Annotated in this window: 57 protein-coding genes (1 of these 57 only partly in view); 25 read left to right on the top strand and 32 right to left on the bottom strand. The window is 61.0% G+C overall.

Translation table 11 applies throughout. The features are described from left to right. The 5 genes from AD662_RS19985 to ybiA form a co-directional block, all read left to right on the top strand. Positions 1-971, top strand: the 3' portion of a protein-coding gene (locus tag AD662_RS19985) for a sterol desaturase family protein (protein ID WP_053189599.1). Its footprint begins 127 nt before the window's first position; only the last 971 of its 1,098 coding nucleotides appear in the window; the start codon falls outside the window, past its left edge; it ends in the stop codon at positions 969-971. Then, positions 968-1,783, top strand: coding sequence for a suppressor of fused domain protein (locus tag AD662_RS19980; protein ID WP_053189598.1), 816 nt, complete (start codon positions 968-970; stop codon positions 1,781-1,783). Before AD662_RS19985 ends, AD662_RS19980 begins: the two co-directional genes overlap by 4 nt. A 70-nt stretch (positions 1,784-1,853) precedes the next feature. Next, positions 1,854-2,468 carry an alpha/beta fold hydrolase gene (locus tag AD662_RS19975; RefSeq protein WP_053189597.1) on the top strand — a complete coding sequence of 205 codons (615 nt, stop codon included), beginning with the start codon at positions 1,854-1,856 and terminating at the stop codon, positions 2,466-2,468. Between the two features lie 89 nt (positions 2,469-2,557). Next, positions 2,558-3,181, top strand: a complete 624-nt coding sequence (locus tag AD662_RS19970; RefSeq protein ID WP_053189596.1) for an SMI1/KNR4 family protein — start codon at positions 2,558-2,560, stop codon at positions 3,179-3,181. A gap of 178 nt (positions 3,182-3,359) precedes the next feature. Next, positions 3,360-3,923 carry a riboflavin biosynthesis intermediates N-glycosidase gene (ybiA, locus tag AD662_RS19965; protein WP_053189595.1) on the top strand — a complete coding sequence of 188 codons (564 nt, stop codon included), beginning with the start codon at positions 3,360-3,362 and terminating at the stop codon, positions 3,921-3,923. 132 nt (positions 3,924-4,055) lie between these two features. Here the strand turns inward: ybiA and AD662_RS19960 are convergent, their stop codons facing one another. Further along, complete coding sequence (locus tag AD662_RS19960) at positions 4,056-5,336, bottom strand: HAD family hydrolase (protein WP_053189594.1); 1,281 nt, start codon at positions 5,334-5,336, stop codon at positions 4,056-4,058. 252 nt (positions 5,337-5,588) lie between these two features. Between AD662_RS19960 and AD662_RS19955 the strand changes: the two genes are divergently transcribed. Beyond that, positions 5,589-6,359, top strand: a complete 771-nt coding sequence (locus AD662_RS19955) for a DeoR/GlpR family DNA-binding transcription regulator (protein ID WP_018613693.1) — start codon at positions 5,589-5,591, stop codon at positions 6,357-6,359. 8 nt (positions 6,360-6,367) lie between these two features. On the opposite strand, the gene AD662_RS19950 is transcribed toward AD662_RS19955, so the two are convergent. Next, complete coding sequence (locus AD662_RS19950) at positions 6,368-7,894, bottom strand: MFS transporter (RefSeq protein WP_053189593.1); 1,527 nt, start codon at positions 7,892-7,894, stop codon at positions 6,368-6,370. A 184-nt stretch (positions 7,895-8,078) separates the two neighbouring features. Between AD662_RS19950 and AD662_RS19945 the strand changes: the two genes are divergently transcribed. Next, entirely contained in the window at positions 8,079-8,939 is an 861-nt protein-coding gene (locus tag AD662_RS19945) for a LysR family transcriptional regulator (protein ID WP_018613697.1), read from the top strand. 121 nt (positions 8,940-9,060) lie between these two features. On the opposite strand, the gene AD662_RS19940 is transcribed toward AD662_RS19945, so the two are convergent. The 3 genes from AD662_RS19940 to AD662_RS19930 all read right to left on the bottom strand — a co-directional run bounded on the left by AD662_RS19940 (position 9,061) and on the right by AD662_RS19930 (position 11,737). Next, a complete protein-coding gene (locus AD662_RS19940) occupies positions 9,061-9,747 on the bottom strand; it encodes an HD domain-containing protein (protein WP_053189592.1) in 687 nt (228 codons plus the stop codon). Between the two features lie 47 nt (positions 9,748-9,794). Continuing rightward, positions 9,795-10,160, bottom strand: a complete 366-nt coding sequence (locus AD662_RS19935) for a hypothetical protein (RefSeq protein WP_053189591.1) — start codon at positions 10,158-10,160, stop codon at positions 9,795-9,797. A gap of 116 nt (positions 10,161-10,276) precedes the next feature. Next, the gene (locus tag AD662_RS19930; RefSeq protein ID WP_053189590.1) at positions 10,277-11,737 is read right to left on the bottom strand and encodes an L-lactate permease; all 1,461 of its coding nucleotides are present in this window, start codon (positions 11,735-11,737) and stop codon (positions 10,277-10,279) included. A gap of 131 nt (positions 11,738-11,868) precedes the next feature. Between AD662_RS19930 and AD662_RS19925 the strand changes: the two genes are divergently transcribed. After that, complete coding sequence (locus AD662_RS19925) at positions 11,869-12,396, top strand: Lrp/AsnC family transcriptional regulator (RefSeq protein WP_053189589.1); 528 nt, start codon at positions 11,869-11,871, stop codon at positions 12,394-12,396. A gap of 59 nt (positions 12,397-12,455) precedes the next feature. Here the strand turns inward: AD662_RS19925 and AD662_RS19920 are convergent, their stop codons facing one another. The 4 genes from AD662_RS19920 to AD662_RS19905 form a co-directional block, all read right to left on the bottom strand. After that, the gene (locus AD662_RS19920) at positions 12,456-13,025 is read right to left on the bottom strand and encodes a DJ-1/PfpI family protein (protein ID WP_018613702.1); all 570 of its coding nucleotides are present in this window, start codon (positions 13,023-13,025) and stop codon (positions 12,456-12,458) included. 75 nt (positions 13,026-13,100) lie between these two features. Further along, entirely contained in the window at positions 13,101-14,156 is a 1,056-nt protein-coding gene (locus tag AD662_RS19915; RefSeq protein ID WP_053189587.1) for an alpha/beta hydrolase family protein, read from the bottom strand. A gap of 98 nt (positions 14,157-14,254) precedes the next feature. After that, complete coding sequence (locus AD662_RS19910; RefSeq protein WP_053180801.1) at positions 14,255-14,932, bottom strand: phytanoyl-CoA dioxygenase family protein; 678 nt, start codon at positions 14,930-14,932, stop codon at positions 14,255-14,257. Between the two features lie 256 nt (positions 14,933-15,188). Further along, positions 15,189-15,467 (bottom strand): hypothetical protein, encoded by a 279-nt coding sequence (locus AD662_RS19905; protein ID WP_053189585.1) that lies wholly within the window; start codon positions 15,465-15,467, stop codon positions 15,189-15,191. A 400-nt stretch (positions 15,468-15,867) separates the two neighbouring features. Here AD662_RS19905 and AD662_RS19900 point away from each other — a divergent pair, with 400 nt between their 5' ends. After that, on the top strand, positions 15,868-18,057 hold the full coding sequence (locus AD662_RS19900; protein WP_053189583.1) for a GAF domain-containing hybrid sensor histidine kinase/response regulator: 2,190 nt from the start codon (positions 15,868-15,870) through the stop codon (positions 18,055-18,057). 233 nt (positions 18,058-18,290) lie between these two features. On the opposite strand, the gene AD662_RS29370 is transcribed toward AD662_RS19900, so the two are convergent. Next, positions 18,291-18,515 (bottom strand): hypothetical protein, encoded by a 225-nt coding sequence (locus AD662_RS29370; RefSeq protein ID WP_156334926.1) that lies wholly within the window; start codon positions 18,513-18,515, stop codon positions 18,291-18,293. Positions 18,516-18,747: 232 nt separating this feature from the next. On the opposite strand from AD662_RS29370, the gene AD662_RS19890 reads away from it, so the two are divergent. The 3 genes from AD662_RS19890 (at position 18,748) to AD662_RS19880 (ending at position 20,981) form a co-directional block, all read left to right on the top strand. Continuing rightward, positions 18,748-19,158 (top strand): glycine zipper domain-containing protein, encoded by a 411-nt coding sequence (locus AD662_RS19890; protein WP_014339430.1) that lies wholly within the window; start codon positions 18,748-18,750, stop codon positions 19,156-19,158. 745 nt (positions 19,159-19,903) lie between these two features. Then, positions 19,904-20,110, top strand: coding sequence for a hypothetical protein (locus AD662_RS19885; protein WP_053189641.1), 207 nt, complete (start codon positions 19,904-19,906; stop codon positions 20,108-20,110). A 175-nt stretch (positions 20,111-20,285) separates the two neighbouring features. After that, entirely contained in the window at positions 20,286-20,981 is a 696-nt protein-coding gene (locus AD662_RS19880) for an HAD-IA family hydrolase (protein WP_014339428.1), read from the top strand. A gap of 69 nt (positions 20,982-21,050) precedes the next feature. On the opposite strand, the gene AD662_RS19875 is transcribed toward AD662_RS19880, so the two are convergent. After that, a complete protein-coding gene (locus AD662_RS19875; protein ID WP_053189581.1) occupies positions 21,051-21,797 on the bottom strand; it encodes a 3-oxoacyl-ACP reductase family protein in 747 nt (248 codons plus the stop codon). Positions 21,798-21,922: 125 nt separating this feature from the next. Here AD662_RS19875 and AD662_RS19870 point away from each other — a divergent pair, with 125 nt between their 5' ends. Further along, positions 21,923-22,846, top strand: coding sequence for a LysR family transcriptional regulator (locus tag AD662_RS19870; RefSeq protein ID WP_053189579.1), 924 nt, complete (start codon positions 21,923-21,925; stop codon positions 22,844-22,846). A 146-nt stretch (positions 22,847-22,992) separates the two neighbouring features. On the opposite strand, the gene AD662_RS19865 is transcribed toward AD662_RS19870, so the two are convergent. The 3 genes from AD662_RS19865 to AD662_RS19855 form a co-directional block, all read right to left on the bottom strand. After that, positions 22,993-23,721, bottom strand: coding sequence for an aspartate/glutamate racemase family protein (locus AD662_RS19865; protein WP_018600232.1), 729 nt, complete (start codon positions 23,719-23,721; stop codon positions 22,993-22,995). Positions 23,722-23,781: 60 nt separating this feature from the next. Then, the gene (locus tag AD662_RS19860) at positions 23,782-25,311 is read right to left on the bottom strand and encodes an NCS1 family nucleobase:cation symporter-1 (RefSeq protein ID WP_053189577.1); all 1,530 of its coding nucleotides are present in this window, start codon (positions 25,309-25,311) and stop codon (positions 23,782-23,784) included. 452 nt (positions 25,312-25,763) lie between these two features. Further along, positions 25,764-26,507, bottom strand: a complete 744-nt coding sequence (locus AD662_RS19855) for a phosphoadenylyl-sulfate reductase (RefSeq protein ID WP_024616589.1) — start codon at positions 26,505-26,507, stop codon at positions 25,764-25,766. 174 nt (positions 26,508-26,681) lie between these two features. Here AD662_RS19855 and thrH point away from each other — a divergent pair, with 174 nt between their 5' ends. Continuing rightward, complete coding sequence (gene thrH, locus AD662_RS19850) at positions 26,682-27,299, top strand: bifunctional phosphoserine phosphatase/homoserine phosphotransferase ThrH (RefSeq protein WP_018600240.1); 618 nt, start codon at positions 26,682-26,684, stop codon at positions 27,297-27,299. A 148-nt stretch (positions 27,300-27,447) separates the two neighbouring features. Here the strand turns inward: thrH and pabB are convergent, their stop codons facing one another. From pabB to rloA, 4 genes are all read right to left on the bottom strand, one after another. Further along, a complete protein-coding gene (pabB, locus tag AD662_RS19845) occupies positions 27,448-28,791 on the bottom strand; it encodes an aminodeoxychorismate synthase component I (RefSeq protein WP_053189574.1) in 1,344 nt (447 codons plus the stop codon). Between the two features lie 293 nt (positions 28,792-29,084). After that, complete coding sequence (locus tag AD662_RS19840) at positions 29,085-30,071, bottom strand: alpha-L-glutamate ligase-like protein (RefSeq protein ID WP_013693958.1); 987 nt, start codon at positions 30,069-30,071, stop codon at positions 29,085-29,087. Then, positions 30,071-31,603 (bottom strand): osmotic stress tolerance membrane protein RloB, encoded by a 1,533-nt coding sequence (rloB, locus tag AD662_RS19835; protein ID WP_024616592.1) that lies wholly within the window; start codon positions 31,601-31,603, stop codon positions 30,071-30,073. The genes AD662_RS19840 and rloB overlap by 1 nt, the downstream gene beginning before the upstream one ends. A 5-nt stretch (positions 31,604-31,608) precedes the next feature. Further along, the gene (gene rloA, locus AD662_RS19830) at positions 31,609-32,145 is read right to left on the bottom strand and encodes a retropepsin-like aspartic peptidase RloA (protein WP_018600248.1); all 537 of its coding nucleotides are present in this window, start codon (positions 32,143-32,145) and stop codon (positions 31,609-31,611) included. 282 nt (positions 32,146-32,427) lie between these two features. On the opposite strand from rloA, the gene AD662_RS19825 reads away from it, so the two are divergent. The 5 genes from AD662_RS19825 to prpF all read left to right on the top strand — a co-directional run bounded on the left by AD662_RS19825 (position 32,428) and on the right by prpF (position 39,319). Continuing rightward, on the top strand, positions 32,428-33,141 hold the full coding sequence (locus AD662_RS19825; protein WP_003204063.1) for a GntR family transcriptional regulator: 714 nt from the start codon (positions 32,428-32,430) through the stop codon (positions 33,139-33,141). Continuing rightward, complete coding sequence (gene prpB, locus AD662_RS19820; RefSeq protein WP_003204061.1) at positions 33,138-34,028, top strand: methylisocitrate lyase; 891 nt, start codon at positions 33,138-33,140, stop codon at positions 34,026-34,028. Before AD662_RS19825 ends, prpB begins: the two co-directional genes overlap by 4 nt. Positions 34,029-34,164: 136 nt before the next feature. Beyond that, positions 34,165-35,292 (top strand): bifunctional 2-methylcitrate synthase/citrate synthase, encoded by a 1,128-nt coding sequence (prpC, locus tag AD662_RS19815; protein ID WP_018600257.1) that lies wholly within the window; start codon positions 34,165-34,167, stop codon positions 35,290-35,292. Between the two features lie 199 nt (positions 35,293-35,491). Continuing rightward, positions 35,492-38,083: a Fe/S-dependent 2-methylisocitrate dehydratase AcnD gene (gene acnD / locus AD662_RS19810; protein WP_053189572.1), complete on the top strand. Its 2,592-nt coding sequence runs from the start codon at positions 35,492-35,494 to the stop codon at positions 38,081-38,083. A 42-nt stretch (positions 38,084-38,125) separates the two neighbouring features. Further along, the gene (gene prpF, locus AD662_RS19805; protein ID WP_053189570.1) at positions 38,126-39,319 is read left to right on the top strand and encodes a 2-methylaconitate cis-trans isomerase PrpF; all 1,194 of its coding nucleotides are present in this window, start codon (positions 38,126-38,128) and stop codon (positions 39,317-39,319) included. Between the two features lie 246 nt (positions 39,320-39,565). Here the strand turns inward: prpF and AD662_RS19800 are convergent, their stop codons facing one another. The 10 genes from AD662_RS19800 to soxR form a co-directional block, all read right to left on the bottom strand. Then, positions 39,566-40,459: a metal ABC transporter solute-binding protein, Zn/Mn family gene (locus AD662_RS19800; RefSeq protein WP_053189568.1), complete on the bottom strand. Its 894-nt coding sequence runs from the start codon at positions 40,457-40,459 to the stop codon at positions 39,566-39,568. Then, positions 40,460-41,359, bottom strand: a complete 900-nt coding sequence (locus tag AD662_RS19795; protein WP_014339414.1) for a metal ABC transporter permease — start codon at positions 41,357-41,359, stop codon at positions 40,460-40,462. Beyond that, a complete protein-coding gene (locus AD662_RS19790; protein WP_053180781.1) occupies positions 41,359-42,111 on the bottom strand; it encodes a metal ABC transporter ATP-binding protein in 753 nt (250 codons plus the stop codon). Before AD662_RS19790 ends, AD662_RS19795 begins: the two co-directional genes overlap by 1 nt. Next, positions 42,108-43,037: a metal ABC transporter solute-binding protein, Zn/Mn family gene (locus AD662_RS19785; protein ID WP_053189566.1), complete on the bottom strand. Its 930-nt coding sequence runs from the start codon at positions 43,035-43,037 to the stop codon at positions 42,108-42,110. Before AD662_RS19785 ends, AD662_RS19790 begins: the two co-directional genes overlap by 4 nt. Before the next feature lie 35 nt (positions 43,038-43,072). Beyond that, positions 43,073-43,648: a DUF6162 family protein gene (locus tag AD662_RS19780; protein ID WP_053180777.1), complete on the bottom strand. Its 576-nt coding sequence runs from the start codon at positions 43,646-43,648 to the stop codon at positions 43,073-43,075. Beyond that, positions 43,645-43,971: a hypothetical protein gene (locus AD662_RS19775; RefSeq protein ID WP_014339410.1), complete on the bottom strand. Its 327-nt coding sequence runs from the start codon at positions 43,969-43,971 to the stop codon at positions 43,645-43,647. The genes AD662_RS19780 and AD662_RS19775 overlap by 4 nt, the downstream gene beginning before the upstream one ends. Beyond that, positions 43,968-44,510 carry a hypothetical protein gene (locus AD662_RS19770; RefSeq protein ID WP_018600272.1) on the bottom strand — a complete coding sequence of 181 codons (543 nt, stop codon included), beginning with the start codon at positions 44,508-44,510 and terminating at the stop codon, positions 43,968-43,970. The genes AD662_RS19775 and AD662_RS19770 overlap by 4 nt, the downstream gene beginning before the upstream one ends. Next, a complete protein-coding gene (locus AD662_RS19765; RefSeq protein ID WP_018600273.1) occupies positions 44,507-45,721 on the bottom strand; it encodes a PepSY-associated TM helix domain-containing protein in 1,215 nt (404 codons plus the stop codon). The genes AD662_RS19770 and AD662_RS19765 overlap by 4 nt, the downstream gene beginning before the upstream one ends. A 465-nt stretch (positions 45,722-46,186) precedes the next feature. Further along, positions 46,187-46,648: a VOC family protein gene (locus tag AD662_RS19760; RefSeq protein ID WP_018600275.1), complete on the bottom strand. Its 462-nt coding sequence runs from the start codon at positions 46,646-46,648 to the stop codon at positions 46,187-46,189. 106 nt (positions 46,649-46,754) lie between these two features. Further along, entirely contained in the window at positions 46,755-47,207 is a 453-nt protein-coding gene (gene soxR / locus AD662_RS19755; RefSeq protein ID WP_018600277.1) for a redox-sensitive transcriptional activator SoxR, read from the bottom strand. 96 nt (positions 47,208-47,303) lie between these two features. Between soxR and AD662_RS19750 the strand changes: the two genes are divergently transcribed. The 5 genes from AD662_RS19750 to AD662_RS19730 all read left to right on the top strand — a co-directional run bounded on the left by AD662_RS19750 (position 47,304) and on the right by AD662_RS19730 (position 51,950). After that, positions 47,304-47,669, top strand: coding sequence for an antibiotic biosynthesis monooxygenase (locus AD662_RS19750; RefSeq protein ID WP_018600279.1), 366 nt, complete (start codon positions 47,304-47,306; stop codon positions 47,667-47,669). Between the two features lie 116 nt (positions 47,670-47,785). Further along, positions 47,786-48,052: a hypothetical protein gene (locus tag AD662_RS19745; RefSeq protein ID WP_053189564.1), complete on the top strand. Its 267-nt coding sequence runs from the start codon at positions 47,786-47,788 to the stop codon at positions 48,050-48,052. 103 nt (positions 48,053-48,155) lie between these two features. Continuing rightward, the gene (locus AD662_RS19740) at positions 48,156-48,770 is read left to right on the top strand and encodes a LysE family translocator (protein WP_018600282.1); all 615 of its coding nucleotides are present in this window, start codon (positions 48,156-48,158) and stop codon (positions 48,768-48,770) included. A 159-nt stretch (positions 48,771-48,929) separates the two neighbouring features. Further along, positions 48,930-50,096: a cysteine desulfurase family protein gene (locus AD662_RS19735; RefSeq protein WP_053189562.1), complete on the top strand. Its 1,167-nt coding sequence runs from the start codon at positions 48,930-48,932 to the stop codon at positions 50,094-50,096. Positions 50,097-50,141: 45 nt separating this feature from the next. Further along, positions 50,142-51,950 carry an aminopeptidase P family protein gene (locus AD662_RS19730; RefSeq protein WP_053189560.1) on the top strand — a complete coding sequence of 603 codons (1,809 nt, stop codon included), beginning with the start codon at positions 50,142-50,144 and terminating at the stop codon, positions 51,948-51,950. Positions 51,951-51,959: 9 nt separating this feature from the next. Here AD662_RS19730 and AD662_RS19725 read toward each other — a convergent pair whose 3' ends face one another. Together AD662_RS19725 and AD662_RS19720 are read right to left on the bottom strand one after the other, a co-directional pair. Beyond that, positions 51,960-52,550, bottom strand: coding sequence for a 2-hydroxychromene-2-carboxylate isomerase (locus AD662_RS19725; protein WP_053189558.1), 591 nt, complete (start codon positions 52,548-52,550; stop codon positions 51,960-51,962). Positions 52,551-52,584: 34 nt separating this feature from the next. Continuing rightward, on the bottom strand, positions 52,585-53,313 hold the full coding sequence (locus AD662_RS19720; protein WP_018600289.1) for an SDR family oxidoreductase: 729 nt from the start codon (positions 53,311-53,313) through the stop codon (positions 52,585-52,587). A gap of 89 nt (positions 53,314-53,402) precedes the next feature. Between AD662_RS19720 and AD662_RS19715 the strand changes: the two genes are divergently transcribed. Beyond that, positions 53,403-53,972, top strand: a complete 570-nt coding sequence (locus AD662_RS19715; RefSeq protein WP_018600292.1) for a TetR/AcrR family transcriptional regulator — start codon at positions 53,403-53,405, stop codon at positions 53,970-53,972. A gap of 6 nt (positions 53,973-53,978) precedes the next feature. Here AD662_RS19715 and AD662_RS19710 read toward each other — a convergent pair whose 3' ends face one another. Next, positions 53,979-54,260: a hypothetical protein gene (locus AD662_RS19710; RefSeq protein ID WP_014337379.1), complete on the bottom strand. Its 282-nt coding sequence runs from the start codon at positions 54,258-54,260 to the stop codon at positions 53,979-53,981. Positions 54,261-54,428: 168 nt separating this feature from the next. Further along, entirely contained in the window at positions 54,429-55,319 is an 891-nt protein-coding gene (gene rhtA / locus AD662_RS19705; protein WP_053189555.1) for a threonine/homoserine exporter RhtA, read from the bottom strand. Positions 55,320-55,521: the final 202 nt, after the last annotated feature.

Here is a 55,521-nt window from a genome sequence, read left to right as displayed (position 1 = left end):
GCGTCGCCTATGGCTTGTTCCGCTACAGAAAACACCGCGGCCTGACTGACGCTCGTTCGTTCTGGCAATTCATAGGCGGCAGCCAGGTGCATCTGCATCGCTCGGCACTGCTGGACTATCGCTACTACTTCGTCCGGGCGATTCTCAAGATTGCCTTGGTGTTGCCCATTGTTCATCTGGTCGATCCGTACATCCTGCGCTCCGGGGATTACCTGGCTTTTTTCAGCAACCTCTGGGGCGCGCGTCCGCGTCTGGGGGAGAATCTTTCGCTCGCCTTGCTCTATGGGCTAGGGGTGTTCCTGGTGAAGGATTTCGTCCACTACTGGGCGCACCGGGCGTTTCATTCGCGCTGGCTCTGGGCGTTTCACAAGGTTCATCACTCGGCGCCCGTGCTGGTGCCGGCTACGGCCAGTCGGGTGCATTTTGTGGAGAAGATCGTCGAGAAGCTTGGCGCTACTGCCTGCCTGGGCCTTTTCGCGGGTGGTTTCTGGTACGCCTGTGGTGGTGAGATCAGCCGCTACACGTTGTTCGGCGTGACGTACCTGGTGTTCATCTTCAATAGCCTGGCGGCCAACTTGCGTCACACCCATGTCTGGCTGTCCTTTGGCCCGGTGCTGGAACATGTGCTGAACAGTCCGGCCCAGCACCAGATCCACCACAGCGATGCACCGCGTCATTTCAACCGCAATTTCGGCGTCAACCTGTCGCTGTGGGACTGGATGTTCGGCACGCTCTATGTCACCCGCTTGCAGCCCGAGCACTTGCGTTTCGGCACCGGAGAACAGGACCACCAGCGTTACCTGACGGTGTATAGCCTGATTGTCACGCCTTTCGTCGAAACTGCCCGCAAGTGCCTGCCCGCGTTTTCATATCAACGCCAACACGCCACAATGCGCCCAACGCCTGCCATCGGATCAGCGAGAGCTGACACAGGTGAGGCTCAGCGAAAAACCAGCAAGGAACGCCCATGAATTTCTTCAAGAAGCTCTTCGGTTCATCGAAACCCCCTGAAACCCAAGACGACCAGCCTGCGCCGCAATCCCACGAGCTTGGCGACCTGACCGAGGCTGAAGCCGCCAATCTGGCCGTCCGGGAAGCCGGCGCAGCGTGCCTGGATCGTCATTGGAGCGCTGTCGGCACGGTCGAGCGGGATGTCCTGGCCTATCTGATCAGCCCGACCTTTTCCGGCGGCCCGTACTGGCCTTCGACCCGCCAGGCCTACCGTGTGGTTCGCCGTGGCGACACGATCATTCTCGCCACTGAAGGCCTGTCCGATCCATTCGATGATGCGGAAGGCATGGGCAACGGCTTCGAGATGGAATTGTTCGTCGAAACCGCGGATATCCCCGAGCACGCCTATGGCCCCGTGGGGGAGGTCGATCCTTTCAAAGGCAGCTGGGCCTTCGAGCTGCTGGAGCACGTCGCCAAAACGGTGGCCGACGCTGGCGGCATCACCCACCAACTCGACCAGTACGGGACGCTATCCCTTGAACTGCCCGGGCTCAGCCAATCGCATCACATGAGCGATCAACTGCCCAAACTCTTCGTGACCGATGACGACTCCACCGGCGTTCTGCTCGGCGCGCCGACACCGGATTTTCCTACCCAACTGGATGACATGCCCTTGTCTCCGGTCAGATTGGTGCCGGTGGTCTTGATTACGGCGGCGGAGCTGGAGTACGTGCGTTCGGGAGGGCGAGCGGCGCGGGAGGATCTGGTGAGTCGTTTGAAGGCGGCGGGTGTTGGGCATATGAGCAGCCTGCATCGGGCGAGTGTGGTGTGAGGCTGGAGCCGGTCATCGAACCTGGCGGCCTCCTGCTGACTCTTTCAATCCCATCTTCAAGGACGAACCCGTGACCGCATCCCCCGCCAAACTCATCTTCTTGCCCGGCGCCTCAGGCAACACCCAGTTCTGGCATCCGGTCGCCGAGCGCTTGGCCCACCCGGCACAGCAAGTACACATCGGCTGGCCCGGTTTTGGAGACACGCCACCCGTTCCCGGCGTGACCGGCATGAGCGACCTGGTGGCGCGTGTGCTGGCCGAGATCGACCGACCCACAGCGCTGGTGGCGCAATCCATGGGCGGTATCGTCGCTGTGCTCGCAGCACTTGAACGCCCTGAGCTGATCACCCACCTTGTGCTGACCGTCACCTCGGGCGGGGTGGACATGTCGGCGCTGGGCGCGCAGGACTGGCGCCCGGATTTTGCGGCGGCCAACTCGACACTGCCGAGTTGGTTTCTCGACGACCGCACCGACCTCACGTCCCGCCTGGTCGAGCTGCGCATGCCGGTCCTGCTGCTCTGGGGCGACGCTGATCCGATCAGCCCCGTTCGCGTCGGCCAGTACCTTGCCCAACTGTTGCCCCGCGCTGAACTGCACGTTTTCCCTGGCGCCGATCACAGCCTGGGCTTTACTCACGCAGATGAGGCGGCGAGGCTGATCGAGAGACATCTGGCCAGCGCGTGAGCGGAGCACTTGTTATCGACGTGTCGGACTGATTGTGCGGCGCGGCGTGTTTCAAAACCTCCAGGACCCCATACCTTTTCGAGACATCAATGACTGACTACCGCGGACTCATCCTCGAAGACACCCGTGAAGGCGCCACCGAGCGTGCCATCGCGCAACTGGAAAGCAGCCTGGGGGCTCGCTTGCCGGACGACTATCGCCAATTCCTCAAGACCTGCAACGGCGCCTACGTGGAATACGATGTGCTGGCGACCCTGGCCAATGGCGACGAGGAACTGCTTAGTTTTTCACTGTACGGGCTGGACCCGGACAAAGCGTATGAATCCAACCCCTTCGAACTGGAGCAACTGCGGGCCCAGCCCGGCTTCCCCGCAACGGGATTACTGCCGATCGGTCGCGACGGCGGCGCGAGCATCTTGCTGCTGGACCTGCGGGAAGGGCGCCAGGACGTGGCGGCGATGGTGGCGGGCTTGCCTGCCTGGACTGGGCGCCGTCAGCAGGGCGATGAGTACGTGGTGTTGGCGGATACTTTCAATGGCTATCTGGATTCGCTGCATTTATCGCAAGAGCGGATCGAGGAGCATATCAATCACTTCATGATCAGCCCTGAGAGTATTGAGGCGACGTTGGAGTGGTTGGATAAGGGAAGTCCGGGGTGGCGGGAGCGGTATCGGGAATTGTGGAATGCGAGGGTTGTGGATCGGTTGATTTGAAGGCTGATTGGGTGGATGAATTCCGGTCTTGTCCCCTGGAGGCTGTTTACCTCTACTTCCCAAGCCGTCGCCACCATTTCGTAAGCTATGAGCGATGCAAGTGGGCGCTATAGACACGAAGCGGCCTTGGTCAGCACAGTAGCTGTAACTTCGATCTTCAGTCAGCAAGGACATCTCATTGAACGACCCTGAACATGTGAAAGAACTGTGCGCCCGTTTCAACTCTGGAGAACATCTGAAATTTACGTTTTTCTGGGGGCACCAGCGCAGCAAAATTGCCGTTACGGCTTCGTGCTTCAGCCAATGGTTCGAGGCCGGGTTCATTGTCGAGGGGCAGCATTACCCGACAGCCGAACACTTCATGATGGCCGAAAAAGCGGCCTTGTTCGACGATCAGGACATTCGTGCGCAGGTGCTCCACGCTCCTACTCCTAATGCCGCCAAAGCACTTGGCCGCAACGTGCGCGGCTTCAATGATAAGGTTTGGCTGCAACACCGATACGACATCGTCGTTCGAGCGAACCAGGCCAAGTTCTCTCAGAATCCGCAGTTGAACGAATACCTTCTACAAACCGGTTCGAGCGTTATTGTCGAAGCCAGCCCGGTTGATAACATCTGGGGTATAGGGCTCGCACAGGACAACGCGGATGCGAACAATCCGAATCTGTGGAAAGGCTTGAATCTGCTGGGGTTTGCGCTGATGCAGGTGCGAGACGGGACGAGTGTGCCAGCCCCAAGGTAGTGTCCTACTTACAGACTCCCTCGGGCCGGCAGTGGTAGCGATTTTTCGACGCAGAATCATCATTCCCGCAGATACAAGGCGAGTTGCACTGCTGCTCGCGGATGGCCGCCGGCCACCCGCGAGCCAGTGCCATCAAGCCAGCAGCTTAAGCTCGTCTTTACCGTATTTGAGCGATTTCTCGTCTGGAATCATCAGGCCGGTGTGCTCGTCGCGCCCCTGCAGGACGAAGCGGGCGTCCGGCTTGCCCAGTTGGGTCGCGGCCTGTTGGCTGTCGGCGCCGATCTCGCCCTTCTTCATGCGGTTGACGATCACCCCCACCGCCGTATCGTTGAAGTCGCGCAGCATCCAGGCATCGCCATCGCTGTCGCCAGCCACCAACACCGGGCCATAGCCTTTCTGTTTAACCAGCACGTTCTTGATGCCGACGGTCTTGCCCGGACCGTAATTGAAATGCCAGCCTGGCTGATAACGAGTGGTGTACTTGCCGTCTTCCATCGCCATGCGCAGGCCGATCACGTTCTCAGGCGGCACGCCGTATCCGTAATGAGGATTGCCCGCGAACACGCGTACCACATCGTCGATCGAGGCGGTGCTGATATAGACGTCGATGCCGTTGGCGCGCAGCGTGTGCATCAGGCCACGAATCTCCTCATGGATACGAATGCCATGGAAGTGGGTAGCGGCCACCACCCCGGCCTTGCCCGGTAATGTGCGTGAACTCTCGTACTTGACCTTGCGCAGCGCGTCGCCGATGGCGTAGTTGTTGGAAGCCTCGGCCATCGCCTGCAACTCAGCCGTGGTCATGTTCTTGTAGAAATACAGAATCCACTTGTAGCCGATCTCCACCGGGTAACTTTCGCAGAGCGCGTCGTACATGAAGTAGAGCTTGGCGCGAAAATCCTTGTGCTGCTCGCTGGTCTGGATCTCTTCCAGGCTCTTGTTGCCAGCGAGTCCCTTGTAGTTGGCGTGCAACCAGCGGTAATTCGCTTCCACATCGCTGGCGATGTCTTCCATCTTGACCGGCTTGCCGTCCACCGTGGTGTAGTCCTTCATGAACGCGCCGTTCGGCACGTCCTGACGCACCACAGCAGCGAACTCATCAGGCGTCAGCTTGTACTGCAAATGATTGATCTGGTAGACCAGCAGCGCTTCTTCACAGTCGTTCATGATGCAGGTGTTGTCCCAGTCGAACACCGCGTATGGGCGCTGGTCAGGACGGTAGGACGCGCTTTTGACGCCGTGCTGATCGATCACTGCTTGCAGACGCTTTTGGTTAAGCGGCGACCAGCGCGCTGGGTCCAGTGCACTCGGTGTGGCCGCAGGCGTGGCGGCTTGCGTTATGCGGGATGACAACAACAGTGGAGAGACGACGGAAACGGTGGCGAGGGTGTTCAGAAACTGGCGACGCTGCATGGCATAGCTCCTACTTCTAGACGAGAGGTTGCAACCGAGGCGATGGCGAAAGCGTGTTTCGAAATACGGACGAGGGGAAGAGACCGTCCGGCCACGAGGCTAGCTCCAAATACACAAAAAAACAATATTGCCTCAATATTACACAAGCATGCCGCGCAGACCGTGTCAACGCATTGATCCTGGGGCCGCGCCAAACTTGACAGCGACTGACGCCCCTCCACAATGCGTGCTCGAACAGCAGGGACACACGGTATGTGGCAAGAAGAGCGTTACCAGCGGATCCGCGCACTGCTATCGACCTTGCAGCGCGTCACCACCGACCGCATCGTCACGGACCTGAATGTTTCTCGCGAGACAGTGCGGCGCGACCTGGTCGCTCTGGAAGAACAGGGTGAGTTGAAGCGGATACACGGCGGCGCCATCCGCGTTGAGGACGAAGCGCCCATCGCCGAGCGGGCGCAAAGCAACGTCAAGTTCAAGCGTGACCTCGCGCGCGCCGCGGTCAGTCTGCTGTCACATGGGCAGACAGTGTTCATCGACGCGGGCACCACCACCGTCATCCTTGCCGAAGAGTTGGCCAAGCTGGGAGGGCTGACCGTGATCACCAACTCGTTCAACGTGGCACTGCAACTGCGCAACCCCGCCGCGTCGGGCGGTCGGCACAACGAGGTGCTCGTACTGGGCGGTTCACTCGACGATCGTGCGCCGGCGACGGTCGGCAGCACCACGGTGGCGGAAATTGCCCGCTATCGGGCCGACCTGGCGCTGTTGTCGCCGGTCGGCATCGACGCCCAGCGCGGTGCCAGCAACTACGACCACCGCGAAGCCGAAGTGGCGCGCGCCATGGCCGACAATGCCGAAGGCGTAGTCATCCTCGCCGATTACAGCAAGATTGGCGTGGAGAGCCGCGTCGCTTTCTGCCCGCCAGAACGCATCGACGTGCTCATCACCAACCACAAGGCCAGTACCGAAGCGGCGTTCGCCGCACTGAACGCCAAGCTGAAACGTATTGTCCTGGTGTAGGATTACAGTCACTGCTGAGTATGAACGGCTTTGCCCGAACGAAAGACCAGGCAACTCGCCGCCACCAGCACCCACGCGGCAATACCGCCATACAGCATCACCCAGCCAAACCCATGGGCCAAAGCTGCGTTGGCGACATCGATCGGGATCGTAGTCCCCTGGCCAGCCTGCGCCAACACGGCAGAGTTGCCAGCTGAAATACTCTCCGCCAGCAACCTCAGTTGCACCTCATCGGGCGAGCCAGATAACTGGTTGCGCAGGGAAGACAGAATGCCTTCCACCAGGATGAATCCCATCAGCGCGATATTGATTGCAAGACTGATCATACGAGCGCTGATATCGATGCCCGATGCCATGCCCGCACGCTCACTGGGCACCGATCCGGTGGTGGTATTGGTCACAGGCGTGTTGGTCAGCCCCAGTCCGATCCCGGCGATCAGGCAGCCTGGAAGCATTGTCAGCCAGCTGGCATGCGTGACACTGCTACCCCATTTCATCAGCAGGAACCCCAGACCGATGGTGAACAAGCCTGCGGGAATCACCACGTCAGGTCGATAGCGCAGCGCCAGCCGTTCGCCTAACGGGGGGATAGCCAGCGTCGGCAGCGTATAGGCCAGCAGTGCCAGACCGGTGCCGACACTGGCGTAGCCCAGGCTGTTTTGAAAGTACAGAGGCAGGTAGATCATGAATGGCCAGAAGCTGAAGTTCATGCCCGCCGACCCTAGCAAGGCACCCGAGAAGCGACGGATACGCAATACCGAGAAGTCGAACATGGGATCGGCATAGCGTCGCTGCGCGACGACAAAGACGATGAAGCTGACCATTGCCACAACCAGGCTGGCGATGGCCGAACCGCTGGAGAAACCCGTCCCCGCTCCCTGAGTGATGAACCAGGAAAGGCCCAACACTGCCAGCGACAGCGAAATAATGCCCAACACATCCAGCCTGCGACGCTGCGGATCCCGTGATTCATCGACACCAGCGATCACCAGCACCAGCGCGAGCACAGCAATGGGCGCATGCACCAGGAACACCCATTCCCAACTCGACAACGCCACAATACCTGCGCCGATAATCGGACCGAACCCCAAGCCAATGCCGAAGACGATCCCCCAGGCACTGAACGCTTTGCCGCGCGCAGCTCCCGACTGGAATCGGTGAGACAGCACTGCCACCTGACAGATCAGCATGGCACCACCGGACATACCTTGCAGGAATCGGCTGGCGATCAACACGCTGGCGCTTTGAGCCCATCCACAGGCCAGAGAGGTCATGCCGAAAAGCACCAGGCTAATGACAAACACTCGCTTGCGCCCATACCGATCCGCCAGTGTGCCGGTGGCCATCAGCACCGTGGTGCAGGCGATGGTGTAGGCATTCATGATCCACTGCATATCTTTGAAATCGCTGCGCAGAACCGATTCAAGAGCGGGCAGGATTGCCGGTACGCTCGAGATTTCCAGGCCGAACATCAGCGCGGCCAGGCAAACGGCGGCTATGGTGAAAACATCTTTTCGCGAAGAAGAGAACTGCATCGTGATCTTCCAGATCAAGTTGATGGGCACTGGCAAGACCGCCCTGAGGGGCGTTGGTGCGGTCGCCTCACCAGCGTCACCAGACATAACTCCAAGTGACCGGCGGCATTCTGGAAGCAATTAAAAAATGACAGAAATGATTTAATTTCGTAAGTTTCATTAATATTCATCATGAGTGGACTGAATGGACTTCGACCCAGCTCTGTTGCGTGCTTTTGTCGCGATCAAGGAGACCGGTAGTTTCACTCGTGCCGCAGAGCGGCTGCATTTGAGCCAGTCAGCGATCAGTCATCAGATCCGGCGTTTGGAAGAACAGGCCGGTACCGCGCTACTGGTGCGCACCACCCGACGTTTGATGCTGACAGAAGATGGCGAAGATTTTCTGCGCCATGCCGAACACGTCCTCAGAGCGCAAGACGCCCTCTCCCGGCGTTTCGAAGCGTCATCGGTATCCGGGGCCGTGCGCTTCGGTGTGCCAGAAAATTTTATCGGCGATGGCCTGCCGCCGTTACTGACTCGGTTCGCCAGACAATTTCCCGCCGTACGTCTTGATGTAACCGTCGGCACTTACCTCGACCTGCGCGCGCTGGTCGAGGCCGATGGGCTCGATCTGGCCGTGGTCATGGCATTGCCGGGCAGTCAGGTTGGCGGTACCGTGCTGCGCGAAACCCGGTTTGTCTGGGCCGCGGCGCAGAGTTTCGACTTTACCGGCGATTGCCCTTTGCCGCTGGCGTTCGCACCAGCGCCCTGCGTGCACCGCCAGGTGGCCGTAGAAGCATTGGAGCGTTCCACCGTGGATTGGCGGGTCGCCTTTACCTCTCCAAGTCAACAAGGACTGCGGGCGGCGGTATTGGCGGGGCTTGCCGTCACCGCTCTACCGCTAGGAGATCTAGAGCCCGGCATGGTGGTGATTGACGGTCAACATGGCCTGCCGCCGCTGCTGGAGGCTGATTTCAGACTGATATGGAGTGTCACAGGAAAGACCCCTGCGGCCAATGCATTTGGGCAACTGCTGGTGGAGATGTCTGAGTCACCATCGATCTAGAACACGCTGAAAAGAGCAGGAACGAGATGGGGAGCGAGTACTTTGAGGGCCCGCTTCTCGAAGCCATGAAGCGAGTGCAGTCAGGGGAGTAAGTCATCCCTTCGCCGCTTGAATCCAGTCCTCAGTCGAGACGCTCGATGGCGCGAGCAAGATTTGCGCGTGCCTGCTGCTCGAATGCGTCGAAGTACGCTGCGGTCGTATAGATCCGCCCGCGCGCCAGGAATCCCTCCAGGACCTGGCGCCGCTTCTGGCGGTACACAGGCAGAGGCACAAACTGGTACTCGCGGCGAATTTGTTGATCGTATTCCTCGAACCGTTCGAACGATGCCCCAAGGATCGCCAGGTCCGTGTCCACCAATACCGCTTCGTCTGCCGACGCCGGGGCGCCGTCGTGTCGCGTCACCATCACCAGATCGTAAAGCCTGCGTCGCGTTTCATCGCCCAGGCCGCTATCTCGTGCCACGTCGTCCAACCATTGCGCACTGCGCAGCTCGTTGTCGCTGCGAAGGGGGTCGTAGATCACGTCATGGAACCACAGCGCGAGGTCGACTTCTGCGGGAGCCTGGCAGGCCGCGTTGACGCATCGGCGCGCTTGAAGGCATTCCTTCAGGTGCTGGAGGTTGTGGTAGGCGCGGTGCGGCTCGCAGTAGTGTCGAATGAGTTTTTCGTACGTTTCTCGTGACGCGCATCCGACGCCAAGCTCCGCCCAGACGCGAGCCCAGGCGTCGAAACCCGTGACGTCAGCTGCGTCTAGGTCGCCCTGTGGGCTGGCCGGGAATTGACCGTTCTCTTCTGGCGAACCCGTCATTGTTTCTCCTGCGCTTCAAAAATGAAAAAGGCGACACCCATTTCGAATTATTGGGCATCGTCCGCTGGCGCCCCGTAAGGTGCGCCAATCTCAACTCGGTCTGCCTTTACCCAACCGGTGTAGTCGTCGCCGCTCTTGGCGATGAAGTTCACTTCCAGCCATGATTCGTCCTCAAGGCTGGAGTAAACGGTGAGGGAGTCGCCGGGAATTACGAAAATTTTCTTATTGGCACAGGCTTCATCCGGCGCTTCGTGGAAATGCAGGCGCCCGGTGCCAATGACCTTGCCTTGCACCGACGGATGAAACTCAGGCACCGTTCCGGAGATCTTTTCCGCCAGGGCCGAACAGTTAACAGCGGCCTGGCTCAGGCTGCTGAAAAGGCACAGGCACAACACGCTTGAACGCAGATACATCGTGGCGAATCCGTTTGGGGTAGGGGCGTAGGATAGTTAAGTCAGAAACTCTTGGGAAAGAGAAAAAAGGGGACTCGAACAATGGCAGAAAGGGGCGCCCATCTGCCAATACCTTGCTATCCAAACCATCCACTCAGCAACGCCGCGCCCAACGCGACTAACGCGGTATTGAGACAGACCAGCGTGAAGCCAAACCTTACCAGTTCGCCTTCTTCCTTGGCCTGGGTCTTGGCAAGTCCCAGGATCAGCATGACAACCGACAGCGAGCCCAGCGCTGCATGCCCTGCCGAGCTGTTCTGGACGGCAGCCAGCAACAGGCGAGAGGATTCGGGCAACATCGCGATGGCCGGCATGAAGATCGCGTTGCCGCCAACATTCGACCCGGTCATGTAGCCTGACAGCGCGCCAAACAGGGCAACCAGCGACGTCGCGGCGGCGGGCGATAGGCCCGCCAGCAGTTGCATCAAACCCGCGAGGAAGCCGGCCTTCACCATCATCTGCGACATCGCGAGGAAGAAGAAAATGGTCAACAGTGGTCGCTTCGCCCGCGCCACCAGCGCAGCAGGCATGCTGACGTCGAGTGCTGTCTGGCGTTGGGTGTGGCGCGTGTGAAACCCTAGCCCGATCAGCACCAGAACCAGTGCCAGGCCGGGTGAGGCGAGTGGCTTCCAGGTGACCTGGGCGCCCTGTACAACCCAGTGATCCTGCCAAGAGGTGATCGCCCACACCATCTTCAACGCGACAATGCAGACAATCAGCACCAGATACGGCCATGCCTGACGCGGCCATTGCACCGCACCGCGCTCGCTGTCGTTGCGGTGCAGGCGCCACAGCCCGGCAGAGAGTACCGCTGCGGCCGTCACCAGGCCCGCGGCCACGCCGGCCACTTCGGGGCCCAGCCAGCGACTGGCACTGTAAAGCACGCCCACAAACAGCAGCCAGAAAGCCCCCAACGCCCTCCATTCCCGCGAGTCACGAACGCCTGCAAGAAATAGCGCGATTGCACTGAGGACCAAAAAAACCGGTGCGCTGGTCAGTGCCGAGGTCGACGCCAGCGCAGGTGCGTCCAGGTGAACCAACGAAGCACCAATGACCGATGCCAGGCCCAGCGTTCCCCAGGGCATGATTGCCATGCCGGTCAGTGCTATTCGTAGCGCGACCCGACGTTCGAAGAGACTGAGCAGCAGGGGCACCGTGGCAATCAACGACACGCCGAAGCCGGTCATCGCTTCGAGCAACGGTGCCAGTCCAAGAACGATAAACACGACTTGATCGCCGCGTCCAAGCCCCAGCGACCGCACCCATTGGCTAAGCGCCAGGTTCACGCCCATGCGCTCGATAAAAATCACGAAGACCAGACCTGGAACGATCACGAAAGCCGTACTTGCAAACAGCACGGCCGTATCTTGAGCAGCGGCCACCATACTGCCCAGGCGCCACGCGTCGGCAGCGCCGGCGAGCCAGAGCACCAAGACTAATGCAGTGCCTGCAATGGCGGCGTGCATGGGTGGCCGGCGCAGCCCGACGAGCATGGCTGTAACCAACAGGACTGGGGAAAGATGGAACAGTGCGAGCATGCCAATAATATCCTGTGTGTGTTGCGACTAAGGCTGCGTACGCAGACTGCTGGCAAGATAATATTTCTCTTGGCTAGATAAAGGGGTGCGGTTTTCTGTTAGTTTTCGAGAAAATTTCTCACGGGTTTACCATGGCCAAAAACGACGCAGCACTTGAATCGTTGGACAAATTCGACCGGGCCATCCTGGACCTCGTCCAGCGCGACAACACGACGCCGCTGCGCCTCATGGCCGAGCAGGTCAATCTTTCCACGGCCGCCGTTCAGCGCCGCATCAAGCGGATGGAAGCGGGGGGCGTCATCACGGGCAACGTAGCCATCGTGGACCCCACCGCCGTAGGACGGCCGATCACGATCATTGTGGAAGTGATGGCAGAGCGCACCAGCATCGAGGCACTGGAGGCGATGAAGGCACACTTCGCGGTGCCCGAAGTTCAGCAATGCTACTACGTCACCGGCGAAGTGGATTTTGTCCTGGTGTTGACCGTTGCCAGCATGAACGAATACCAGGCGTTGGCGCGGCGATTGTTTGCCGAAAATTCCAACGTGACCTGGTTCAAGACAATCGTGGCGCTGGACCGTGTGAAAGTCGGGCTTAATGTGCCGAGCGCGCCTGTGGGAAAAGGGATGGAAAAGGGGGATTTGCTTTTACTTCCATAAAACAAATCCGGCCGGGTCGGGCATGTGACTTCGACAGACGCTCACGTAGGGCGAAGCGCTTACCCATGTTCCGCTGCCAACATCGACCTGAACTGAGCAATGATCTCTGAAGATAACCCGGCACCTTCGAACACTGCGCAGGTGAAGCTCACGGGGGCAGGGCCTGGAGCCGTGATGATGCGGTCCGCAACCACAGCTACTGGGCTGCTTCGATAAAACTCATTGCCTTCATAACCCACGGCATTCTTTTGCAAGAAGTCGGCGCTGTTCGAGGTATGAGGAACCGTGTCGAGAAGCCCGGCCCTGGCCAGTGCCAGCGTTCCTCCGCAGATACCGGCAATTGTCGCTCCACGTGATCGACTCGCCTGAAGGAAATCGCCAATATCGGGTGCCTCTGCACGTTCCCAGACCATTCCACCAATGACCACGACAACGTCCGGTTTCCACTCCAGGCATTCCTGCAAACCGCTATCAACCGTTACGGCCAATCCACCCTGGGAGCGGAACTGCCCCGCAGCAGGCGCGAAAAACCTGACGTCGATCCCGTAAAAAGGGGACGCAGTTCCAGCGATGAAAGCATATTCCCAGTCCGCAAAACCGGGTGTCAGTATCAAACCCACGCGTGCCATCAGTCAGAATCCTCCATGAATGCCAAATGCCTACCACGGCATTTTCGTTAAGCCGCAGCGAGTCAGTACCATCGGTTACAAACTGCCTTTTTTGTCTGCAGGTGATTGCGCCAGAAACTCCGCTATCAGCGATGCAACTTGCTGCTGAATCACCCCGCGAGCACGCCCGCCATCCTCATCTCGGCAAATAATGCCATCCCCCGGCACGTGCTCTTCGAGGATTTTCTGCGCACCAGGTTTGCACATCGACATGAAGCTGAAATGGCTTGCGTCTTTGATCTCGACATAGCGGCTTGTCGTCGAGGGCAGGCGCTTGGCCAGGTTGGCAGACTCCAACTCGGCGGGAAGCTCTCGCGACGGTACGCCAGCCGCGATCACCAGGGCGGGGACAGGCAGCGCGGCCAAGCTTTTATCGGTCATGCCCCGTGAAAGGCCCAGGTCCAATGTCACCACCGCCGTGACGCGTTTATCGCGCCAATCGGCGGCCAGTTCGGCCTTTGATTCAGCGGTGCTGGCAGGGTTCATCTGTTCGTAAACGGTGCAGCTGGCTAGCTGCGGGTGGGTTTTACAGTCTTGGGCGAAGCGCTCTGGGTCGAAGCGAGCGCCAACGATTTCCAGGACAGTCCAGCCGCCGAGTGAATGGCCCACGGCTGCAATTCGGCCATGGGCGACCCGGCCAAACTTTTCAGGTTGGGTCGTGACGCCATCGATGGCTCGGCGCAGGTCAACGGGCCGCTGCCATAACTGCGCCGCTGCTTGCGGGCTGCGGTCATGGGTGGTGCTGCCGGGGTGGTTGATAGCGGCGACGATGTAACCCTTCTGAGCCAAGGAACTGGCCAGCCAGATCTGGTTGCTCCAGTTGCCCCGGTAGCCGTGGGAGAGCACCACCAATGGGTGTTCGCCGGCAGCGGGCGGTGCGTTACGCACGGCAGCGGCGCCGACAAACACCGCGTTATCGGCGATCAGTTGTGGGGTTTCGGTCGTTGCGCTGGGGTACCAAACGACCATCTCCAGTGCGCGGCCATTGTGCGGATCCGGCAGGGTGGAAGTTTGGAAACCGACGGGGTTTTCGTCAGCAAATGCGGTGGTCGTCAGGCAGGCCAACAACAGGGCGCCGAAAGCTGTTTTCAATGTCGTTTCTTCCTTGATTAGACGAATGGGGTTGTCGATAAGCACGGGCATTAAAGCTCAGATTCGAACCGCTGCGCACAATTTTATCGACCAAAAACCTAGCCCCCGAAAGCAAACTCCGAAGGGGCGAATCGGTCGCGGGTGTCCATACGAATATTGCGCAGCGCCACGGTTTCCAGGTGTGACGCGTAGAGCGACTCCGAGAAATAGCTGATCAGAATGGAACGACGGCGTGCGCCGATCACGTTCAGGCTGCCCGCGTGCACCAGATCGACATCGAACACCAGGATGTCACCGGCAGAGCCTGAAAGCTGTACGGCGCGTGACTCGTCATTGAAGTCGAAGGGTGGGGCGTCCGGCTCAGGTCGATGGCTACCGGGGACGATCCGTGTCGCGCCGTTCTCGGGGCCGTAGTCGTCGAAAAAAGCCAGGGCGATGGCGATGTCGCCTGGCCGTTGGGCTGACAAGTCGCGGTGCAGTTGTTGGTGGCCGCCACCGGCAAGGGGCTCGCGGCCTTCCACTTGGGAGAGGAAGAATCGCTCGCCGATCAACTCACCTGCCACCGACAGTAGCTGGGGTAGACGACATACGGCCTGAATCTTCGAATCATCGTCCAACATCGAATAGCGCCAGTCCATGCCGCGAGGCACTGGCCATTGGTCCGACGGTTTCACGCCCGCATCGAACACGGCACGAAGGTCGGCCAGCCACTCGGTCGGGATCGCTTGACGGAGCAGGGCGTAGCCGTCTTGGTGGAGTTGTTTGCGGTCAGGCATGGTTTTTCGACGTCCTTGTGCGAGCCTTTGGAAGGCTAGTATGCAAACCAAAGTGGGACCACCAGCCCTTGATGAGTCAGGGGCCCTGTAGGAGCTGTGTAGGAGCTGTCGAGTGCAACGAGGCTGCGATCCTTTGATCTTTCGCTCCGAACTCAATTGGCAGTGAAAAGATCGCAGCCTCGTTGCACTCGACAGCTCCTACAACGCAGTTCAAGCGGGAGCAAGCTCCCTCGCCACAGGTTGTCGGTTGGCAGGCTTATAGAGTGGAACCTGCCGGTGCCGCATCCAATCGTCGTGCAATCACATCCATCACGTCGCACCCATCACGCAGTGGGATGCAGCAAAGCTGCGCCAAGTCTTGCAAGGTCGCGGGGTCGATCGTCTGTTCATCACGCATCGCCAAGTTTTCCAGGAATTGGGTAGCGGCACGGATTCGGTAGGCGGCTGAGTCGAGCAGGATGTGTAGTGGGGCGGTGGTGTCGACGTAGAGGGGTTGGTCGTCGGCGTTGCTGGTAAGGCCCATGTATTGATTCATAAGTAAGCTCCACTGGATAGTTTTGCCCACTGCGGGTCGCCAAACCCGGTCGCCATCTGGGCGACGCCAAGACTATAGACGTCACCGCAAAAAATACGCAAGGGATTGATAGGGAAGGGGATTCCCAATCATATGTAGGACATTGCCATAGTCGTAAGCATTCGAGCTTTATGTCTTACACCTCAGCAACCCCCTCACTGACATCAGGCCAAATCCCAACGATATGTAGGATATTTCTGTAGCCTCATCGCCCTTATCTACCCGTTACCCCCCATTTGCCCCCCGACGCATCCCACAATCCCATCGCGCATTCCCACCCCACACGGGATAATACGGTCCTGCTAGGGGTCACAAGCTTTTCCCCCTCGTTGGTATTGGCGGCTCAGAAGGATCGAACGCAATGACAGATTGGCTCCAGAGCTATGGAGAAATGGCTGAGCGGGTTCGCCGCCATCCTTGGGAGGACACGCCGCTCGGGCCGCTTGCCCACTGGCCTGATGTATTGAAGACCACCGTGGCGCTGAGCCTCGCCTCGCATTTTCCCCAGGCCATCGTATGGGGGCCGGACCTGATCACGCTGTACAACGACGCGTTCCTGCAGATACTCGGCAGCAAGCCCGAGGCGCTGGGGCGGCCGTTCGATGAGGTGTGGCAGGAGGTCTGGAGCGATATCGGGCCGATCGTGCAGGGCGCCTTCGATGGGCAAGCGACTTATATAGAGAACTTCCCCCTGGTCATTGAGCGCGGCGGCGGTCCTGAGCAGGCTTATTTCACGTTCTGCTACAGCCCCATCCGTGACCAGTTCGGCAAGGTGGTGGGCATGCTGGATACGGTCACCGAGACCACGTCCACGGTGTTCATGACCCAGCGACTGGCGGTGCTCGATGCTATCGGCAATGCCGTGGCGAACGCCTCCGACCCGCAGAGCATCATGGCAGCCACCACGCGGATCCTGGCGGCGCACCTGAACCTGTCCAACTGTGCCTACGCGGACATGGATGAGGACGAGGACGGCTTCACCATTCGCGGCGATTGGGCCAGGCTAGGTTCGCCACATATCCTTGGGCATTATCGGCTGGCTGATTTCGGTCGGCTGGCCGTCGCCAACCTGCGGGCCGGCAAGCCGCTGGTGATCAACGATAACCTCAAGGAACTGGCGCCGGAGGAGGCGGCGACGTTCCAGGCCATTGGCATCGCGGCCACCATCTGCGTGCCGTTGATCAAGGGCGGGCGATTGACCGCGTTGATGGCGATCCACGATAAAACGCCGCGGGTCTGGTCATCCTACGACCTGGCGTTGCTGATGGAGGTCACCGAGCGATCCTGGGCCCACATCGAGCGCGCCCGTGCCGACGCTGCCGTGCGTGAAGGCCTGGCGGCCCTGGCCGAATTGAACGCGACGCTGGAAGAACGGGTCGAGGAGCGCACCACGCGTTTGAAACAGACCGAAGCGGCGCTGCGCCAATCGCAAAAGCTCGAAGCCATCGGCCAGCTCACCGGCGGCGTGGCCCATGACTTCAACAACCTGCTGACGATCATTCGTTCTTCGGTCGACTTCCTGCGCATGCCCAGCCTGTCCGAGGAGCGCCGGCAACGCTACATGACGGCGGTGTCCGAAACCGTGGAGCGCGCCTCCAAGTTGACCAGTCAGTTGCTCGCGTTTGCCCGGCGCCAGCCGTTGAAGCCGCAAGTCATCGATGTGGGCAAGCAAGTGCAGAGCCTGGGGGACATGCTGCAAACCGTCACCGGGGCGCGGATCCAGGTCAACGTCGAGTTGTGCGACCGACCTTGTTATATCCGCGCGGATTTGAGCCAGTTCGAGACGGCGCTGATCAACATGGCCCTCAACGCCCGGGATGCCATGAATGGCCAGGGCACGCTGTGGCTTCGGCTCAGTTGCGGCGGTGGCATGCCGCCGATCCGTGGTCATGCCGGGGCCGGGCAATCCTTTGCTGCCATTACCCTGGCGGACACCGGTACCGGTATTGACTCGCCAGTGCTCGAGCACATCTTCGAACCCTTCTTCACCACCAAGGAAGTGGGCAAGGGCACGGGGCTGGGCTTGTCCCAGGTGTTTGGCTTTGCCAAGCAGTCCGGTGGCAACGTCGATGTTTCGACCGTGGTGGGCGAGGGCACGGTGTTCACCTTGTACCTGCCGGAGGTGGCGCCCGAGAAAAACCACGAGCCTGTCCCGGAAGAACACCCGCATCTGCTGCCGGAAAAGGGCAAGCGTCGGGTGTTGATCGTGGAAGACAACCTGGAGGTGGGGCGTTTTGCCAACCAGATCCTCCAGGACCTGGGCTACGAAACCGCCTGGGCGACCAACGCCGAAGAAGCGCTGGAAATGGTCGGCCCGGATGCGATGGCGTTCGACGCGATATTTTCTGACGTGGTGATGCCCGGCATCAGCGGCATTGCCCTGGCCAGGGAACTGCGTCAGCGGCGCCCGGATTTGCCGGTGGTGCTGACCTCTGGTTACAGCGAAGAGTTGGCCCACAGCGGCCATGAGGGCTTTGAATTCTTGTCCAAACCCTATTCGGCCGATCAGGTTTCCCGGGTTCTAAACCGGGCGATACTGGGGGCTGAATGAGTGTTTCCTTTTTGAAACAGTGAGTTCCATTCGTCGGCCAAGGGCGTTGTTGAATCAACAGTCTGTTGATGACCGACTAGTCTCATTGTCGTGAAGGTCGATATTGTCAGGCAACCGGTTGTTGCCGGTATGGGCCTCGATGAAAGGGGAAAGGCAATGGGAGCACCGTACAGCGAGGAGAACACTGCCGCGTATCCGATCAATGAAGGGTTGCAGTGCGGCCAGTCGGCCTATCATGCGGACTTCGGTGACGAGCCGATCAAGTCCATCAGGACGAAGGTGGCCAAAGTACAGCGAGGGGAGAAGGCCAAGTTCTTGCCCAGGGTCCCGGTCAGAAAGTGACGTGGATCGTGGTAGGGGAGCTTGCTCCCGCCGGGCTGCATAGCAGCCCTTTTTTTGATCGTTGCCAGGGACGCTTCGCGTTCCGCTTCGGGGGCTTCTACATAAATATTTTTCATCTTTTCTCAACTGGCGTTTTCTTTCACGTTTCTTTCACAAGCAGGTACGTACTCTCAGCTCATCCGTTAGAAAGCAGTACCTGCCCGTTTCCCCAGCGGGCTTTTTTTTGCCTGTCATAAAATAAACCGCCGTTTCGTTGTCCAACCATCATGGCTGACGCTGTCTGGCGTAAACTCGCGCCCGCGCGCACCGGCCATTTCTCCCCGATGCGGCATTTTTGAGGTTTCTATCATGCGTTTGACTTTGTCCACCTTGGTACTGGGGTTGGTGGTTGCCCAGGGCGCGATGGCTGCCGGCGACGGTACCGCCGCGGTCGGCGGTGGTCTGGGCGGTGTATTGGGCAACGTGGTCGGCCAGCAAATGGGCGGCAGCACCGGCGCCGCGATTGGCGCGGGTGTCGGCGGCGCAGCCGGCAGTGCGGTGGGCGCTCGCAAGGGCAGCCGCACCGAAGCGGCCATTGGCGGTGGCTTGGGTTCGGCCGGTGGTTCGATTGTCGGTAACCGCCTGGGCGGCTCCACCGGTTCCACCATCGGCGCAGGCATTGGCGGCGCGGCGGGCGGCGCGTTGGGCAGCAACCTGTCCAACGACAACGACGGTCACTCCGGTGGCAAGAAGCACAAGCACAAGAAAAAGCATCGCTAAGCCCATGCTTGGATGAATAGCCCCGGCCTTGTGCCGTGATGCTGTTCGCTTGGAAAAAACGGCGCTTCTTTCAGAAATGGGAAGCGCCGTTTTTTTTGGGCTTCTTTTGGTTGGCGGGCTAAGTACCCAAGGCAAGAGCAGCCGCTATGCAACTGCACTACCGCCATCGCGCGCAAGCTCGCTCCCACATTGGGCCGCAGTGAACACAGAACTCATGAACACCCAAGATCACCTGTGGGAGCAAAGCTTGCTCGCGATGAGGCCAGCAAACCCAACATCCATGTGACTGAGCCACCGCCATCGCGAGCAAGCTTTGCTCCCACAGATGTGATGGGTGTATGACCGGGAGAACCAGGTCGGCTATCAGGCCGCCTCGCGGTGGCCCACGGAGCAATGCCTGTGTTCAGGCACACCGAGCCTAGGCGAGGCACCGAGTGGTGGGGCAAAAGCGTTTTGCTTACTTTTGACTGGGCCGGCTTCCGGGCTTCTCAAAAGTGAGCCGCTGGAAGAGCGGAACCATAAGCGGCCGTTACCACAAAAACGGATATACACTCAAACCCTAACCCCCCAAAAAAACGGCAAATCAAAATCTCCGGAACGATTGCCATCCCCCCGCTTCGAACTCATACATCCATCAAATATTGCGAGGTGTACCATGACGCCGCAAACGCAAGACAAGGACGAGAACGACTCCTCGGGCACGCCTGTTGTCAATGACCCAGGTAATGAAGACCCCGGTTCCCTGATGGATGACGCCCTGGTTCCCTTGAGCGAGGAGAATGAAACCCCGGAATACCCGCTGCCTTCGCCCACCAACTCCCTGAGCCGCGACCAGCGTCCACCCGATGACGATGCGGGCGTCGAGCAGGTACCCAGCGACGATGAGGAGATCGAAGCGACCCCGGATGACCCGGACATCGCCGGTGACGATGCCTCCGGCAAGCCGAGCTGATCGCAGGCCCGCCTGTCGATTCAGCGGCACCCTCGCCACGGACCCCGTCCATGGATTTCCCATTGCCGGTTCCAAGCCCCCTTCGTTATCCTGCTGAATCCTTTAAGGCGAACACGCTGCCCTGGCCGCACCTGAGCCATCCCTGGAATGTTGTGTTGATAACGGATCAGATGCGATGAATGCACCCCTGAAAGAGTTTGGCCCGATCAAGGCTGTGATTTTCGACATGGATGGGCTGTTGCTGGACACCGAGGGGATCTACACCGAGGTCACGTCCATCATCGCCGAGCGCTACGGGCGCACGTTCGATTGGAGCGTCAAGCAGAACATCATCGGGCGCGGGGCCACGGACCTGGCCAATTACGTCGTCCAGGCGCTGGAATTGCCGATCACCCCCGAAGAGTTCCTGGTCATCCGCGAGCCCTTGATGCGCGAGCGCTTTCCTCATGCCCTGGGGATGCCCGGTGCCGAGGAGCTGGTGCGGCATTTGAAAGCCCACAACGTTCCGATTGCGGTGGGCACCAGTTCGTCGAGCCCGACCTTCGCACTGAAAACCACTTTGCACCGGGACTGGTTCGCGCTGTTCGACTTCATCGTGACGGCGGATGACCCTGAAGTCGGTGCGGCGAAACCGGCGCCGGATATCTTCCTCACCGCTGCCCGGCGCCTGGGTGTCGAGCCGCGCGACTGCCTGGTGTTCGAGGATTCCCCGTTCGGCGTAACCGCCGCGAAAGCCGCCGGCATGACCGCCATTGCCATTCCGGATTCGGCCATGGCGGATGAAAAATACGCCCACGCCGACGGGATCATCCGCTCCTTGAAAATGTTCCAGCCGAGCCTTTGCGGTTTGCCGGAGTTGGAGTGGGCCTGACACTGTCGCGCTACGCAGCAAAACGCCGGCCATGGTTAAAACCATGACCGGCGTTTTTTCATGCCTGGATCAGGCGCCGAAACCACCGTCGATGGTCAGGCTGGCGCCGGTGATGTAACCGGCTTCCGGCCCTGCCAGGTAAGCGACGAAGCTGGCGATTTCATCGACGTTGCCGTAGCGCCCGATGGCCATCAGCGACATCAGGCTGGAGGCGAAGTCGCTGTCGGCCGGGTTCATGTCGGTGTCCACCGGGCCGGGCTGCACGTTGTTGACGGTGATGCCGCGCGGGCCGAGGTCACGGGCCAGGCCCTTGGTCAGGCCCACCAGTGCGGCCTTGCTCATGGCGTAAGGCCCGCCGCCGGCGAAGGGCATGCGGTCGGCGTTGGTGCTGCCGATGTTGATGACCCGACCCCCTTCGCCCATGTGCCGCGCAGCGGCCTGGGTGGCGACGAACACGCTGCGCACGTTGACGGCCAGGGTCCGGTCGAAATCTTCGAGTTTGAATTCATCCAGCGGCCCCATCGCCAGTACGCCCGCATTGTTGACCAGGATGTCCAGCCGGCCAAAAGCCTCGACGGTGGCCGCGACGGCGTTACGGATGGCCTCGGCGTCGGCGCTGTCGGCCTTGATCGCCAGGGCCTTACCGCCTGCTGCGGTGATGCTGTTCTGCAGTTCTTCAGATTTTGCGCCAGAGCTGACGTAGGTGAAGGCCACGGCGGCGCCTTCTGCTGCCAGGCGTTTGACGATGGCGGCGCCGATGCCGCGAGAACCGCCCTGGATCAAGGCGACTTTACCGCTCAGTGCTGGGTTACTCATGATGATCTCCAAAAAGTGCCGGGGCGAGATGCCGCGGTGATGGAGCGAGTATCAAGAAGGTGCGGTGGGCTGTGTAGACCGTCATTGCTATAGTCTGTCTAAACCAAAAGTTTAGAGTGGGGCTCATGGAGACCTTCAACAGTATCGAATGCTTCGTGCGCAGCGCCGAAGTCGGCAGCTTTGCCGAGGCGGCGCGACGTCTGAGCGTGACCCCGGCCGCAGTGGGTAAAAGCGTCGCCAAGCTGGAGGCGCGAATGGGCGTACGCCTGTTTCAGCGCAGCACCCGCAGCCTGAGGCTGACCGAAGCCGGACAGTTGTTCTTGAGGGAAGTCGGCAGCAGCTTCAACACCATCCAGAACGCCGTCGCCAACCTGGCCAGCGCCGGCGGGCAACCGGCGGGGACGCTGAAGGTGAGCATGGGCACGGCGTTCGGTCGATTGTATGTCGTGCCGTTGCTGGGGGAATTTCTGCGACGTTATCCGGCGATCAACCCGGACTGGCATTTCGATAATCGCCAGGTGGACTTGATCGGCCAGGGCTTCGATGCCGCCATCGGCGGCGGTTTCGAGCTGCCCCAGGGGGTGGTGGCGCGCAAATTGACGGTGGCTCATCGAGTGCTGGTTGCCTCGACCGACTACCTGCAAACCCATGCCGCGGTGACGGAACCGGAAGATCTGTCACAGCATCAAGGCATCCTGATTCGTTCCCCACAAACCGGGCGCGTGCGTTCCTGGCAACTGACCAGCCGCAATCGGGAGCACAGCCCGCTGACGCTCAAGACACGCATGACCATGAGCGATTCGGAAGCCGACTGCGCGGCCGCCGCCCAAGGGCTTGGCATCGGCCTGGTGAGCATGCCGATCGCCGTTCCCTTCCTGGAAAGCGGGGCACTGCAGCGGGTGCTGCCGGACTGGTATGTCGACGATGGCAACATCTCCATCTATTACGCCGAACACAAGCTGTTGCCAGGCAAGACCCGGGCGTTTGTGGATTTCATCATCGAGCAGTTTGCCGAGCAGGGGTTGGCGCGGCGGTTTAGTGCGGTTTGAGCTTGGCTCCAGACCGAGGCGCGGCCTTCGCGAGCAAGCCCGCTCCCACATTGGATTGTGTTGATCAGAAGGTTTGTGTACGACACAGATCGCCTGTGGGAGCGGGCTTGCTCGCGAAGGCCGCGCCTCGGTCTCAAGCCGTGAACTCACCGCCCAAACCGCCCCGGCCAGCCAATGATGGTCTTGGGCCGAGGCGTCGCGTAGGTGCGCACTTTCGACGTCGACAACCCCAGTCGCACCAGCGCTTCGGCAATGGTCACCGCCGCCGTCACGCCATCGACCACCGGCACGCCGGTGCGCTGGCGGATCTGCTCGTCGAGCCCGGCCATGCCGCCGCAACCCAGGCAAATCACTTCGGCCTTGTCCTGGCTCACTGCCAGTTCGGCCTGCTGCACGATGGCTTCAACCGCCCGTTGCGGATCCTGCTCCAGTTCCAGCACCGCCAGGCCGCTGGCCCGTACCGAGGCGCAGCGGTCGAACAGGCCGGACAGCTTGAGCCGGTCTTCGATCAGCGGCACGGTGCGGTCCAGGGTGGTGACCACCGAATAAGCGTGGCCGAGGAACATGGCGGTGCTCGCGCCGGCATCGGTGATGTCCACCACCGGCACGTTGAGCAGTTCCTGCAAGCCTTCACGACCGTGTTCGCCATAGCCGGCCTGGATCACCGCGTCGAACGGCTGGTCGTAGGACATCACTCGGTCCATCACCGCGATGGCCGCCAGGTAGCTTTCAAAATTGCCCTCGATGGAGTCGGCACCGAAATGCGGCGTGAGCCCGACGATCTCGGTGCCCGGCGCGGCGACGGCCTGGGCCTGGCGGGCGATGGCCTGGGTGATGGATTCGGTGGTGTTGACGTTGACCACAAGAATTCGCATGAGCTGTCCTCCTTAACACATAAAAGTAAGCGGCCCGGACCTGGCGGGCCGTTTGGGCGATCAATGATTGACGTTATCCACAGCGATGGATTCGCCGCTGACGTCCTCGTAATACGGCTGGCGCTTGGCGATGATCAGGTACAGCAGCCCTGCAATCGAAGCGCCAATCAGCCAGGAGAACGGTGAAATACTGTCGAAACCCGGCACCAGCGCCAGGATGATCGCGATCAGCGCCGCCGGAATGAACGCCGCCACCGCGCGCAGGTTGACCCCGTTGCTGTAGAAATACGCACCGTTTGGGTCCTCGCTGTACAGTTGCGGCACGTTGATGCGGCCTTTTCGCAGCAGCCAGTAGTCGACCATGATCACGCCGTACAGCGGCCCGAGCAGGGCGCCGAGGCCGGACAGGAAATACACGATCACCAGCGGGCTGTTGTAGAGGTTCCACGGCAGGATCAGCACGGCAATGGCGGCGCTGATTAACCCGGCGCGGCGGAAGGTCAGGTACTTGGGCGCCAGGTTGCTGAGCACAAAGGCCGGGGCGACGAAGTTGGCCATGATGTTCACCGCCACGGTGACGATCAGGAAGGCCAGGCAGCCCAATACGAGGAAGAAGGTGTTGGGGATCGAGGCAATCACCTGGGTCGGGCTTTCAATGATTTGTCCATTGATCTGGAACTGCGCACCGCAGAGCAGGATGGTAATTGCGGCAAACACCAGGATGTTCACCGGCAGGCCCCAGAAATTGCCGACGACGATGGTCCGGCGGCACGGCGAGGAGCGGGCGAAGTCGCAGAAATTGAGAATCAAGGTGCCGTAGATCGACAGCCACAGCGCGCCACCGGCAAAGATATTGCGCCACATCTCGCCACCGGTCAGCGGTTCGCGGATCGACCAGGCAATGGTGGCGTCGGCCTGGGTGTACATCCAACCGGCCAGGGCCGCGACGGTCACCAGGATCACCGGGCCGGCAAAGCCTTCATAACGGCGCACCATCTCCATGCCGTAGGCCAGGATCACCAGTTGCACGAACCAGATTGCCACGAAACACACCCAGCCCAGGCTCGACAGGCCGAGGATCGAGTCGTGGTCGTAGTCGGCGAAGCCCGGGTGGATCGCCACCAGCAACACCCGGAACACCACCGACGCCAGGTAGGTCTGGATACCGAACCAGGCAATGGCGATGACCGCCCTGATCAAGGCCGGAATCTGCGCGCCATGGATCCCGAAGCTGATCCGGCTGATCACCGGGAACGGCACCCCGGTTTTCTGGCCCATGTAGCCGGACAGGTTCATGAAGCCATACACCAGCGCCGCGCCTATCCCCAGGGACAGCAAGATCTGCCAGCCACCCAGGCCCAGGGCATAGAGGCCGATGGCGAAGGAATAGTTGGCGATGTTGTGCACGTCGTTGGTCCACAGGGCAAAGATACTGTAGCGACCCCAGCGTCGACCTTCGGCCTTGGTCGGCGCCAGGTCCTTGTTGTGCAGCCTCGGGCTCAGGGCCAGGGACGCGGCAGTCTTGTCGTCGAGGGCCGTGGTGGTGGAGGGCAGATCCAGCGCGATGTTATTGGAGAGACTTGTACGCATTCCGGCAGGCTCCTGATTCTCGGCGCAGCGATGACTGTGCATGAGCGCGGGGCTCGACAAATCTTCGTCGCGGCGGGCGAGCATCATTGATTACGGGGCATCTGCAGCCTGTACGGGATAGGGCGCTTCAGGCTTGCGGATCTAAAGTGTGTGTATGTTTTATATAAGTTGTATACAAAGCACGTGTCGACTAAAGCCAAATCTATGCCACTTACAGATATATCCGAAGAAGCGCTAATTTCGTTTCGTTATGATCATTGCGTAACTAGCTGAAATACCGTGATTTAAAACTGACCGTTTAAACAGGTATTTATATTTTGGCGAACGCCAGGGAGGTTAGAAGGGCAGGCGAGGCGGGAAGGTGTGTGTCACCTTTGGGGGCAGTAACGTAATAAGTGCACACAAAAATGCCACTTGTAGTGACATTTTTGTGTACAGGGTGCGGCGGACGCTTAGACGGTCTTGGATTTGGCGATGATGTTCCCGGCGTGCAGCCCGCATTCTTTCTGCGTGGCTTCTTCCCACCACCAACGGCCTTCGCGCTCGTGCTGGTTTGGCAGCACCGGGCGGGTGCAGGGCTCGCAGCCGATGCTGATGAAACCGCGTTCATGCAGGCTGTTGTAAGGCAGCTCCAGCATGCGGATGTAACCCCAGACTTCTTCGCTGGTCATCTGCGACAGAGGGTTGAACTTGTACAGGGTGCGCTCCGGGGTGGAAAACGCCGTGTCGATTTCCAACACCGCCACCTGGCTGCGGGTGCCGGGGCTCTGGTCGCGGCGCTGGCCGGTGGCCCAGGCGCGGACATCGGTCAGTTTGCGCCGCAATGGTTCGATCTTGCGGATGCCGCAGCACTCGCCGTGACCGTCCTTGTAGAAGCTGAACAAGCCTTTTTCCTTCACGAAGGGTTCAAGTTTCGTGTGGTCCGGCGAAACCAGCTCGATGTCGATCTTGTAGTGCTCGCGCACCTGGTCGATGAAACGATAGGTTTCCGGGTGCAGGCGGCCGGTGTCGAGGCTGAACACCTTGACGTTCTTGTTCAGCTTCCAGGCCATGTCCACCAGCACCACGTCTTCGGCGCCGCTGAAAGATATCCAAAGCTCGTCGCCGAATTCGGCGAAGGCCAGTTTGAGGATGTCCTGCGGGGACTTGTTGGCATAGGTCGTGGCGAGTTCCACGACGTCAAACGATGGGCTCATCAGGGCGGTTTCCTACAGGTCGGTGGCGCTGGGCGCTCTATATAGGGCTGATGGTAACAAAAGCTGTCGGGGCTGGCGCGTTCCTGTGCGTTGCGCAGGCTTCGACGAATGGCTAGAGTCGGCAAGCCTTTTGTTCGCTCAACCAATAAACATCAGAAAAAATGGGAGTGTCTTGTGGAAATTGCCTGTCTCGACCTGGAAGGTGTACTGGTCCCGGAGATCTGGATCGCCTTCGCTGAAAAAACCGGGATTGACGCCCTCAGGGCAACCACTCGGGACATTCCCGACTACGACGTGCTGATGAAGCAACGGTTGCGCATCCTTGATGAACACGGCCTCAAGCTTTCCGACATCCAGGAAGTCATCGCCACCCTCAAGCCGCTGGACGGCGCCATCGAATTTGTCGACTGGTTGCGTGAGCGCTTCCAGGTGGTGATTCTGTCCGACACGTTCTACGAATTTTCCCAGCCGTTGATGCGCCAGTTGGGCTTCCCGACGTTGCTCTGCCATCGGCTGATTACCGATGACGCTGGACGGGTGACGGGTTACCAGTTGCGTCAGAAAGATCCCAAGCGCCAGTCGGTCCTGGCGTTCAAGAGCCTGTACTACCGGGTGATTGCGGCGGGGGATTCCTACAACGACACCACGATGCTGGGCGAAGCCGACGCCGGGATTCTGTTCCATGCGCCGGAGAACGTGATCCGTGAATTCCCGCAGTTCCCGGCGGTGCACAGCTTTGCCGAGTTGAAGCAGGAATTCCTCAAGGCTTCGAACCGCAATCTCAGTTTGTAAACCCAACCCCCTGTGGGAGCGGGCTTGCTCGCGAAAGCGATGGCCCAGCCGGCAGTAATGTTGACTGACACGCCGTCATCGCGGGCAAGCCTTGCTCCCACAGGTGGCACCACACCAGCCTGTGGGAGCAAGGCTTGCCCGCGATGCTTTAGAGGTTCTGCAAGGTTTCCAGCAACACCTTCACCTTGGTAATCGACTCCTGATACTCGGCCTCCCAGTCCGAGTCCGCGACAATCCCGCCACCGCCCCAGCAGCACACCTGCCCATCCTTGACCAGCAAACTGCGGATGGCGATGGAGCTGTCCATTTCCCCGCGCACGTCCAGGTACAGCAACGAGCCGCAATACAGGCCGCGTCGGGTCGGTTCGAGTTCGTCGATGATTTGCATGGCGCGGATTTTCGGCGCGCCGGTGATCGAGCCACCGGGAAAGCTACCAGCGATCAGGTCGAGAGCGTCTTTATCCTCAGCCAACTCGCCGGTCACGCTGCTGACCAGGTGATGCACGTTCGGGTAGCTTTCCAGGCTGAACAGCTCCGGCACCCGCACCGAGCCGATGCGGCAGGTGCGGCCCAGGTCGTTGCGCAGCAGGTCGACAATCATCAGGTTTTCCGCCCGGTCCTTGGGGCTGGCCAGCAACTCGGCGGCGTGGGCCGCGTCTTCGCTGGGTGTTGTGCCGCGGGGCCGGGTGCCCTTGATCGGCCGGGTTTCCACCTGGCCTTCGCTGACCTTGACGAAGCGCTCGGGGGACAGGCTCAGCACCGCGCCGCCATCGGGCAGGCTCTGGAAGCCGGAAAATGGTGTTGGGCACGCCGCCCGCAGCGCTTGGTAAGCGGCCCAGGCATCGCCCTGGCAGGACGCGCGAAAGCGCTGGGCAAAGTTGACCTGGTAGCAGTCACCCGCCTGGATATACGCCTGGATACGCTCGAAGGCCTGTCGATAGGCTTCGGCGCTGAGGTCTGGCGCCATCGGTCCGTCAAGGCTGAACGGGGGAGCGGGAGCCGCGCTCGGCTGGCTGAACAGCGCGATCAGGCGCTGGCGTTCGCCTTCGCCACAATGGGGGTGGAACACCAGTTGGCTGGTGCCCGCCTGGTGGTCGCTGACCAGCGCCCAGTCGTACACGCCAAAACGCGCGTCGGGCAGTTGCAGGTCGTCCTTGGCGTGGGACGGCAAGGTTTCGAGGTGTCGGCCGAAGTCGTAGCTCAAGTAGCCGATCAGCCCTCCGGCAAAGGGCAATTGCACCGTGGCCGGCAGTACCGCGTCGCCCAGTTGTGTCAGTTGAATGCGCAGGCGTTGCAGGAAGTCGCTGCCGCTCTCGTCCGGCAACACCGCCAGTTGCGCCAGCGGCCAGGCGCTGAGCAGGTCGTAACGCCCGCGCTCGGCACTCGGCCGGCCACTGTCGAGCAGCACGCTGCCAGGGGCATGACGGATCGCCGCGAAATACTCGGCAGGGTTGGCGCGGTAGGGCAGCGGGTGTACGGAGCAGGTTGGCATGGGCGGGGCAGGTCAGCCGTTCAGGCGGGGGAGCGATTGTAATCCCTCTGTAGGATTTGCTCCTAGAGGGATGTCGGAGATGGGCATGCCTGTGGCTACCGAAGCTATTTCTGGCGAAGTTTTAATTGTGGCGAGGGGATTTATCCCCGCTGGGTTGCGAAGCAACCCCTGGACAATTGAATTCAATCTCTCTGATACACCGAGGTGTCAGGCTTTGGGGCTGCTCCGCAGCCCAGCGGGGATAAATCCCCTCGCCACAAGGTCCGCTATGTTCCAGGTCACAGGGAACGAGATCAGCCTTCAACCGGCGGAATATGCCCAAACAACGCCTGGGCAAACGCCACGCGCTCTTCCACGGTTTCGGTAACGCCGCGGGCCTTGAGTTCTTCCAGGTGGGCTTCCACCGCATGGGTGCGCAAGGTCAGGCCGCAGTCGTTGGCGATCTGGATGTTCAGGCCTGGCCGGGCGTTCAATTCCAGGATCAACGGGCCTTTTTCCTGGTCCAGCACCATGTCGACGCCGATGTAGCCCAGCCCGCACAGCTCATAGCAACCGGCGGCCAGCTTCATGAAACCGTCCCAGTAGGGCAGTTGCACGCCGTCCACCGCGTTGGTGGTGTCGGGGTGTTTGGTGATGATGTTGTTCAGCCAGGTGCCGCGCAGGGTCAGGCCGGTGGCGAGGTCGACGCCCACGCCGATGGCGCCCTGGTGCAGGTTGGCCTTGCCGCCGGACTGGCGGGTTGGCAAGCGCAGCATGGCCATCACCGGATAGCCCATCAGCACGATGATGCGGATGTCCGGCACGCCTTCGTAGCTGATACTCTTGAAGATCTGGTCCGGCGTCACGCGGTACTCGATCAGCGCCCGGTCACGGTGCCCGCCCAAGGAGTACAGGCCGGTGAGGATGCTGGAGACATGGTGCTCGATTTCCTCATGGCTGATGATCTTGCCGGACACCGTGCGATAGCGGCCTTCGAAGCGGTCGGCGATGACGATGATGCCGTCGCCGCCAGCGCCCTGGGCCGGCTTGATCACGAAGTCGGTGCGCCCGCCGATGATCTCGTCGAGCTTGTCGATTTCCTTTTCGGTGGAGATCACCCCGTACAGCTCCGGCACATGAATGCCGGCGGCGATGGCCCGTTCCTTGGTGATGATCTTGTCATCGACGATGGGGTACAGGCTGCGCTTGTTGTACTTGAGCACGTAGTCGGCGTTACGCCGGTTGATGCCCATGATGCCCCGGGCTTCCAGGGCCTTCCAGGTCTTCCAGAAGCCGAACATCAGGAGTCTGCCTTGAGGAAGGCCTTGAACCGCACCAGCTCGGTCAGGCGGTAGCCGCGATAACGACCCATGGCCAGCATGAAGCCCACCAGGATCAGCAGGATCGCCGGGAAAGTGAACACGAAGTACACCAGTTCCGGCACGCTCATGATCAGGTGCGCCAGGGACGCGGCGAACAAGGTGCCGATGGCGACTTTCATCGCGTGGCCGGCGCCGCGTTCTTCCCAGGTGATGGACAGGCGTTCGATGGTCATGGTCAGGATCACCATCGGGAACAGCGCTACCGACAAGCCGCGTTCCAGGCCCAGCTTATGGCTGAACAGGCTGATGGCGGCGATCAGCACCACCACGAACGTCAGCACCACCGAGAGCCTGGGCAGCATTTGCAGCTTGAGGTGCTCCAGGTACGAACGCAGCGACAGGCCCAGCGTGGTGATCACCGTGAACAGGATGATGCCGAAGCCCAGTTGGGTTTCGCGGAAGGCCAACGCGATCAGCACCGGGGTGAAGGTCCCGAGGGTTTGCAGGCCGATCAGGTTGCGCAGGATCAGGATGACCAGCACGCCGATCGGGATCATGACCATGATCATGAAGGTTTGCTGGGTCTGCAGCGGCAGGCCGTAGAGCGAGTATTCGAGGAAGTTGGCGTCGGTGTTCTCGTCCGTCAGCTTGGCCAGGCGAATGGCGTTCATTTCGCTGTTGTTCATGCTGAAGGTGACGGTGGCTTTCTTGCCGCCATCGACGGTGATCAGGTTTTCATCGCCGGTCCACCACAACAGGCGGTCGGTGGGCAGGCCTTGTTCGCCGGAGTCCGGGTTGAAATACAGCCAGTCGGTGCCGTTGAAACTGCGCAGCCACAGTTCAGGGGCCTGCGGTTGGTCGGCCACCAGGCGGATGGTGTGGACCTTTTCCACCGGCACGTGGGCGATGGACAGCACCAGTTCGACGATGCGTGCCTTGTTGGCCGACGAAGGATCACCGGCCAGCAACAGCTTGACGTTGTCGTCGTTGAGGTTGTTGACCCGCTTGATGGCTTCGCTGATGAACGTCTCGACGTCGGCCGAGTGCTGGCGGATCGGTGCGAGCAGGGCTTCGGCGGCGAGTTTCTCCGGGCCTTCGACGGCAATGCTGTCGCGGAAGGTCGGGCCCTTGACCTTGGTTTTCTCGGCGCTGTAGCGCTTGGTCAGCACCAGGCGGTAATACAGGGTCTGGTTGCCCTTGGCGCGACGGGCCGACCACGTCACCTTGCGGTTACCGTCAACCCGGTTTACCGCCACGCCGTAATTGTTGGAAATGAAACTCTCGTTGAGGCTCACGTAGTCGCGGCTCAGCGGTGGCACGAACATCTGGATCTTCACCGGATCCTTGGCGTTGGGCACGAACTCGACCTTGGCGTCGATGTTCCACAAGTCGTCGGTGGCGTCTTCGGTGACCGGGATGCCGAGCACGAAAATCTGATAGGCCGTCACCGACAGGCCCAGCACCACCAGGATGGCGATCAGCATTTTCAGATGGAGGGTAAGGGAGCGCATTGGAATTACTCTGCGGTTTGAGCGGCATTGGCGCAGGCGGGTTTGCCGGCAGCGTATTTAAGACTGGGGTCGACCAGCGCGTCGAAGCGCTTGAGCGCCTCGGAACCGATCAGCAACGGGTATTGGAAGGCGCTACGGTCGGTCAGGTTCACTTCGATGCTGCGCAGGGCCGAGCCCATGCAGATGTCCAGTTCGATGACCGGTCGGGCCGTGTATTTCTTGCCTTCTTCCGGGTCGTAGTCACCGGCGCGGCGCTTGATCTTGCTGACCCGGGCCAGCGGACGTTCGATGGGGTGCGAGTGGGCCGCGTCAATGGCCAGGTAAAAGCGCACCCAGGATTCGCCATTGCGCTTGAAGCGCTTGATGTCCCGGGCGCTGAGGGACGCGGTCTTGGCGCCGGTGTCCAGCTTTGCGGCGACCTCCAGGTCGATGCCCTGCAGGGCGGCGTATTCGTTGAGGCCGTACACGGTTTTTTCACCCGCCACGGCAAGCCCCGGCAGGCACATGAAATAAAGAACAGCGGTGAAGGGCTTGAGTGTCATAGATCCTGGTGCGCAGCGTTCCGTTTATCGGTTCAGGCCCTGGCATTACTGCACAAGCTCCCTGGGCAGCCTTCCCTATATAAAAGGAGAGCGGCAAATCGCGCGGCATTCTAGCACGGTGGTTTTCTGACGCCACCGCTGGCCGGAGGCTACGACGCATTCAAACGAGCGGTTATGTCGGGTGGGCTTATTAGACGATTGTCGACAATATTGATTTTTACTTTGACCTTAACGCTGCTATTGGTTAGTTTTTGCCGTATTGATTTGAAAGGTGTCGACAATATGCTCGATCAGCTCGAAACCCCGGTGATGGCCCAGGACGATTCGGAGACCCTGTCCGAGAACGTCTTCCGACGTATCCAGGCCGCCATCGTCAAAGGCGAGATCGCCCCCGGCAGCAAGATCTCCGAGCCTGAGCTGGCGCGCACCTACGGCATCAGCCGCGGACCGCTGCGCGAGGCGATTCACCGCCTGGAAGGCCAGCGCCTGCTGGTGCGGGTGCCTCACGTCGGTGCCCGGGTGGTGTCGCTGAGCCATGCCGAGTTGCTGGAACTCTACGAAATCCGTGAATCCCTCGAAGGCATGGCCTGCCGCCTGGCGGCCGAACGCATGACCCTGGAAGAAATCGACGAACTGCGCCGGGTGCTGGAAACCCACGAGCGCGATGCGGCGTTCCAGGCCGGTGTCGGTTATTACCAGCAGGAAGGCGATTTCGACTTTCATTACCGGATCATCCAGGGCAGCGGCAACCGCACCCTGACGCAGATGCTCTGCGGCGAGCTGTACCAACTGGTGCGCATGTACCGCATCCAGTTTTCCACCACGCCCAACCGTCCGCGCCAGGCCTTTGCCGAGCACCACCGGATTCTAGACGCCATCGCCGACCGTGACGGCGAACTGGCTGAATTATTGATGCGCCGGCACATCGGTGCGTCCAAACGCAACATTGCGCGTCATTTCCAGGACAGCGCCGCCACTGAACGAGGTGAGTCATGAGTTCCAGCAAGAGCACGCCAGGCCAGCGTTTCCGCGATGCGGTCGCCACCGAGCATCCGCTGCAAGTGGTGGGCACGATCAACGCCAACCACGCGCTGCTGGCCAAACGCGCCGGTTTCAAGGCGATCTACCTGTCGGGCGGCGGTGTGGCGGCCGGCTCCCTCGGCGTGCCGGACCTGGGCATCACCGGCCTGGATGACGTGCTGACCGATGTGCGCCGTATCACCGACGTGTGCGACCTGCCGCTGCTGGTGGACGTGGACACCGGTTTCGGTTCCTCGGCGTTCAACGTGGCGCGCACGGTCAAGTCGATGATCAAGTTCGGCGCGGCGGCCATCCATATCGAGGACCAGGTTGGCGCCAAGCGTTGCGGCCATCGCCCGAACAAGGAAATCGTCTCGCAGCAAGAGATGGTCGACCGCATCAAGGCCGCCGTCGATGCCCGCACCGATGACAGCTTCGTGATCATGGCCCGTACCGATGCCCTGGCGGTGGAAGGCTTGGAATCAGCCCTGGACCGCGCCGCGGCCTGCATCGAGGCCGGTGCCGACATGATTTTCCCGGAGGCCATCACCGAGCTTGAGATGTACAAGCTGTTCGCCAGCCGCGTAAAAGCGCCGATCCTGGCCAACATCACCGAATTCGGCGCGACCCCGCTGTACACCACCGAACAGCTGGCCGGTGCCGACGTGTCCCTGGTGCTCTACCCGTTGTCGGCCTTCCGGGCCATGAACAAGGCGGCCGAGAACGTCTACACCGCGATCCGTCGCGACGGCACCCAACAGAATGTCATCGACACCATGCAGACCCGCATGGAGCTTTACGATCGCATCGACTACCACACCTTCGAGCAGAAGCTCGATGCGTTGTTCGCGGCGAAAAAATGAAAAGATCGCAGCCTCGCTTCGCTCGACAGCTCCTACAGGGTGGGGCCGCGTAGGCGCTGTGTAGGAGCTGTCGAGTGCAACGAGGCTGCGATCTTCCCCCCCCATTCTCTACAAATCTAAAAACTGGAGACAGCAAATGGCCGAAGCAAAAGTACTCAGTGGCGCCGGGCTCCGCGGCCAGGTGGCCGGGCAAACCGCATTGTCCACCGTAGGCCAGTCGGGCGCCGGCCTGACCTATCGCGGCTACGACGTTCGCGACCTGGCGGCAGATGCACAATTTGAAGAAGTGGCCTACCTGCTGCTGTACGGCGAGCTGCCGACCCAGGCACAGCTGGACGCCTACACCGGTAAACTGCGCCAGTTGCGCGACTTGCCCCAAGCCTTGAAAGAAGTGCTGGAGCGCATTCCCGCCGACGCCCACCCGATGGACGTCATGCGCACCGGCTGCTCGTTCCTGGGCAACCTGGAACCCGAGGAAGACTTTTCCGAGCAGCACGACAAGACCGACCGCCTGCTGGCCGCGTTCCCGGCCATCATGTGCTACTGGTATCGCTTCAGCCACGAAGGCCAGCGCATCGAATGCGTGACCGACGAAGTCTCCATCGGCGGCCATTTCCTGCACCTGCTGCACGGCAAGAAGCCGAGCGAGCTGCACGTCAAGGTGATGAATGTTTCGCTGATCCTCTACGCCGAGCACGAATTCAACGCCTCGACCTTCACCGCCCGGGTCTGCGCCTCCACGCTGTCGGACCTGTTCTCCTGCATCACCGCCGCCATCGGCTCGTTACGCGGCCCGCTGCACGGCGGCGCCAACGAAGCGGCGATGGCAATGATCGAGCGCTTCAGCTCACCGCAGGACGCCATCGAAGGCACCCTCGGCATGCTGGCGCGCAAGGACAAGATCATGGGCTTCGGTCACGCGATCTATAAGGACAACGACCCGCGCAACGAGGTGATCAAGGGCTGGTCGAAAAAACTCGCCGATGAAGTGGGCGACACGGTGCTGTTCCCGGTTTCCGAAGCCATCGACAAGACCATGTGGGAACAGAAGAAACTGTTCCCCAACGCCGATTTCTACCATGCCTCGGCCTACCACTTCATGGGCATCCCGACCAAGCTGTTCACGCCGATCTTCGTCTGCTCGCGCCTGACCGGCTGGGCCGCCCACGTGTTCGAACAACGCGCCAACAACCGCATCATCCGACCGAGCGCCGAATACACCGGCGTCGAACAGCGCAAGTTCGTGCCAATCGAACAACGCTGAGCTGGAGGGCACTGGCGCTGCAACTGAAGGAACCGAGAACCCCTTGTGGGAACGGGCTTGCTCGCGAAGACGGACTGACATTCACCATTGATGTCGACTGACACTCCGCATTCGCGAGCAAGCCCGCTCCCACAGGGGAATGTGTTGACTTCAATGGTTGCGCCACCCTTCTGAAACCACCGTGACCCGAGTCCTGACGATGAACACAGAATTTCGCAAACCGCTGCCCGGCACTTCGCTGGATTATTTCGATGTTCGCGAGGCCGTGGATGCCATTCGCCCCGGCGCCTACGACGGCCTGCCGTACACCTCCCGCGTGCTGGCGGAGAACCTGGTGCGGCGCTGCGACCCGGCCACGCTGGGCGAGTCGCTGCTGCAACTGATCGAGCGCAAGCGCGACCTGGACTTCCCGTGGTTCCCGGCCCGCGTGGTGTGCCACGACATTCTCGGCCAGACCGCGCTGGTGGACCTGGCGGGCCTGCGCGACGCCATCGCCTTGCAGGGCGGTGACCCGGCGCAGGTCAACCCGGTGGTGCCGACCCAACTGATCGTCGACCACTCCCTGGCGGTGGAAAGCGGTGGTTCCGACCCGCAAGCCTTCGCCAAGAACCGCGCCATCGAAGACCGGCGCAACGAAGACCGCTTCCACTTCATCAATTGGACCAAGAAGGCCTTCAAGAACGTCGACGTGATTCCTCCGGGCAACGGGATCATGCACCAGATCAACCTGGAAAAGATGTCCCCGGTGATCCAGCAGCGTGACGGCGTGGCGTTCCCCGACACCTGCGTGGGCACCGACAGCCACACGCCCCACGTCGATGCCCTGGGCGTGATCGCCATCGGCGTCGGTGGCCTGGAAGCCGAAAGCGTCATGCTCGGCCGCGCCTCGTGGATGCGCCTGCCGGAGATCATCGGCGTCGAGCTGACCGGCAAGCTGCAACCGGGCATCACCGCCACCGACATGGTGCTGGCGCTGACCGAATTCCTGCGCAAGCAAAAAGTCGTCGGTGCCTGGCTGGAGTTTTTCGGCGAAGGCGCCAGTGCCCTGACCTTGGGCGACCGCGCGACCATTTCCAACATGGCCCCGGAATACGGCGCCACGGCAGCGATGTTCTACATCGACCAGCAAACCATCGATTACTTGAAACTCACCGGGCGCGAAGACGACCAGGTGCGACTGGTCGAGACCTACGCCAAGCAGGCCGGCCTGTGGGCCGACACGCTCAAGGGCGCGCAATACGAGCGGGGCCTGACCTTCGACCTGTCGTCGGTGGTGCGCAACATGGCCGGTCCCAGCAACCCGCACGCCCGTGTCGCGGTGTCGGATCTGGCTGCCAAAGGCATTTCCGGGCAGTGGGACGATGTGCCGGGGCAAATGCCTGACGGTGCGGTGATCATCGCCGCCATCACCAGTTGCACCAACACCAGCAACCCGCGCAACGTGATCGCCGCCGGCCTGCTGGCGCGCAACGCCAACCGCCTGGGCCTGGTCCGCAAGCCGTGGGTCAAGTCTTCCCTGGCGCCGGGTTCGAAAACCGTGGCGCTGTACCTGGATGAGGCGGGCCTGACGTCCGAACTCGAGACGCTGGGCTTCGGCGTGGTGGGGTTCGCCTGCACCACCTGCAACGGCATGTCCGGCGCGCTGGACCCGGTGATCCAACAGGAAATCATCGACCGCGACCTGTACGCCACCGCCGTGCTGTCGGGCAACCGCAACTTCGACGGGCGTATCCATCCGTACGCCAAGCAGGCGTTCCTTGCGTCGCCGCCGTTGGTGGTCGCTTATGCCATCGCCGGGACCATCCGCTTCGACATCGAGAAGGATGTGTTGGGCGTGGTGGACGGTCGCGAGATCCGTCTCAAGGACATCTGGCCGAGCGACGAAGAAATCGACGCGGTGGTCAAGGCCTCGGTGAAACCGGAGCAGTTCCGCCAGGTGTACATCCCGATGTTCGCCATCCAGGAAGACACCGGGCCGAAAGTGACGCCGCTGTACGACTGGCGCCCACAAAGCACCTACATCCGTCGTCCGCCGTATTGGGAAGGCGCGCTGGCCGGTGCGCGGCCGCTCAAGGGCATGCGCCCGCTGGCGGTGCTGCCGGACAACATCACCACCGATCACCTGTCGCCGTCCAACGCCATCATGCTGGACAGCGCCGCGGGTGAATACCTGGCGAAAATGGGCCTGCCGGAAGAGGACTTCAACTCCTACGCGACCCACCGCGGCGACCACCTGACCGCGCAACGCGCCACCTTCGCCAACCCGAAACTGTTCAACGAAATGGTCCAGGAAAACGGCAAGGTCAAGCAGGGCTCCCTGGCCCGGGTCGAGCCGGAAGGCAAGGTCATGCGCATGTGGGAAGCCATCGAGACCTACATGGAGCGCAAGCAGCCGCTGATCATCATTGCCGGCGCCGACTACGGCCAGGGTTCGTCCCGGGATTGGGCGGCCAAGGGCGTGCGTCTGGCCGGTGTCGAGGCGATCGCTGCCGAAGGTTTCGAGCGTATCCACCGCACCAATCTGGTGGGCATGGGCGTGTTGCCGCTGGAGTTCAAGCCCGGCACCGATCGCAAGACCCTGGGCATCGACGGTAGTGAAACCTATGACGTGATCGGCGAGCGCACCCCGCGGGCGACGCTGACCCTGGTCATCACTCGCAAGAACGGCGAGCGCGTCGAAGTGCCAGTGACCTGCCGCCTCGATACCGCTGAAGAAGTGTCGATCTATGAAGCCGGGGGCGTGCTGCAACGCTTTGCCCAGGACTTCCTTGAATCGGCGGTTGCCGTCTAAATCACAGCTGCGGACACCCGGCGTGTCCGCTTGAGGAGCATCATGGCTCACGCACCGCAAATCAGAATTCCCGCTACCTATATGCGTGGCGGCACCAGCAAAGGCGTGTTCTTCAGCCTGCAAGACCTGCCCGAAGCGGCCCGCGTCCCAGGCGCCGCACGGGATGCCCTGCTGCTGCGGGTGATCGGCAGCCCCGACCCGTACGAGAAACAGATCGATGGCATGGGCGGCGCGACGTCCAGCACCAGCAAGACTGTGATCCTGTCCAAGAGCACCCGGGCCGACCACGACGTCGATTACCTGTTCGGCCAAGTGTCCATCGACAAGCCGTTCGTGGACTGGAGTGGCAACTGCGGCAACCTGTCGGCGGCGGTCGGTTCATTCGCTATCAGCAGTGGCTTGGTGGTGCCTGGCCGTATCCCGCAAAACGGCGTGGCCGTGGTGCGGATCTGGCAGGCCAACATCGGCAAGACCATCATCGCCCATGTGCCGATCACCGACGGCGCGGTGCAGGAAACCGGGGACTTCGAACTCGACGGCGTGACCTTTCCGGCGGCCGAAGTGCAATTGGAATTCATGGACCCGGCCGCCGAGGAAGAGGGCGGTGGCGGTTCGATGTTTCCCACCGGCAATCTGGTGGACGACTTGGAAGTGCCCGGTGTGGGCACCTTCAAGGCGACGCTGATCAACGCCGGGATCCCGACGATTTTCATCAATGCCCGGGACGTCGGCTACACCGGCACCGAACTGCAGGGCGCCATCAACGGCGATCCCAAGGCGTTGGCCATGTTTGAAACCATTCGCGCTCACGGCGCTCTGCGCATGGGCTTGATCAAGCACCTGGACGAAGCCGTCCAGCGCCAGCACACACCGAAAGTGGCGTTCGTCGCGCCGCCGGCGGACTACGTTTCATCCAGCGGAAAAGCCGTGACGGCTGGCGACGTTGACCTGTTGGTACGGGCGCTGTCCATGGGCAAGCTGCACCACGCCATGATGGGCACCGCAGCGGTGGCCATCGGCACCGCCGCGGCGATTTCCGGCACCGTGGTCAACCTCGCGGCTGGCGGCATCGAGCGCAACGCGGTGCGTTTCGGCCACCCCTCCGGCACCCTGCGCGTCGGCGCCGAGGCCAGCCAGGTCAACGGCGAATGGACCGTGAAAAAAGCCATCATGAGCCGTAGCGCGCGGGTGTTGATGGAAGGGTTTGTGCGGGTGCCGGGGGATGTCCTGAACTGAGTTGAACCCTGTGGGAGCGAGCTTGCTCGCGATGGCGGAGTATCAGTCGACGTCAATGTTGGATGTGCCGGCCTCTTCGCGAGCAAGCCCGCTCCCACAGGGGATTTTCAGTGGATCCGGAATCTCAATCTGTCACAGATCAAAATGTGGGAGCGAGCCTGCTCGCGAAAGCAGTGTGTCAGTCCACATCAATGTTGAATGTGCTGACCTCATCGCGAGCAGGCTCGCTCCCACAGGGGATTGTTGTCAGCCTTCCGTCAGCGCTGTGACGACCAGTCCCACATTGCTTTCCAACTCCGCCACCGGATCGGTCCCATCGGTGCCCAACACCAGCAACCGGCTACCTCCCTCTGTGATGGCTGCCTTCAGCGCATCCGAAGGCTGGCGATGATGCAGCACCAGCGCCACGTCATTGTCTTTCAACGTCGCGCTCAACTGCTTGAGGGTTTCGGTTGTCCATTCGGCGTCGGGCCGGGTATCGGTGCTGATTGCGTCCAGGTTGAGCCCGCTGATCAGGTAGCCGAAATGCTCGCTCAGGCTGATCACGCTCAGGTTATCGGCGTTGGCGAGGCGTTTTTCGCTGTCGGCGCTGAGTTTGAGCAGGCGCTGCTTGAGGGTCGCCAGGTTGGCGTCGATCTTCGGTTTGTCCGCTGGGGCCAGGCGCACCAGGTCGGCGGCGATCACGTCGGCCATGCGCCCCAGGTTATGGCTGGCCATCCACGGCTGGCTCGCCAGGCCGTCGGCCATGCCCGGTTGCACGGCGATACCGGGCAGGGCACCGTCCACCGGGCGCGCGGCATCGACTTCGACGATGCGGATATTGCTGCGTCGCGCCATGGGGTACAGCGGATCGTCCGGCCATAGCGAGCGCAGCCCGATCACCCCGTCAGCATCGCTGGCCAGTTTGCTCAACGCCGACGCGCCACGGCCGCTGAAGTAGGCGCTCTGCCGGGTGCCGGGCAAGTTGGCGGGCGCGGCCCGCTCCAGGCTGACCTCGGTGCCCTTGAGCAAGGCCTCGCCCAATCCGTAGGTGACCGGCAACGATGCCAGCAGCCGGACCTTTTCGCTGGCAAATGATGAGGTGACGGCCACGCCGCACAACGCCACGGCCAGGGTCAGTTGTCGCAATGAAAAAACCATTTATCCAAGATTCCCTTTGAGGCTGGGGACGACACCGCGGGCGATGGCGCTCAGGGCGAAGGCGATGCCGGCCACCAGGATGATCGCAGCGCCGGACGGGATCGGCAGGTCGAACACAATTGGCGCGAGAATCCCGCACAAGGTGCTGACGGTGGCGATCAGCACTGAACACCAGAAAAAGCCTTTCAATGATTGGCTGAGCAGGCGCGCCGCCGCAGCGGGGATCACCAGCAACGCACCCACCAGAATGGCGCCAATGACTTTTACCGCCGCCACGGTGATCAGCGTCACCAGCACCACGAACAAGTAGTCCAGGGTCTTGACCGCCACCCCGCGCACCGCCGCCAGTTGCGGGTTGAAGCTGGCGAGCATGATGCGGTTGTACAGCGGCAAGGCCAGGGCCATCACCAATGAGCCGACCACCGCCAGCACCAGCAGGTCATTGCCATTGACCGTCAGTACCGAGCCGAACAGTACGTTCTCCAGGATGTGCACGTTGATCTTGCCCGCCAGGATCAACAGCAGGCTGGCGCCCAGGGCCAGGGACACCGACAGGAAGACGCCGATCAGCGTGTCGGGCGCCAGGCCGGTGCGGTTGCGCAGGTAATTGAGCAGGATGCCGAACAACAGGCAGTAGCCAAACAGGCTGCCGTATGGCCCGGTGTAGGGTTCGCCGAGCAGGATGCCGATGGCCACGCCAGTCAGCGCCGCGTGGCCCACCGCCTCGGAGAAAAACGCGAAGCGCTTGACCACCACCAGCGTGCCGAGACCGCCCAGCACCGGGCCGATCAACAACCCGGCCAGCAAGGCATTGACCACGAACCCATAGGCCAGCGCTTCGGGCAGATAACCGGCCGAAGCCCAGCCCTGGACCATCAGACGAAAGGCTTCATAACTCATCAGGCAGCGCTCCCGTTGGTGCGCGGATGGGTGGAAAACAGCGTCAGCAGGCGTTCTGGAGTCAGGGTCTGGCGGGGCGGGCCGTCGAACAGCACTCGGCGGTTCAGGCCGGTGACACGGTCGGCCAGGCGCCCGACGGCTTCCAGATCATGTTCGATCCACAGCACGGTGATCCCGGCCTGGCGCCAGTCCTGCAGCAACTGCTCGAACACCTGGATACCGGCCTCGTCCAGGGCCGACATCGGTTCATCCAGCACCAGCAGTTGCGGCGAGGGAATCAACCCCTGGGCCAACAACACTCGCTGCCGCTCGCCACCGGACAGCGCGCCCATGCGTCGCTTGCGCTTGTCCTGCATGCCGACCCGCTCCAGGGCCTGGCCAATGGCGCCGGCGTAATGCTTGCTCAAGCCGAGAAAGGCGGGGCGCCGCTGACACATCGCCGCCATGAAATCGTCCACCGTCATGGGCAGGCCCCGGTCGAACTCCAGCGCCTGGGGCACGTAGCCGATCACACCGGGCTCGCCTGGCCATTGCAGGCTCAAGCGTCCCTGGTGCGGCATCTGCCCCAGCAACGTCTTGATCAGCGAACTCTTGCCACCACCATTGGGGCCCACCAAGGCATGGATGCTGCCGGGTTCCACCTGGAATGCCACGCTGTCGAGAATGGTGGTGCGGCCCAGGTTCAGGCTGACGTCGGCGAACTCAATCAAGGGGCCGACGCGCTGCAGGGTGAGGGTTTCCTGGACGGTCATGCGCCAGACTCCTGGATGGCCCGGACCACGGTGTCGAGGTTACCGGCCATTTCCTTTTCGTATTTCTCGGGGCTGTAGTCGCCGTAGGAAATGTGTGAGAGCGGGTACAGCTTCACGCCCGATTCACGCTGGATGGTGTCGACGTAGGTGGACGGGAAATCCATCTCCGAGAAGATCACCTTCACGTCCAGCTCGCGCAGTTGGTCGATGGTTTTCTTCAACTGGCTGGGGCTCGGTTCGATGCCGTGGGCCGGCTCGACCACGGCGGTCACTTCCAGGCCGAATTCGCGCAACAGGTAGTCGTAGGCGGCATGCACCGTGGCGACCCGCAACTCGGCATTGGGGGCCTGGGTCAGCTTCGCCAGGGCAGCGGCGCGCATCTGCCGCAGGCGCTTGCCGTAGGCGCGGGCGTTCTGGGTGTAGGCCTTGGCATTGTCCGGGTCGAGCTTGCCCAACTCCCGGGCGATGTTATTGACCTGGGCGATGGAGGCGCTGATGGACAGGAACGTGTGCGGGTTCACCACCTTGCCTGCGCCACGGGCCGCCGTGCCGGTGGCAGCCAGCAGGGGCACGTTTTCATTGGCCTCGATCACCTTCACGTTCGGGGTTTCGCTGGCAGCGATCATGCGATCGGCGAAGTCGTCGTGGCCCACGCCGTTGAGTACGATCACGTCGAGGCCGCCGATACGCTTGATGTCTTCGGCCCGTGGTTCATAGGCGTGGGGGTTGAAACCGGCCGGGATCAGCGGCACGACCTCGGCCTTGTCGCCGACGATGTTGGCCACATAGCTGTAATAAGGGTGCAGGGTGATGCCGATGCGCAGGCGCTTGGCTGTTTCGGCGTACGCCTGCGAGGTGAGCAGGCAGGCCAGCAGGCCGATCAGCAGCAGGCGCAGCAAGGGGCGGCGTTGGGATGCAATAGGCATGGGCAAACGGTCTTCTCTCGAATGAAGGCGTGGGGTCAGTGCCGGTGCTGGCGGGTTACGCCGGCATCGAATTGCGCGACGATCTGTTGCCAGCCGGCGGCGGACAAAGCGGCGTCGTCCAGCGCGGTAGGTGTCGCGAGGCCGTTGCTGCGGTTGAGCCAGATGTCCGGCGCGGCGTCGGACGCTTCGCCGATGCGCATCAGAAACGAACCTGCGACGGAAGAATTGGCACTGGCGCCGAAATAGGCCTGGTCCTGCAGCTGTTGCCAGGCGTGGCCGCCCCGGCTGACAGCGCTGGCGTCCTGGGCGAACGGCGCGAAGCCTTCTTCGGCCAGGGTTTGCGGGCCGGGCAGGGTGGGTTGGTCTTCGCGCAGCAAGCGGATTTCATCCAGGGTCACCCGCAGGTCGGCGTAGATGCCCTGCTCGGCGGCGCTGAGGTCGCGGCGGGCGTCGAGTTGGTTCGAGGCCAGGTGCGTGGTGTCTTCGGCTTTGCCATGCAAGGCCACCACCGATCCGGCCACCAGCACGATGACCAGGCACAGCAGCAACACATACAGGGTTTCATGGCCCGCGCCAGCGGGGCGGATGACTTGAGTCGTGGCGTTGGTCATGGGGCCTCGATGTCGGCTTGGTCGATTTCCACCACGTGGCCGGGGCCGGCGTCGAAGAGCACGTAGAACTCAGCGTCCGGCTTCTTGAAGGTCAGCTTCGAATCGGCACCGAGCTTGCCCGGGACAAGGATGGTCTCGTCATAGCCGATTACGTCCAGGGTCACGCCGGGCGCGCCGCTGCCGTCGGAAAAACCGCCGGTGCATTGGATCTGCTCGGCGTCGATGGCTTTGCATTCGCACATCGGGTTGTGAGCCAGGGCGCTGGTGCTTGCACCGGCGCAGAACAGCAACGCCAGGCCGTTGAATAAGGCGCGGAGGGTCATGGTTTGGGTCCTTGGTTCTTCAGCCAGGCGACGGTGGCCGGGGAGGCCTGGCTCAGGGGAATGGAGGCCTGGTGCATCGAACCGTCCCAACCCTCGAGGGTTATCCACAGTTCGGCATCGGGCTGGGTCTTTGGCGGGACCGGCAACAAGGCGCTCATGCGATAGGGCGAGCCGAAGAAAATGACTCCGGCGGCCCGTAGGCTGCGGGGTTTGCCGATGCGCAGGTAGGTGGCCTTGACCTGGCCGATACAGCGTTCGCACAGGGCCGCGTTGAAATGTTTCATGGGGCCGGCAGGCCCTTGGACGCGTGGGGCTTCGTTGCGAAATTCCGCCAGGCGCAGGCTCCAGGGGCCGACCTGGACTTCGCCGACTTCCCGCTCGCCAAGCCCGGCATCACCGCGCAACAGTGCGGCTTCGGAGAAGTATTTGGGCATGAACCCGAGGGGGATCAGCAGCAACAGCACGTTGAGGTGGAAGCGCCATTTATGCCAGAACAGGCCCAGGCGTGACGGTGATGAGGCCGTATTGGACGGATTCACAGGCTGCCCTCCGACGATTCACGGTGGAGGGACGGCTGCAATGCCGGTGCGATTCGGGCTTCACGGCTGGGTTTCTGGCTACGCTTGAAGGCATTGGCGGTGGCCAGGGCCGTGCGTTTGGTCCAGATCAACAGCCCGCTGAGAACCATCATGCTCAGGACCAAACCGAAGAAAAACCAGATGAGCTTGATCCACAGGCCGCCGAAGTCGCCGGTGTGCAAGGGGCGCATGGATTCGGTGACGAACTCCAGCGTCGTGCGGTCGGACAGCAGTCGCGAGGCGGCCACGTCACCGTTGTAGGGGTTGATGGTGGCGGTCTGGAACATCAGCGGATACCAACCGCGGCCGCCGACCTCCAGATGGCTGTAGGCATTGCCGGGCAGGCTGATGAAACTTGCTTCCAATCCCGGGATGCGTTGCTGGGCGATTTCGATGGCTCGGTCCAGGTTCAACTGCGGGGGCGGCAGGCCGTCGACGGACAACGGCACGTTTTCACGGGCCACCACCGGGATGACCGGTTCGCTGGAAATGGAGATCTGGTTGTCGCCCAGCAAGGCCTGGATCAGGAACCAGGTGCCGGTGACGGAGATGACCGCGATGAACCAGATCGACCAGATCCCGCTGAGCCGGTGGAAATCACCCCAGAAAATCCGCGCGCCATGGCGAATTCGCAGGGTCGGACGGAAGAAGCCTTTCCAGAAACGCTTGTAGACCACCAGCCCGGTCACCAGGGATGCGAGCAACGGCAGGCCCAGGAACGACACCAGGTACCAGCCCCAACTGTAGCCATTGGTGAATGGCACCAGCCACCAGCCATGCAGGGCGCGGGTGAAGGCCTGGAAGTTGAATGTCGGCGCCGAGCCTTGGATGACGCCGCTGTAGGGGTTGACGTAGACCGTGTCGGGGCGTCCGTCGGGGTAGGTCACGCCGACCTCCAGGGCAAAGTGCGACTCGTCCGGGCGGACGATGCTTTGCACCTGGGTTTGCGGCTGGGCGTGCTTGATCGCGGCGATCACCTGGTCATAGCTGAGCAGTTGGGCATCGTCCGAGGGCTTGCTGGCGCGCATTTCCGGGTTGACCAGCCAGACAATCTCCTGGCTGACCACCGCGAGGGTGCCAGTGACGCAAACGATGAGCACGAAAAACCAGATGGGCAATGCCAGCCAGCTATGGACCAGGAACCAGAGTTTGGAGCGGGACTTCTTCGACATGATTGAACGTCTTGATTCGATGAAAGGTTCGGTATTACGGGCTTCGCAATACCGTGAACCGCAAAAAAGCAGACCGTGGCTTTTGCCGACGCGGCCTACTGCATCTAATTAAGACGAACGAGCGATCGCAATCCTGAAGGGGAAGATGAAAGAAAATGTTTCGCGTGGTAGGCGCTGCCGAAGGCTGCGATCTTTTGATCTTTTGATCTTCTGATCTTTTGATCTTTTGATCTTTTGATCTTTTGATCTTTTGATCTTTTGATCTTTTGATCTTTTGATCTTTTGATCTTTTGATCTTTTGATCTTTTGATCTTTTGATCTTTTGATCTTTCGCTTGAGGTTCAAGTGACTGGGGAAAGATCGCAGCCTCGTTGCACTCGACAGCTCCTACACAGCTCCTACACAGCTCCTACACAGCTCCTACACAGCTCCGACGGGGCGTAACCCCGCGGGAGCAAGGGCAAATCAGCCTTGCTGTTGGAACATCTCCCTGGCCCGTTGCTCGATCTGTTCCTGGCTCAGATCTTCCTTGTGCGTCGCCAGGAACCACAGATGCCCATAGGGATCTTTCAAGGTACCGGTGCGATCGCCGTAGAACTGGTCCTTGACCTCTGAAATCACTGTGCCACCGGCAGCAATGGCCCGGGCAAAGGCGCTGTCCACATCCTCGACATATAAATGCAGGCCGACCGATGGCGATGGGTCCGGGTTGCTCAGTGGGCCTTGGTCGCAAGGTGTGCCGAGCATGATCGGAAAACCGTTGATCCGCAGTTCGGCATGCCCGATGCCGCCGTCGGGCATGGCTAGGCGCATGACCTCGGTGGCATTGAAGGCTTTTTTGTAGAAGTCGATGGCTTCGGCAGCTTTCTGAATGCCCAGGTAGGGCGTGATGTTATGGAAACCTTCGGGAATGGCTTTGACGCCCATGACGGTTCTCCTTGTTGTTATGGGAGGCGAAGAGAGTCTTCGTCGGTTTTGCGCCCATCCACTATAGGTCAGCCGCCGTGGGCGGGCTCATGTCCCGACGAACGCTTCACGGCGGCTCCAACAGGTGAGCCCCTGGCCCGTGTTTGCCCAGCACATCGCCCTGATTGCGCAGCGGGCAAGCTTCCATCGACAGGCATCCGCAGCCAATGCAGCCGTTGAGTCGATCGCGCAGCGTCACCAATTGGTTGATGCGCTCGTCCAGGTCCCGGCTCCACTGCGCCGACAAGGTCTGCCAGTCCGCGGCCGTTGGTGCACGGTTGTCCGGCAGGTTTTTCAACGCCTCGCCGATTTCCGCCAAGGGAATGCCCAGGCGCTGGGCAACCTTGATCAGCGCCACGCGGCGCAAGACTGCCCGTGAGTAGCGACGTTGGTTGCCCTGGTTGCGCGTGCTTTTGATCAGCCCCTTGGATTCATAGAAGTGCAGGGCCGTGACTGCCACGCCGCTGCGGGCGGCCACTTGGCCGACGGTGAGTTCCTTGTGGACATCGATCTGTGCCATCGCCTCAATTCACTGCTTGACCTAAAGTTAACTTTAGGTTTTACCCTGCACGCGTTCGGATCGCAAGATCCGCCTTACGTGCAGAGGGGACCTTTCATGCAATCACCAAGGAACAATCGCAGTTTCACCCAGTTGATGGAATTCGATATCGAACCGCAATGGCAGCAGGCGCTGGTAACCGCCTTGTCGGAACAAACCGAGCGCCTGGCTCGGGACCACCAGGGGTTCCTGAGTGCCAGTATCCAGGCCAGCGAGGATGGTCGGCGGGTGCTCAACTATTTGCAGTGGCAAACCCGCGAGGCAGGCGAGGCGGCGCTTCAAAGCTTCGAAAGTGGCGAGCAGGATTTCTGGCGGCTGATCCAGGCTCATCGAGCCAAAGCCGTGACGTTCGGCTCCTTCCAAGTGCTGCGCAACATCGAGCGCAGCCTGGACAACGCGCTGCATTGCCAGTTGGTCGGCTGAATGCAGCGGCTGATCTGCAAAGGCAATAGCCACTATCGAGAGGGTTGATTTCTGCCGCGCGGGGCTGGCGGGTAGCCTTTGTTTATCGCCCCACTCCAGAACACCGGACACTTGCCATGAACCGTACCTTTGCTGTTTTGCTGCTGTTGACCGCCATCCTCCTGGGCGGTTGCGCCAGTTCTTCCCCGGAGCTGCGCCCCTACACCGCCGACGAGACCCGCGAACTGGCCCTTGAAGCCTTGAATCGCCGTGGCCTTTCGTTCGATGAGTACCACGCGAAAAAAGCCGAGCTGCTCGGTTCGTCGCAGAAAAACGTGGGTTTCGACGATCAGGGCCAAATGAGTGCCGAGCGGGTCGTGCAACAGCCAGGCCGGTCAAGCTGAGGGACTGTACCGCTTAAAGTTTTGCCCAACTGTCCGTGGGTTTGCGCCAAGGCGTGGGGTAGGGTCATGGCTTGACTGACCTGCCCTGATGGACTGACCTGACATGACCCTTTCGCTTGACCTGCTGCTGGGCTTCGCCCTGTTTGCCCTGGTGACCTCGATCACGCCAGGCCCTAACAACACCATGTTGTTGGCCTCGGGTGTCAATTTCGGTTTCAACCGCACCATTCCTCACATGCTGGGTGTTACCTGCGGCTTCTTTTCCCTGGTGCTGGCGGTGGGCCTTGGTCTCGGCGCGGTGTTCCAGACTTATCCACTGCTCTATACCGCACTGCGCTACATCGGCGCGGCGTACCTGTTGTACCTGGCGTGGAAAATAGCCCACTCCGGCCCGGTTTCGGAAAGCCAGCCGGGGGACAATACGCCGATCAGCTACTGGGGCGCCGCGGCGTTCCAATGGGTCAATCCCAAGGCCTGGATCATGGCCATCGGTGCCATCAGTACGTACACGCCACTCCAGGGTTATTTCTTCAACGTGTTGGTAATTGCGGGGGTGTTTGCCCTGATCAACCTGCCAAGCGTGAGCCTGTGGGTGGTGTGCGGCAGCCTGTTGCGCAACCTGTTGCGTGATCGTCGCTGGCTGCGCCTGTTCAACTGGGGCATGGCGCTGTTGTTGGTCGCTTCGCTGTATCCGTTGTTGCTCGAAAGCATCAGTTGAGGGCTGAGCTTCGCCGCGATGCCTGCTAAGCTCGCTGTTCAGGAGCGTTCCTACGCACTTTTAAACGAAGTCCGACTTCTTTAAGGTCTTTGATCAGGTATTGCTAGTCTCGAACCCAACGAGGGCGCCTGATCCCGGAGCAGGCTCTGCGAGTTTCCTATGAATAAACGTCCTTTGTATTTCGACTACGCCGCCACCACGCCGGTGGATGAGCGGGTCATCCGGGTCATGGTCGAGTGTCTGGGCTTTGACGGCAACTTTGGCAACCCGGCTTCCAGTTCCCATGCCTTCGGCCAGGAGGCCCGGCGCTCGGTGGAACGTGCCCGCCAGCAGGTGGCGCAACTGGTCGGGGCTCAGCCCGAACAGATCGTCTGGACGTCCGGCGCTACCGAATCCAATAACCTGGCCCTCAAAGGGGTGGCCCAGGCGCGCGGTGGTTCCGCCGGCCATGTCATCACCAGTCTGATCGAACACAAGGCGATTCTCGACACGGCGCGCCAGCTTGAAGAGATCGGCGTTGCGGTGACCTGGCTGGCGCCGGACGCCGAGGGCCTGATCAGTCCGCAAGCGGTTCGCGAGGCGTTGCGTGAAGACACGTTCCTGGTGTCGCTGATGCTGGTGAACAACGAGCTGGGCACCGTCAACGACGTCATCGCCATCGGCGAGATTGTTCGCGAGCACGGCGCGCTGTTTCATGTGGACGCAGCCCAGGGCGCCGGCAAGGTGCAGATCGACCTGTCTCGTTGGCCGGTGGACCTGATGTCTTTTTCCGCGCATAAGATCTACGGCCCCAAGGGCATCGGTGCGCTCTACGTCGGCGACCGTGCCCGGCCACGGTTGTCGGCGCAGATTCACGGCGGTGGGCATGAAGGCGGTTTGCGCTCCGGGACCCTGGCGACCCACCAGATCGCAGCCATGGGCGCCGCATTCGAACTCGCGGCCGAGGCATTCGACGAAGAACTCGCTAAAATCGCCCGGTTGCGCAATCGTTTGCTGGAGCCGCTGCTGGCCTTGCCCGGTGTGCGTATAAACGGCAGTGCGAGCCGTCGGATTCCCCACACGCTGAGCCTGACCTTCAACGAAGGTGACTTCAACCCGGTAGCATTAGGCGTATCGATTGCATTTTCTGCCACGTCGGCCTGCAATTCGGCGCACAACACCCCGTCCCACGTGCTGCTGGCCCTGGGGCACGATGCGCGTGCGGCCGGGCGGACCATTCGCTTGAGCCTGGGCCGTTTTACCACCGAGCAGGATATCGACGAGGCGGTGCGGCTGATCCAGGCGGCGTGCGCGACTGCGCCGGCGTTCTGGGCCACGACCCCATAAGCCGTCTTCGGCATCGAACAACAATATCAATGAGTAGGAGAAACAATGAGCACCGAGCCTTTGCCCCATGGACTGGTTCCCCAGCGCCTGGCCCAAATCCGCCAACTGATGAGCCGAGAGGGCATTCATGCGCTGCTGGTGCCATCGGCCGACCCGCATCTGTCCGAATACATGCCGGGCTATTGGCAGGGACGGCAATGGCTGTCGGGGTTCCATGGCTCGGTGGGTACCTTGATCGTGACCGACAGTTTCGCCGGCGTCTGGACCGATAGCCGTTATTGGGAGCAGGCCACCAAGGAGCTGGAGGGCAGTGGTATCGAGCTGGTCAAGCTCATTCCCGGCCAGCCCGGCCCCTTGGACTGGCTGGCGGAACAAACGCCTGAGGGTGGAGTGGTCGCCGTTGACGGTGCGGTCATGGCCGTGGCGTCGGCTCGCACCCTGGGCGGCAAGCTTGCGGAACGCGGCGCGCGGTTGCGTACCGACATCGATCTGCTCAAGGCAGTCTGGAGCGATCGCCCAAGCTTGCCGGATCAGCCGGTCTATGCCCATTTGCCTCCCCAGGCGACCGTCAGCCGGGTCGAGAAACTCGCCAAGCTGCGCGAAGCCCTCAAGGAGCGCGGTGCCGACTGGCATTTCATCGCCACGCTGGATGACATCGCCTGGTTGTTCAACCTGCGCGGCGCGGATGTGTCGTTCAACCCCGTGTTCGTCTCCTTCGCCTTGATCAGCCAGCAACAGGCAACGCTGTTCGTGGCCCTGGACAAGGTTGACGCAGCGCTGCGTGCCGTTCTTGAACAGGACGGCTTGGCCCTGCGCGATTACAGCGAAGCCGGCGCTGCATTGCGTGAAGTGCCGGCCGGCGCGAGCCTGCAGATCGATCCGGCGCGAGTGACGGTCGGCTTGCTGGATAACCTGGGCAGCGGCGTGAAGTTGGTCGAAGGTCTCAATCCAACGACGCTGGCCAAGTCTCGCAAAAGCCTGGCCGATGCCGAACACATCCGTCAGGCCATGGAGCAGGATGGCGCGGCGCTCTGTGAGTTCTTCGCCTGGCTGGAAGGGGCCTGGGGACGCGAGCGCATCACCGAGTTGACCATCGACGAGCACCTGACCGCCGCCCGCACGCGCCGGCCGGACTTCGTCTCCCTGAGTTTCAACACCATCGCCGCCTTTAACGCCAACGGCGCGATGCCTCATTACCACGCCACGGAAGAAGCCCATGCGGTCATCGAAGGTGATGGCTTGTTGCTGATCGATTCCGGCGGCCAGTACTTGGGGGGCACCACCGACATCACTCGCATGGTACCGGTTGGCACACCCACTGCTGAGCAGAAACGTGATTGCACGCGCGTGCTCAAGGGCGTGATTGCCCTGTCCCGGGCCAAATTCCCGCGGGGCATTCTTTCGCCGTTGCTGGATGCTATCGCCCGTGCACCGATCTGGGCGGAGCAGGTGGATTACGGCCACGGCACCGGCCATGGCGTCGGCTATTTCCTCAATGTCCACGAAGGCCCGCAGGTGATTGCCTATCAAGCCGCTGCCGCGCCGCAGACGGCGATGCAGGCAGGCATGATCACCTCCATCGAACCGGGCACTTATCGTCCCGGTCGCTGGGGGGTGCGCATCGAGAACCTGGTGTTGAATCGTGAAGCCGGAAGCAGCGAGTTCGGCGAGTTCCTTGAGTTTGAAACCCTGACCCTGTGCCCGATCGACACCCGCTGCCTGGAACCTTCGCTGCTGACCCAGGACGAAAAAGATTGCTTCAACGCCTACCACGCCGAGGTTCAGCGTCGCTTGAGCCCGTTGCTGGACGGTGACGCACTGCAATGGCTCAACACGCGAACGATGGCAATTTGAAGTAGAGGATCAGGCGAGGGCTTCACGGACGAAGTCCAACCGATCCTGGCCGAAGAACAACTCGTTGCCGACAAACATGCTCGGGGCGCCGAACACGCCCCGTGCGATGGCTTCTTCAGTGGTGGTCTTGAGTGCTTGCTTGACCTGCTCGTTGTTCGTCAAGGCCAGCACATAGTCGGCATCGAAGCCGCCCTCGTTCAGGACCGCTGCGACAGTCGTCGGGTCATTGAGATTGCGGCCGTCCACCCAAAAGGCACGGAACAGGCAATCGACGAAGGCCTCGAAGCGTTCAGGTTGGCGCAACTGCATGCCAGTCACCGCGCGCATCAGTTGCAGTGTATTGATGGGGAAGTGTGGATTGAACTGGAACGCAACGCCGTAGCGCTTGGCGAAGCGATTCAGATCCTTGAACAGGTAAGGGTTCTTGGCCGGCACTGTCGCCGGTGATGCATTGCCGGTTGCCTTGAAGACGCCGCCCAATAACATCGGACGATAGATCAGCTGGCTGTTGGTCTGCGCGCACAGCGTCGGCAACTGGGTATAGGCCAGGTACGTGGTCGGGCTGCCGAAATCGAAGTAAAACTCCACCGATTTGCTCATGGGATCTGCTCTCTTGTTGTTGTGAGGGGAGGGTTTACCAGCGCTCGCTCCAGGGCCGCAGGTCCAGTTCGAAGGTCCAGGCGTCGCGGGGTTGGCTGTGCAGGTACCAGTAATTGTCGGCGATGTGTTCAGGGTTCAGGATGCCGTCCTGATCCTTGGTGGCATATTTTTCCGGGAAATTATCGCGGATGAAGTCGGTGTCGATGGCGCCGTCCACCACCACATGGGCGACATGAATATTCAGCGGCCCCAGTTCACGGGCCATGCTCTGGGCCAATGCCCGGATGCCATGCTTGGCGCCTGCGAATGCGGCGAACCCCGAAGCGCCGCGCAATCCCGCCGTTGCCCCGGTAAACAGGATCGTCCCGCGCTGGCGCTTGACCATGCGCTTGGCCACTTCCCGCGCATTGAGAAAACCTGAGAAACAGGCCATCTCCCAAATCTTGAAATACTTGCGCGCGGTTTCTTCAAGGATGCTGCAGGGGACGTTGGCGCCGATGTTGAACACAAAGGCTTCAATCGGGCCGATCTGGTTCTCGATTTGCTCGATGAGTGCGATCACGTCGTCTTCTTTGCGCGCGTCACAGGCAAACCCGTGGGCTTCGCCGCCTTGGGCGCGGATTCCAGCCACTAGAGGCTCGAGTTTGTCGGCGCTGCGGCGGGTAACGCAGGCAACAAAACCTTCCTGCGCAAAGCGTTTGGCAATCGCTCCGCCGGTGGCATCGCCCGCGCCAACAACCAGTACGACCTTCTTGTTATTCATGGTTAGCCTCATTGGTAAACGATCGTTAGCTAAACGGACGTTATGCTAAGATCCGGCAAGCGTCAAGGTGAGCAATCAGGGGCAGGACCATGCGATATTCAGCCAATCACAAAATGGAAACCCGCGAGAAACTGCTCGCCAGCAGTGCCGTCTCTGCCAAGAAGTCGGGGTTCTCCACGGTCGGTGTCGATGGCTTGATGAAAGCGATCGGGTTGAGCGGCGGTGCGTTTTATAGCCACTTCTCATCGAAGGATGAGCTTTTCAAGGCCATTGTCGAGCGGGAATTGGCCCAAAGCCTGGATCGTCTGAGTGGCGACGGTGCCATGGACTCAATGAAGCTGGAGCGCTGCCTCAAGCAGTACCTGAGCATGAGCCACGTTGAGCAGCCCGAAGCCGGGTGTGCGTTGCCGGTGCTGGGTGCCGAGATCGCGCGATCGGATGTCCAGGTGAGGGAGGCGGCGCAAACGTGGATCTGTCGTTTGCACGAAAGCTGGGCGCGGATATTGGGAAGCGACAGTCTGGCCTGGGCCATCCTGTCTCAATGCGTGGGGGCGTTGGTTGTTGCGCGGATGCTGGTCACGCCGCAGGTCCAGCGTGACGTCCTCAAGTCCAGTCATGAGGAGATTAGGCGCCGAATGGCCGAGCAAGGGCTCGACTGACGTGGCCTATTTGCAGATGACGATCATGCTGCGGCTGGTATAACCGGCGGGATTGAGCCCGAAGGGATAATCCCCGGGTTCTTCGACGGCGTCGCCGGACTTTGCAATGACCTTGTAACCCTTGGGCGCGCATGAGTTGGCGGCACTGGCGGCGCACTGGTCCCAGGATGAGGACAGGCCGGAGCAATTGATGTGCAGGCCTTTTTTACCGCGCTTGACTTCAGTTTTCGATGTTGCCGCACAGCCCGCTACTGCAAGTACGGCGATCAGTATCAAAATTCGTTTCATTCCCGTCCTTATGATCGTCGTGGATCTTGTGTCCACGTACGATTGTGTTCGCTCTGGCGTGAAGCGTTCATGACGTCCTGTATGAAAAAATCCATGTCTGACATTGGGTTACTGGCCTAAACATGGCCTAAATGCGCGGCAAATACCAGACCTTCGTTAAATCCTGCTTCAATCTGCCGCGACGGCAGGCTTCGCGGTGTTGGCCATGGTCAGCGTTGCGCCAACCGACGCCAGGATGATGCAGGTAATGGCTAACCATTGGGCCAGGGACAAGTACTCCTGCAGAAAGACCAGCCCCGACAGGGCCGCGACTGCCGGTTCGACGCTCATCAGAGTGCCGAAAGTGCGGGCTGGCATTCGGGTCAGGGAGATCATTTCCAGGGTATAGGGCAGAGCCGTAGACAGAATGGCGACGCCGATGGCGATTGGAATCAGGCTCGGTGTGAGCAGTGCGGCGCCTGCGTGCACAATCCCAATCGGTGCGACGAATAGGGCCGCGATCATTACCCCCAGTGCGGCGGTTTGCACACCATTGTCCGCGCCAGCCTTCTGGCCAAACAGGATGTACAACGCCCAGCAAACACCTGCGCCCAGCGCATAGCCGGCTCCAAGCAGGTCAATACCGGCATTGGTCGCTCCGGTCGGTATAAGCAGAAGCAGGCCAGCGACTGCCAGGGCGATCCAGAGAAAGTCGATTGCCCGGCGTGAGGCGTAAATGGCAACTGCCAGAGGCCCGGTGAACTCCAGTGCCACGGCAATACCCAGTGGAACGGTACGAACCGACATATAGAAGAGAAAGTTCATGCCGCCCAACGCCATCCCGTAAACGATCACCGTGCGCAGGGATTGGGCGGTGAGCTTGGCGCGCCAGGGGCGTAGCAACAACAGCATGATGAGGCTGGCAAAAATGAGTCGCAGCGTCGTAGTGCCCTGTGCGCCCACTACCGGGAACATGCTTTTGGCGAGGGAGGCTCCCGATTGGATGGAGGCCATGGCTATTAATAGCAGGGCAACCGGATACAGGGTGGAGGCCAGGCTGCGATGTGGAGGGGGTGTCATTACGAAGTGTCGTCCAGAATAAAGGCGGGGGAGGCTGCGTTGAGCAGTATATTGCGCATGTGCGACGATTCCGTCTATATACCGGGCAGATTTAAGTGTGGTGTCGGGCTCAAGATAGAAAAATCAAATTAAGGGTTGACGGCAGATTCTGGAAGTCTATAATTCGCCCCACTTCCGGCGCAGTCGAAACGGAAAACTCCTT

This window comes from Pseudomonas kilonensis (assembly GCF_001269885.1).
Classification (GTDB): domain Bacteria; phylum Pseudomonadota; class Gammaproteobacteria; order Pseudomonadales; family Pseudomonadaceae; genus Aquipseudomonas; species Aquipseudomonas kilonensis.
The sequence above is the reverse complement of the archived record's forward strand: the minus strand, read 5'-3'. Positions and strand labels throughout refer to the sequence as shown.

Coding starts and splice junctions, on each gene's coding strand:
- AD662_RS19765 (WP_018600273.1), bottom strand. CDS start 45,721: ATGTCGAAGAAGTCCCGCTCCAAACTCTGGTTCCTGGTCCATAGCTGG.
- acnD (WP_053189572.1), top strand. CDS start 35,492: ATGAACACAGAATTTCGCAAACCGCTGCCCGGCACTTCGCTGGATTAT.
- AD662_RS19940 (WP_053189592.1), bottom strand. CDS start 9,747: ATGACGGGTTCGCCAGAAGAGAACGGTCAATTCCCGGCCAGCCCACAG.
- AD662_RS19945 (WP_018613697.1), top strand. CDS start 8,079: ATGGACTTCGACCCAGCTCTGTTGCGTGCTTTTGTCGCGATCAAGGAG.
- AD662_RS19750 (WP_018600279.1), top strand. CDS start 47,304: ATGCAATCACCAAGGAACAATCGCAGTTTCACCCAGTTGATGGAATTC.
- AD662_RS19760 (WP_018600275.1), bottom strand. CDS start 46,648: ATGGGCGTCAAAGCCATTCCCGAAGGTTTCCATAACATCACGCCCTAC.
- AD662_RS19800 (WP_053189568.1), bottom strand. CDS start 40,459: ATGGTTTTTTCATTGCGACAACTGACCCTGGCCGTGGCGTTGTGCGGC.
- AD662_RS19720 (WP_018600289.1), bottom strand. CDS start 53,313: ATGAATAACAAGAAGGTCGTACTGGTTGTTGGCGCGGGCGATGCCACC.
- AD662_RS29370 (WP_156334926.1), bottom strand. CDS start 18,515: ATGAAAAATATTTATGTAGAAGCCCCCGAAGCGGAACGCGAAGCGTCC.
- AD662_RS19905 (WP_053189585.1), bottom strand. CDS start 15,467: ATGAATCAATACATGGGCCTTACCAGCAACGCCGACGACCAACCCCTC.
- prpC (WP_018600257.1), top strand. CDS start 34,165: ATGGCCGAAGCAAAAGTACTCAGTGGCGCCGGGCTCCGCGGCCAGGTG.
- AD662_RS19900 (WP_053189583.1), top strand. CDS start 15,868: ATGACAGATTGGCTCCAGAGCTATGGAGAAATGGCTGAGCGGGTTCGC.
- AD662_RS19925 (WP_053189589.1), top strand. CDS start 11,869: ATGGCCAAAAACGACGCAGCACTTGAATCGTTGGACAAATTCGACCGG.
- AD662_RS19785 (WP_053189566.1), bottom strand. CDS start 43,037: ATGCCTATTGCATCCCAACGCCGCCCCTTGCTGCGCCTGCTGCTGATC.
- AD662_RS19865 (WP_018600232.1), bottom strand. CDS start 23,721: ATGCGAATTCTTGTGGTCAACGTCAACACCACCGAATCCATCACCCAG.
- AD662_RS19890 (WP_014339430.1), top strand. CDS start 18,748: ATGCGTTTGACTTTGTCCACCTTGGTACTGGGGTTGGTGGTTGCCCAG.
- AD662_RS19710 (WP_014337379.1), bottom strand. CDS start 54,260: ATGAAACGAATTTTGATACTGATCGCCGTACTTGCAGTAGCGGGCTGT.
- soxR (WP_018600277.1), bottom strand. CDS start 47,207: ATGGCACAGATCGATGTCCACAAGGAACTCACCGTCGGCCAAGTGGCC.
- AD662_RS19825 (WP_003204063.1), top strand. CDS start 32,428: ATGCTCGATCAGCTCGAAACCCCGGTGATGGCCCAGGACGATTCGGAG.
- rloB (WP_024616592.1), bottom strand. CDS start 31,603: ATGCGCTCCCTTACCCTCCATCTGAAAATGCTGATCGCCATCCTGGTG.
- AD662_RS19840 (WP_013693958.1), bottom strand. CDS start 30,071: ATGTTCGGCTTCTGGAAGACCTGGAAGGCCCTGGAAGCCCGGGGCATC.
- AD662_RS19860 (WP_053189577.1), bottom strand. CDS start 25,311: ATGCGTACAAGTCTCTCCAATAACATCGCGCTGGATCTGCCCTCCACC.
- AD662_RS19745 (WP_053189564.1), top strand. CDS start 47,786: ATGAACCGTACCTTTGCTGTTTTGCTGCTGTTGACCGCCATCCTCCTG.
- rloA (WP_018600248.1), bottom strand. CDS start 32,145: ATGACACTCAAGCCCTTCACCGCTGTTCTTTATTTCATGTGCCTGCCG.
- AD662_RS19955 (WP_018613693.1), top strand. CDS start 5,589: ATGTGGCAAGAAGAGCGTTACCAGCGGATCCGCGCACTGCTATCGACC.
- AD662_RS19725 (WP_053189558.1), bottom strand. CDS start 52,550: ATGAGCAAATCGGTGGAGTTTTACTTCGATTTCGGCAGCCCGACCACG.
- AD662_RS19930 (WP_053189590.1), bottom strand. CDS start 11,737: ATGCTCGCACTGTTCCATCTTTCCCCAGTCCTGTTGGTTACAGCCATG.
- AD662_RS19875 (WP_053189581.1), bottom strand. CDS start 21,797: ATGAGTAACCCAGCACTGAGCGGTAAAGTCGCCTTGATCCAGGGCGGT.
- AD662_RS19910 (WP_053180801.1), bottom strand. CDS start 14,932: ATGCCTGACCGCAAACAACTCCACCAAGACGGCTACGCCCTGCTCCGT.
- AD662_RS19970 (WP_053189596.1), top strand. CDS start 2,558: ATGACTGACTACCGCGGACTCATCCTCGAAGACACCCGTGAAGGCGCC.
- rhtA (WP_053189555.1), bottom strand. CDS start 55,319: ATGACACCCCCTCCACATCGCAGCCTGGCCTCCACCCTGTATCCGGTT.
- AD662_RS19730 (WP_053189560.1), top strand. CDS start 50,142: ATGAGCACCGAGCCTTTGCCCCATGGACTGGTTCCCCAGCGCCTGGCC.
- AD662_RS19950 (WP_053189593.1), bottom strand. CDS start 7,894: ATGCAGTTCTCTTCTTCGCGAAAAGATGTTTTCACCATAGCCGCCGTT.
- AD662_RS19870 (WP_053189579.1), top strand. CDS start 21,923: ATGGAGACCTTCAACAGTATCGAATGCTTCGTGCGCAGCGCCGAAGTC.
- AD662_RS19935 (WP_053189591.1), bottom strand. CDS start 10,160: ATGTATCTGCGTTCAAGCGTGTTGTGCCTGTGCCTTTTCAGCAGCCTG.
- AD662_RS19735 (WP_053189562.1), top strand. CDS start 48,930: ATGAATAAACGTCCTTTGTATTTCGACTACGCCGCCACCACGCCGGTG.
- AD662_RS19885 (WP_053189641.1), top strand. CDS start 19,904: ATGGATGACGCCCTGGTTCCCTTGAGCGAGGAGAATGAAACCCCGGAA.
- AD662_RS19795 (WP_014339414.1), bottom strand. CDS start 41,359: ATGAGTTATGAAGCCTTTCGTCTGATGGTCCAGGGCTGGGCTTCGGCC.
- AD662_RS19740 (WP_018600282.1), top strand. CDS start 48,156: ATGACCCTTTCGCTTGACCTGCTGCTGGGCTTCGCCCTGTTTGCCCTG.
- AD662_RS19980 (WP_053189598.1), top strand. CDS start 968: ATGAATTTCTTCAAGAAGCTCTTCGGTTCATCGAAACCCCCTGAAACC.
- AD662_RS19715 (WP_018600292.1), top strand. CDS start 53,403: ATGCGATATTCAGCCAATCACAAAATGGAAACCCGCGAGAAACTGCTC.
- prpF (WP_053189570.1), top strand. CDS start 38,126: ATGGCTCACGCACCGCAAATCAGAATTCCCGCTACCTATATGCGTGGC.
- AD662_RS19855 (WP_024616589.1), bottom strand. CDS start 26,507: ATGAGCCCATCGTTTGACGTCGTGGAACTCGCCACGACCTATGCCAAC.
- AD662_RS19880 (WP_014339428.1), top strand. CDS start 20,286: ATGAATGCACCCCTGAAAGAGTTTGGCCCGATCAAGGCTGTGATTTTC.
- AD662_RS19790 (WP_053180781.1), bottom strand. CDS start 42,111: ATGACCGTCCAGGAAACCCTCACCCTGCAGCGCGTCGGCCCCTTGATT.
- AD662_RS19775 (WP_014339410.1), bottom strand. CDS start 43,971: ATGACCCTCCGCGCCTTATTCAACGGCCTGGCGTTGCTGTTCTGCGCC.
- AD662_RS19780 (WP_053180777.1), bottom strand. CDS start 43,648: ATGACCAACGCCACGACTCAAGTCATCCGCCCCGCTGGCGCGGGCCAT.
- AD662_RS19920 (WP_018613702.1), bottom strand. CDS start 13,025: ATGGCACGCGTGGGTTTGATACTGACACCCGGTTTTGCGGACTGGGAA.
- prpB (WP_003204061.1), top strand. CDS start 33,138: ATGAGTTCCAGCAAGAGCACGCCAGGCCAGCGTTTCCGCGATGCGGTC.
- pabB (WP_053189574.1), bottom strand. CDS start 28,791: ATGCCAACCTGCTCCGTACACCCGCTGCCCTACCGCGCCAACCCTGCC.
- AD662_RS19960 (WP_053189594.1), bottom strand. CDS start 5,336: ATGCAGCGTCGCCAGTTTCTGAACACCCTCGCCACCGTTTCCGTCGTC.